Consider the following 57,671-nt stretch of genomic DNA (forward strand, 5'->3'; position numbering starts at 1 on the left):
CTTGCGGCATTAGCGGATGCGAGTGGTTTGATACGGTTTAGGGCTGCTTTGGCATTGGTATGATTTGCAGTAGCTAAATCGTATGCGGCTTGGGCACTGGAGAGAGAATTTTTCAAATCACTCGGGTCAATGACGAATAAAGTATCCCCTTTCTGTACGGATGAGCCCTCGGTATAGGAACGTTTTTGGAGATATCCGCTCACCCGTGCGTAGATTTGTACGGTGTTATAGGCTTGAGTTTGTCCTGTTGCTTCCAAGATGGCAGGGAAATTGCCGACTTTTGCTTGGGTTGTGGTAACAGGAACCGGCCCCTCAGGCGGTTTTTCCATCCCTTTGGCTTTGGGGCGTTCGCATCCGCTGAGGGCAAGGAGTAAAACGGAAGATAAAGTTAACGTAGCAATACGGTTCATTCGGATTCCTTTTGTGTGTAATTAAGCATGAGGCACATTTGTTTTAAAACGCGTAACGTAATGGCAAGTTCTTCGGGGTTAAAGTGTCTTTGCAAGGATTCATTCGCTTGCTTTAACACTTCCATCGTCGGTTTTTCGAGGGCACTTCCTTGGGGCGTAAGGGTGACAAGGTTGCACCGCTTATCCTGACACGCTGTCGCTCTTTGGATAAGGGAACGTTTTTCAAGACCTGCGATGAGGCGGGTAATTGACGTTTTATCTTTACCGACAAAATCGGCAATGTTTTGTTGTGTTGAACTTTTCTCTTTCCAGAGTACCACCATCACTTTAAACTGCTCGATGGTCATATCGATACCGTTTAGCGCGAGCTGGCGGGTGAGAAAGTTGCGTGCCGCCATAGCGGAGAGATTGGTAAGACACCCTAACGATTCTTGCGTCGGGCATTCACATCGATTCATACAGTAGCTCCTAAATAGTTGATTATGCAACTAATGGATCGAATTCTATTTTAATAGCACTGCAAAGTCAAGGGGAATTTGTTAATAATATTAATAGTTAAGGTAGTTATATGCGCTATAATCCGCCGATTTTTATTTGTGAGGATTTGAAAATATGTCTCGAGTCGTTTTTCTTGTTATGGTTTTGATCGGTTCGTTGTGGGGTGCACTCATCGAAAAAAAAGTTCCTATCTTGTGTTACCACCGTTTCGGTGTCGAAGTGGCCGATTCTATGACGATCAAAAACTCTGCGTTTGCCGAACAGCTCGCTTGGCTTAAAACAAACGGTTATACCGTTATTCCTCTTGATACGGCGGCTCAGTATATGCAGGGTAAAATCAAATCGATCCCTGCCAAATCGGTGGTAATTACCGTCGATGACGGACATAAAAGCGTTTACAGCGATATGGCACCGTTGGTCAAAAAATACAAAATCCCCGTCACTCTCTTTATCTACCCGAGTGCGATTTCTAACGCCAAGTACGCCATGACATGGGAACAGCTCCGTGAATTAGAGACGACGAAACTCTTCCGTGTTGAATCTCATACCTATTGGCACCCGAATTTCAAAAAAGAGAAGAAAATGCTCTCTGCGGAGGAGTACGCAAAATCGGTCGATAAACAGCTGAATGGATCGAAGAAAAAACTCGAAGAGCGTATGGGACATGAGATTAAATATCTCGCTTGGGTATTCGGTATTTACGATGATGCGCTCCTCGTCGATGCGAAAAAATCGGGATACGCGGCAGCGTTTACGATCGATCGACAACACGCCTCATCGGGGGACAATGCAATGGCATTAGGACGTTATATGGTGGTAAGTAAACACGATATCAAAGCGTTCGAGGGGATGGTGAACGGTACGGAAGATCGGATGCCTAAAGATAAAAAAGAGGTCGTGAAGTATTAAATTACAGCATCAGGACGCTATAATATAACAACACATTCCATTACAAAGACGATCCTTTGCATTTTGAACCGTACCCATTTGAAAAACTGACTCAACTTTTAGAGGGAATTACCCCAAATAGCGCCTATTCGCCCATCGCTCTGACCATCGGGGAACCGCAGTTCGAGACTCCCGCTTTTATCCAAAAATCGATTTGTAAGCACTCTGAAGAGCTTCGCCGTTATCCGAAAACGGCGGGAGAAGCGTATCTCAATGACTCTATGAGAGGGTTTGTTGAACGCCGTTTCGGGGTCAAACTGAAAGCCGATGAGTTGGTGAGTTCATTCGGGACGCGGGAAGTGCTCTTTAATTTTCCTCAATATTATCTGTTCGATAAAAAAGAGGCTGTAATGGCGTATACCAACCCGTTTTATCAGATTTACGAGGGTGCGGCAATCGCTTCTCGTGCTAAAGTGATCCATCTCAACCTCACCGAGCAAAACAACTTCAAACCGATCATCAACGAAGCGGAACTCTCCGAATGTGATTTGGTAATCTTGAATTTCCCGAACAACCCGACGGCATCGGTACTTAGCCTCGAAGAGTTAGGAGAATGGGTTAAACTTGCCCTCAAACACGATTTTTGCCTTATCAACGACGAATGCTACAGTGAGATTTATACGGCCGAAAAAGTTCCCTCCCTTCTCGAAGCATCGATTTATGTGGGGAATACGTCGTTTAAAAACGTTCTGGTCATCAACTCGATCTCCAAACGCTCTTCCGCCCCGGGACTCCGTAGCGGATTTATCGCAGGTGACGCTGAGATTTTAAAAGGGTACGCGCAGTATCGCACCTATGTCGGATGCGCTTCTCCGCTTCCATTGCAAGCGGCTTCTGCGATGGCGTGGGATGATGAGTTTCATGTGGATCGCGCCCGTGCGGTGTATGCGGAAAATTTCAAAGCGGCGCAGGAGATTTTAGGGATTACAACCTCCGATGCGACCTTTTATGTTTGGTTAAAAGTAGACAACGCACTCGAATTTACACAGCGTTTATATCGAGATTACAACGTCAAAGTATTGCCGGGAGAGTTTTTAGCACGCGACGATTCGCACGGCGAAAATCCCGGCATCGGCTATATCCGTATCGCCCTCGTCGAAGAGACGCTCCGCACCATCCAAGCACTTAATCGCCTAAAGGAGGCATTGTCATGCAAGAATTAAAAGATAAAATTTTCCAAGCGCAAAGCGAGGGGGATATTGCCTCGTTGTACGTTCTTGAATCCCAAGCCCATGAGAGCTTCGATGAAGATACGTTGATGGCTTATTATGCCAATATCCTCGATTTGGCATTGGAGCGTTTGACGAATGCGTTGGAGAATCTTGACAAACTCGATATGAATGAAGTGCAGGATTTTGCAACTTTGAGAGCTTTGTACGAATACGCAATAGAGCATTACAGTGCGGGAAGTGCTACTGATGCGAGCGCACTGTTTGAAGTGCTCGGCGGGATCAGCAACGATGAGCAATTCAGCATCGCGATGAGCGTTCACCGGGCAGGATGTGACGCGAAAATTCCGTTTGACGATTTCATCGATGAGTATGTCGATATGGTAGCGACGCAGAACGGCGGGAAATTTTATATCAGCACTTTTAAAAAGGAAATTTCACAATGAAAATCCACTTTATCGGGATCGGCGGAATCGGCATTTCAGGACTCGCCAAATATATGCGTTTCAGCGGCCATGAGGTGAGCGGTTCGGATATGAAAGCGACCCACATTACTCAGCGTCTTCTCGATCGCGGGATCAAAGTTTTCATCGGACACGATGCGGCAAACATTCCTGAGGAGTGTGATTTGGTGATTCACTCGGCGATTATCCGTGATACCAATGTCGAAGTGGTAGAAGCCAAGAACAGAGGGATCGAAGTACTCCACCGTCGTGATGCACTGCTGCGTATCCTCAAAGAGAAAAAAGTCTACGCGGTATGCGGTGCACACGGTAAAAGTACGACAACGGCAATTTTGGCCTCAATCATGAGCGGAAGTGCGATCATCGGTGCGGAGTCCAAAGATTTCGGCTCCAACGTCCGATATGACGGCAGTACCGACGTGATGCTTTTTGAAGCGGATGAATCGGACGGGAGTTTTCTCAACTCCAACCCGTACTGCTCGATCGTCACCAATGCCGAGCCGGAGCATATGGAGTATTATCACTACAACATCGATGAATTTCACAATGCCTATCGCCATTTCGTCGAGATGGCACCGATCCGTGTGATCAATGCGGAAGATCCGTTTATGAGCACACTGGAGTGTGAGGCAATCCGTCTCTATCCGAGTCAGGATATCTCTAACATCCGCTATACCCTCCTCGATGATGAACCTTACACCCGTTTTACCCTTAAAAATATGGGTGAATTCGAGGTATGGGGATTCGGCGAACACATTGCGATGGATGCGAGTTTGGCGATTTTGGCAGCGGCTCAGACGATGAGCATTGCGGCAATCCGTGCCAATATTCTCCATTTCAAAGGGATCAAAAAGCGGTTCGATGTGATTTTCAAAGGCTCAGACCGTGTCATCATCGACGATTACGCCCACCATCCGACCGAGATCAAAGCGACGATGGAATCACTTAAAATCTATGCGGAACTCAAAGGATTCAAGCGTATCATCGCGATCTGGCAACCGCACAAATACTCCCGAACTATCGATAATCTCGATGCGTTTGTCGAGTGTTTCGAAGGGTGTGCCGAACTCGTTATCCTCCCTGTATGGGCGGCTAGCGAAGAGCCTCGTGAGATCGATTTTGTAGGGCGTTTTGACCGTTATAATCTCACTATGAGCGACAAACTTCACCGCGCGGGTGATACCATCGAATCGATTATCGGTGATGCCGTCGTTCAAACCTACGATCACGATCTCATCGTCGGATTCGGGGCAGGGGATTTGACCTATCAGCTAAGAGGAACGAAGTAATACTATGGGGTATATCGTTTGGTTTGGAATCGTCGCTCTCGTATTTGCGCTGTTGCACTATTTCACGGAGCTTAGCGGAAAGCAAAAAGGGATTATTTCTTTTGTCGTTACCTTGGTTATTACCGCAGCCGTAGCGTACAACATCCAAAGTGATCGTGACCGCAGCAAGGTACGTGCCATCGAATTGAAGTACCAACAAGGGGAGACGTTGGTGTGCCGAGGTATTGAGGTCAAGTCTACTACGTTTGATTATAGTGTCGGGACACAAAGCTTTGTCGGGAACCGTGGGACGAAACATTATCAGCAGATTATCAATGCCCGTGAGTGTCAATGAGTTCTCTCTCTTCTAATCTCGCCGAGCTTTTCGGTAAGCTCGATCTTCTTCCTCATATCGCTTCGCTGGAGCATTTTTTCTCCCGTGAACAAAACATCGCAATGCAGGGAGATCAAGAACGCCACTACCGCTATATCCAAGCCCTCGATGCGTTGGAGTTCAAAGCCCCGCCGAAGAGTGTAGCTTTTGAGAGCATCATCAACCACTTGAAAAAACAAGGGGTTTTGCGGTTCGAAGAGATCCACGAACTTCTCAAAGTCGTCCGCTATTTTAGACTGATGCGCAACCACGAGTTCGCGGGGATCATCGGCGAATGGATGGGGACAATCATCATCCCCGAGCCGTTTAACGAGATCGATGAGTATTTCGATCATGAGGGGAACTTTATCGAATCACGCGATGAGGAACTCCATAAAATCGCACAGCGGATCAAAGCGATCAAAACGGAGATCAACGACTCCATCAAACGCCTCTTTCACACTCAAAAACTGACCCCGTACCTTGTCGATACCCAAATCCACTATATTAATGACGAAGAGACCCTCTTGGTGCGCGGCGGATTCAACCACGTCCTCAAAGGCTCCGTCGTCGGACGGACAGGTGCGGGGTTTTTCTACGTTGCACCCGATTCGGTGCTCCGTTCCAAAGAACAGCTCCGTTATGTGTTGCAGGAACGGGAGAGCAAGCTCTATGAGTATGCGAAGCGATTTAGTGCGAAACTCTCCAATCTTGTCCCTTTTATCGGATTTATTGACCGTGAGTTTGAGCGGTACGACCACTATCAAGCGCGGGTACTCTTTGCCCGTTCCCGCGATTTCGCGATTCTCAAACCTCAAAATAACGGCGATATTGTCCTCGAAGAGTTCTCCCACCCCGCCATACACAAACCCAAACCGATCAGTGTCGATTTCCGCTCCAACCTCCTGATGATCACAGGGGTCAATGCGGGGGGTAAAACGATGCTCCTCAAATCGCTCCTCTCGGCGGCTCTGATGGCGAAATATCTCATCCCGATGAAGATCAACCCTCACAAATCGCGGATCGGGAGTTTCAAACGGATCGAAGCGGTGATCGACGATCCTCAAAGTGTCAGTAACGACATCTCCACTTTTGCAGGGCGGATGGTGCAGTTTAGCCATCTGTTTGAGCATAAAAGCGCCCTTGTCGGGGTGGATGAGATCGAACTCGGAACCGACAGCGACGAGGCGGCGGCACTTTTTGCCATCGTCCTCGATGAGCTGATCAAGCGGGGTCAAAAGATCATCGTCACAACCCACCACAAACGTCTCGCCGCATTGATGGCAGATCGGGATGATGTGGAGCTGATGGCGGCACTTTATGATGAAGAACGCCGTCTACCGACCTATGAGTTTTTACAAGGGGTGATCGGAAAGAGCTACGCGTTCGAAACCGCCACCCGCTACGGGATCAACCCTGCCATCATCACCCGCGCCAAAGCTCTTTACGGTGAAAACCATGAGAAACTGAGCGTCCTTATCGAGCGGGGGAGTGAGTTAGAACGTGAGCTGAAGCGAAAGAACCGCGAGGTGGATGAGAGACTCGAATCGCTCAAAACCCAAGAGAGCGCATTCAAAGAAGCGCGGGAACACCTGCGGGTAGAACTCGATGCCGAAAAAGCGAAACTCCGTACCGGTTACGATGAAGCAATCCGTGAAGCGAAAGAGGCGGCAAAAGGGATGGACATGGCGGCGATCCACCGTCAGTTGAACAAGGCGCAGGCGAAATTGCCGAAACCCGAACCGATCAAGATCGCAGAGCCTGAGCCGATAAAGTACGAAGTAGGGCAGAGTGTAAAATACCGTACTCAGCGCGGGAGTGTGGTGAGTGTCGGAGCCAAAGATGCGATGATCGAGGTGGAGGGGATGCGCTTGCGGGTCAAACTCACCGATCTCAAACCTAGCGGCAACCTCCCGAAAAAACCGAAGGTCACCGTTACTTCGCAGATCGACCAAAAAAGCGGTCTCAAACTTGATCTTCACGGATTGCGTGGGGAAGAGGCGTGCGAGCGGATGGATAAATTTCTCTCCGATGCACTTTTGCAGGGATTCGATGAGGTGATTATCTATCACGGGATCGGAACGGGGAAACTTTCCTATGCCGTCAAAGAGTTTTTGAAAGTTCATCCGAGTGTGAAAAGCTTTACCGATGCTCCTCAGCATTTGGGGGGATTTGGGGCGAAGATCGTACGGCTCTAAAAGAAAGGATAATTAGTGGCAAATAATTGGAACATTCCTACATGGCTTGAAAAAGAGGTGCGTGAACGAGATAAACGGTGTGTTTATTGTGGTGTGGAATTTACGCCTGCAAAAGTTTCGAAAAAAACAGCCGCAAGTTGGGAACATATTATTAATGACGCTAAAATCATTACGAGAGAAAATATTGCTTTATGCTGTTGCGGATGTAATGCTAGCAAAGGGCAAAAACAACTCTCTGTTTGGTTGCAAACAACTTATTGCTTAGAACGAGGCATTACACCTAATTCTGTAGACTCAATTATTAAACAAGCGATTCAAAATGGACAATAGAAAATGACCCAAACCGAATACCAAAACGCCGTAAAACAACTCCAAAAATACTCGTATCATTACTACGTCCTCGACGATCCGATCACGACTGACGAGGAGTATGATATTCTCTATCACCACGTGGTGGCGTATGAGAATGAGCATCCCGATGAAATAATCCCCGATTCCCCGACACAGCGGGTAGGGGATGTTCCTCAGGATAAGTTTGACAAGGCACAACACTTGAGCCGTATGTGGAGTCTCGAAGACCTCTTTAATCGCGAGGAGTTGGAAACGTGGGTAAACCGTATCACGAAAGGGTACGGGGATGTCCGTTTTTACTGCGAACCGAAGTTTGACGGGGCGAGTTTGAATCTCATCTATGACAACGGTGCGTTAGTACAGGCGATCACGCGGGGAGACGGTGTCGAGGGGGAAGAGGTTACCCAAAACGCCAAAACGATCCAGTCGATCCCTCTTCGTATCGAGTATACGGGGCGGATCGAGATTCGGGGCGAAGTGGTGATTTTCAAAGAGGATTTTGAGAAGATCAATCTGGAGCGTTCCCGTAACGGCGAATCGCTGTTTGCCAATCCGCGTAATGCGGCGGCGGGGAGTCTTCGACAGCTTGATACCCGTATCACCGCGTCACGCCGTTTGGTCTTTATGCCCTACGGGATCGGAGCCAACACGTTGGAAATCAAAAACCTCTCGGAACGGATGGAGTGGGTCTATGGTCTGGGATTCCGAAATCCCCACATGACCCACTTGTGCGAGAGTGCCGATCAGATCGAGACGTTTTACCATGAGATGCGGGTTGAGCGGGATAATTTCGCGATGCTCCTCGATGGGATGGTGATCAAAGTGGATGCGATAGCCGTCCAAGATGAGCTGGGCTATACGGTGAAAAATCCTCGATGGGCGGCGGCGTATAAATTTCCCGCGATTGAGAAACTCACAACCCTGCGCGAGGTTATCATGCAGGTGGGGCGTAGCGGTGTTGTCACCCCTGTCGCCATCGTCGAGCCTGTCGATATCGAGGGGGTTACAGTCGAGAGGTCGACGCTTCATAATTTCGATGAGATCGAGCGCAAAGATATCCGCATCGGCGATAAAGTGATAATACTCCGAAGCGGTGACGTTATCCCTAAAATCGTCAAGGTGATTGCCTCAGAGCGGACAGGGAGCGAGCAGATCATCCACCGACCGAAGCATTGTCCCGTCTGTCATTCGGAACTTCTCGATGAGGGGGCGTTGATCAAATGCCAGAACCTCTCATGCGAAGCGCGGGTGGTGAACTCTATCATCTATTTCGCCTCTAAACAATGCCTTAACATCGACGGGCTAGGGGATAAAATCGTCGAAGCACTCCATAACGCTGGGATGGTGCGCGAACTCAGTGATCTTTTCGGTCTCACGATGGAACAGCTCTTATCACTGGAAGGGTTCAAAGAGAAAAAGAGCCGCAACCTGATCGACGCGATAGCGGCGGTCAAGGGGTGCGATTGCTGGCGTTTTATCAATGCGTTGGGGATCGAGCATATCGGCGAAGTGGCCTCTAAAACATTGTGCGGTGCGTTCGGAACGGCATTTGATACGGCGAGCCGTGAAGCAATTTTGGCATTGGAGGGGTTCGGGGGTGAGATGGTCGAATCGATCCTCGAATTTTCCCGTGTTAACAGCGAGAAAATCGAAAAACTCCGTACCCTTTTAAATCCCGTAGCCCCGATCAAAGTGGAAGCTCACGAGAACCCGTTTAAAGGGAAAAGTGTCGTGATCACGGGATCGATGTCGGTGCCGCGCGATAGTATCAAAGCCATATTAGAGGGATTAGGGGCAAAAGTTGCCTCGTCCGTGTCGAAAAAGACCGATTACGTCGTGTACGGTGAAGATGCGGGGAGTAAGTACGATAAAGCGGTGGAACTGGGTGTGACGTTGCTCACTGAGAGGGAGTTTCGCTCCTTAACGTCGCTTGCCGATACCACTCCGACGGCGCAAGGGAGCGGTGTACATCCAAAAAATAGCCTTTTTGATTAAATAGGCGACGTACCCTTTCACTTTGATCCCTCCGGGGAGCAAGCCCGCTCCGTATTCACCCCCTAATGCGATCATTACCCCTTGATTTTTAAACTGGAACGGACGTTTTGATTTCCCTTTGAGAGAACGTAAAATATTGGCGGCAACATGCTCGCCGCCACGCTCGGCAAGTTGGGCGGTCGGAGGGATGAATTTTCCCTCTTCATTGAGCGCTTGCGTGATATCGCCGATAGCGTAAATATTCGGATGGTTTGGGATGTTCAGATGTTCATCGACGATCAGATGCCCTTTATTGTTTGTCTCAAATCCGAGATACTGAGTGAGAGTCGATGCGGCAATCCCCCCTGTAAAAATCATAAATTCAAAATCAAGCGTTTTTTCGTTGTCGAGAAGAATCTCATTTTTTCGTACTTCACTGATTCGGTTGTTATGCCACACGTGAACCCCGAGTTTACTCAGCCTCTCATAGGCGCTCTCTATCAAAAATGGATCCATCCCGAAAAGAATCGTCTCATACGCATCGATGAGGTAGACATCGACTCCGCGACATCCGAAGTTACCGTTTTGGTAAAAATGGTTCGCATACGCCGCCATCTCTGCGGCAATCTCTACCCCCGAGAGTCCCGCTCCGCCGATAACGATATTAAAGGGTTCGACATCGCACCCGCGCGTTTGCGCTTCGATGCGGTTGAGAAGTGAGCGTTCAAACTGCTGTTTGAAATTTAAAGCGGCGGGGATACTTTTGACACCGTGGGTGTGTTCGCGTAGCCCTTTGATGAAATCGGGAAAATAGGTGCGGCTTCCGGTTGCGATAATGAGATAATCGTAAGGGATACTTTGTGTGGCTGTTGAAACGGTAGAAGTGGTCGTATCGATACCGCTCACTTCCTCACAGATAAATTTGACCAAACCGAAACTTTTAGTGAGTGAGGGGAGATCGATCATTACCTGTGACATATCCACTTTGTTGGCGATGAAGTCGTATACTTCTGCTTGCATATAATGGTAAGGATTTTTATCGATCAACGTGATGGTAATGTGGCTGTTATGTGCTAAATGCTCAATAGCGCGAATACCGCCATATCCTCCGCCGATGACGACCACATGAACTGAATGCATACCTAATCCTTACCCTGAAAACTGATCCGCAATGGTATCCTAAACAAAGTTATGCCACCATAACGTAATTAAAAAATAATGGAACACAATGAGACTTGATAGTTATTTGGTAGAAAACGGCCTCGTTGAGAGCCGTAATAAAGCGCAGCAGCTCATTAAAGAGCACGCAATCAGTGTGGATGGGAAGATAGTCGATAAAGTCTCTTATGACGTAGCGGAGGGGATGGCTGTCGACATCGCCGATACGGAGCTCTACGTCAGCCGCGCCGCGATCAAGCTAAAAGGGTTTCTCCCCTATACCGAGTGGAGCTTGAGCGGACTTCGTGCCCTCGACATCGGTTCCTCGACGGGGGGCTTTACCCAAGTCCTTTTGGAAAACAGTGTGGCGAGTGTCACCTGTGTCGATGTCGGAAGCGATCAGCTTCATCCGAGTCTTCGCAGTGATCCGCGCGTAGTCGTCTACGAAAACACCGATATTCGAGTCTTTAGCGCTGAAACCCCTTACGAGATCGTTACGTGTGACGTCGCCTTTATTCCGTTGGAACTGATCCTCGAATCGATCGATCGCCTTGCTTCCAAATACATCGTTCTCCTTTTCAAACCGCAGTTTCAGGTGGGGCGTGAAGTGAAACGGGATAAAAACGGTGTCGTCAAAGACGATAAGGCGATCGGTAAAGCGATGATCCGTCTCGAAGATGCGTGTGCGTTGATCGGGTGGAAACTGGTCGCGAAAGAGGTTGCCCATATCGCAGGGAAAGAGGGAAATCAGGAGACGTGTTATGGCTTTGTCAAAGGTTGATGCTATTGCCATCGGCGGATTTGACGGGATGCACATCGGGCATCAGCAGTTGTTCAACGAGTTAGGGAAAAACGGAGCGATTGTCGTCATTGAGACGGGGTATGCCAACTTAACGCCGGGGAATGAGCGCGAGCACTACAGCCACTATCCGATACTCTATTACTCCCTCGAAGCTATCCGTCACCTTGAAGGAGAAGAATTCGTTGCTATGTTGAGTGAGCGTTTTCCTCATCTGCGTAAAATAGTTGTCGGGTACGATTTTCACTTCGGGAAAAACCGCCGCTATTCGCACGCCAACTTGGGTGAGCTATTTTCGGGAGAAGTAAAAGTAATCGATCAGGTGTGTATCGAGGGAGATTCGGTACATTCGCATAAAATCCGTACCAAAATCCAAATCGGCGATCTCAGCGGAGCCAACCGCTTTTTAGGGCACAACTACTCTATTAAAGGTTCTGTGATCAAAGGGCAGGGGATCGGTAAAACCGAGCTTGTTCCGACGATCAATCTTGAATGTCCGGAGTATCTGCTCCCCCATGAGGGTGTCTATGCCGCACTCACCCGTATCGATGGGGAAGAACATTTTCATCCCTCTGTCGTTTTTGTGGGGCATCGTGTCACAACAGATGGAAGTTACGCCATTGAGAGCCATATATTAGGCGAGAGTATCGGTCATTGTGAAAAGGTGATGATCAGCTTTGTCAAATTTTTACGCAAAAATCAGAAGTTTGAGTCTCTCGAATCACTTAAAAAAGCTATTAATGATGATATTTTAAACGCACGCAGAGAACTCCTTCATCTGAGTTTATAGGAATTTAATCTCTATCAGGGTAAAATCCCGTCAATATTTCCATGCAAAGGACGCTACCTATGGGTGAGTTGTTTACCTTCTTCGGCCTTATCAGCCACGATCATAGCTTCATTTTCCTCACACACATGCTGCTTGCAGCGGCAATCGTGTTGATTATTGCGAAAATGGCGACTTCAAATCTCCGTCTTGTTCCAAGCGGAGCACAAAACGTTATGGAAGCTTATCTTAGCGGTGTACTCGCAATGGGTGCGGACGTTATGGGTAAAGCGGAAGCACGTCGTTACCTTCCACTTGTTGCGACCATCGGTCTTTTCGTCGGTATTGCAAACGTTATCGGAGTTATTCCCGGTTTTGAAGCACCGAGTGCATTTTTGGATTTTACCCTAGCACTTGCTTTGGTAGTTTTCACTTACTATAACTTCGAAGGTATTCGTCGTAACGGTTTGATCAGCTATTTGAAACACTTTATGGGTCCTGTATGGTGGTTGGCATGGTTAATGTTCCCGATCGAGATCGTTTCTCACATCTCTCGTATCATCTCTTTGAGCTTCCGATTATTCGGTAACGTCAAAGGGGACGATATGTTCTTGATGGTCATCTTGATGTTGGCTCCGTGGTTGCTTCCGATGATCCCGTTTGCATTGTTGACATTTATGGCTTTCTTGCAAGCATTCATTTTCATGATGCTCACCTACGTTTACCTCGGCGGTGCAGTTCTTCTTCACGACGACCACTAAGCCCTCTTTATGAAGCGAAGTACATTCGATGCACTTTTAAGCTTCCTCGGAGGCGTCTCTTGGGCTTTCGTTATTGTCGGAGCCTGGGTCACTTTCCAATCTTTCGTTTTCCTCGGTATTGTCCCCGCGTTGATGTTTACATTCCTCTTTATCTTTTTAGCGGTATTTTTGCTGTTGGTATTAGAGACGATGTCTATGGCTCGCGATCGTAATGATATTCTTGCAAAACAAAATGAGCTTCTCGAAGAGATTCGAGACACAGTAAAAGCACCTTCCGAAAACACCCCTCAAGAGTAAGCTGTTTTTCGGCTTCTCACTCTCGTTTAATCCTCTGTTTCTTTTTTTGATATAATGTGTAAAAACGAATAAGGATGGAAAATGCAAACATTAATGCTCGAAGTCAACGAGACTTTTCTATCAAAATTTTTAACCATGTTAGATTCACTTCCAAAAGATCAAGTCCGTGTCAAAGATGATAAATTATCAATAGAGATTAAGAATAGAATTTCCGCTATCGATGATGGCAAAGAAGCACTTATACCTCACAATCAGTTTTGGGAAACTTTTGAAGATCGGGTAAAGCATTTAAAAAATGCGCATTGAGTATTCGCCCCGTTTTAATGATGAACTTTTTGCTATTTACCTCTTTATTGCAGAGGATAGCATAACCCAAGCTGACCTATTTATCTCCAAACTCAAAACTTCTATCGAAAAAATTTCTCCTACGCCGTATCGTCACAGACAATCATTAAAGTCAGATGATAAAGAGGTTAGGGATTTGGTTTATGAGGGGTATATAGTTGTTTATCGTATTGTTAAAAGCGATAAGCGGATAGATATTATAGGAATTTTCAGTGAAAATGAGTGGGAGTTATAGGAGTTTAAAATGATTTTTTATCGAGTTGTAGTCATATTGCTAGTTGTATTTTTTACGGTATATGCAGATGAAAATTCAACTGATATTGATATCAAAACACATGAGTGTAATGAAAATAGTAACGGGGCGGCTTGTTATGAATTAGGGCAATATTATTCGAAAAGTGACGAATACAATAGCACAAACAATATGTTTTACTTTTATGAAAAAGGTTGTGCAAAAAAACATGATGAAAGCTGTATTAAAGAAATTGATTTGATTCGAAAAGATTATAAAAAAGCCTCTTCATTTTATAAAATTCAATGTAATAAAGTTCCATATAAAAAGAGAGGGTATTTATTTGAATTCAAATGTGTACCTGATATGTATGCTTTGAAATTTGAAAATGTCGGTGATATATATTATGCAAAAAAAGAGTATGAATTAGCATATAAAAACTATACTACAGCTGGGGGATATGTCAATCCCGAAGCAATCTATAAAGCTTCTTTAATGGAGTTGAATGGGCAAGGAGTGGAACGTAATATTACTGTAGCAGGACGATATTATCTTTATTACATAGGCAAATCGATTGAAAAAGCAAAATTTCATTTTCCAAAAGAATTAGAGAGTGGTAGAAAAGATGGAATTATTAAAATTGGATTTAGATTGATGCCCGATGGTAGTTTAGAAAATATTCATCTTGTTGAGTCATCAAAAGATGATCAAATTGATCAAGCGGTAATGAATAATATGAGTAGTTTGCCAAAATTACATCCAATTCCAAAAGAGTTTAAAAAAGAATATATAGAAATTACTATACCCATCAGTGTAAGGTTTTGATGTGAAACACTACCTTATCACCGATCCAACGTTTTACGGCACTACGCCTGATAGACTCGAATCATCACTCGATGTTATCTATTCGCACACACTCCCCGATTTTGCCCTCTTTCGAGACAAACAAACGACTCATTACCGTGATCTTGCCCAAACTTTTGTCGCGGTGTCGCGGAGTTATCATATCTTTCGCGTTCTATTGCACGGTGATTATCTTCTTGCACATGAATTGAAAGCGGATGGGGTACATCTAACCTCGACGCAGTTTGACGATATAGCAGAGGCAAAAAAACTGGGATTGTATGTCGTCATAAGTACCCATAGCCACGAAGAGGCAAAACGTGCACAAGAACTCGGTGCCGATGCTATCACCTATAGTCCGATTTTCTTCTCTCCTGAGAAGGGTGAACCCAAGGGTTTAGAGGATTTAAAAGAAATAGTGGATAAAATAAGAGTACCTATTTTTGCGTTGGGTGGGATTACGACCCAAGAGCAGATAAAAGCGGTTGAAGAGTGCGGTGCTTACGGCTTTGCCTCTATCCGCTATTTTATATAAATTAAGGAATTTTTCAAATGTTTGAAACCATTATCGGTTTGGAAGTTCACGTCCAGCTCAATACCCAGTCTAAACTTTTTTGCTCATGCCCTACCAGCTTTAACCACGAACAAAATACCAACACGTGTCCGACATGTTTAGCCCTTCCGGGTGCATTGCCTGTCCTTAATAAAGAGGCAGTTCGTAAAGCGGGGATGTTCGGTACGGCCGTCGGAGCGACGATCAATCGCACTTCATTCTTCGACCGTAAGAGTTATTTTTATCCCGATAGCCCAAGTGCCTATCAGATCACCCAACTCTACACGCCGGTTGTCGAACACGGGAAACTCGTTATCGATTTCGAAGACGGAAGCCATAAAATGATCCGTATCAACCGCGCGCATATCGAAGCCGATGCGGGGAAAAATATCCATGACGGTGCTATCTCAAAAGTCGATCTAAACCGTGCGGGGACGCCGTTGCTTGAGATCGTTTCCGAACCCGATATGCGCTCTGCCGAAGATGCGATTTCGTATCTCAAAAAGCTCCACTCGATTGTCCGTTATATCGATATCTCTGATGCGAACATGCAAGAGGGGTCGTTCCGCGTTGACGTTAACGTCTCTATCCGCCCTCGCGGTGATGAGAAGCTCTACACCCGCGTCGAGATCAAAAACATCAACAGTTTCCGCTTTATTCAGCGGGCAATCGAACTCGAAGTAGCGCGTCAGAAAGAAGCATGGGAAGACGGTACTTATGAGAGCGAGATCGTTCAAGAGACCCGCTTGTTCGACCAAGTGAAACAAGAGACCCGCTCGATGCGCGGTAAAGAGGAAGCGGCGGATTACCGTTATTTTCCTGAGCCCGATTTGCTCAAAGTGATCGTGGATGATGCAATGTATGCCGATGTTTGTAATATCCCGGAACTCCCCGATGCGAAAAAAGAGCGTTTCGTGAGTGAGTTCGGAATCAACGACTATAACGCGGCGGTTATTACGGCAGAACTTGAAACCGCACACTATTTTGAAGCGATGTTAGAGCAGGGAATCAGTGCTAAAAATGCGGTAACGTGGCTCACGGTTGAACTTCAAGGGCGTTTGAGCGGCGGTATGAGCCCCTCAACTTCGCCGATCAGTGCGGTAATGCTCGGAACTCTCGTCAAGCGGATCGAAGAGAGCGTCATCAGTGGTAAAGCGGCGAAAGAGGTTCTCGATTACCTCCTCGAAAATGGCGGGGATATCGATGCGGTTATCGAAAAACTGGGGCTTAAACAAGTGAGTGACACGGGTGCTCTTGAAGCATTGATCGATGAAATCCTCGCCGCAAACACTGATAAAGTAGCCGAGTATAAATCAGGAAAAGACAAACTCTTCGGATTCTTCGTCGGCCAAGCGATGAAAGCATCTAAAGGTTCGGCAAATCCGAATACATTAAACGATATCCTCCAATCTAAACTAGCGCAATAAGGGTGGAGATGATTAGTCGATGGATTGTAGGGATAGCTTTTTTCCTTCATGCATCTCCGAACTATAGGTATTTCAAAAAATTTATCTATAATCTTCTAGAAAATTCCAATTATCCTTATAAAAAGTTTTTTGATTACACGATGATGATATTGATCGTTATTAGTGTTTATATTCTCGTACATCATGTTAAATATGAAGTAAAACCTGATTGGCTTTTTTTTAATAATTACGTCATTTCGGTTATCTTTTTGATCGAATATCTACTCCGCCTTTGGGTTTACAGTGATAATTCTAAAGCAATTATCGAACAGTATGAACACGACCTCTTTTTACAACGTCCGTTCAAGATACTAACCGTATTACATCATATTATTTTGACCAAAACGAAATTTATTTTCTCCCCTTCCGCTATCATCGATCTACTCGCCATTATGCCGTTTTTTCATGAGATGCGGTTGTTGCGGGTCTTTATCCTTTTTCGGGTATTCAAGCTTTTTCGCTACACCAAAAGTTTACAGCAGTTTGTCTCTATCCTTTCGTCCAAAAAATTTGAATTTCTTACGCTGGGAATGTTCGCCGGTGTAATTATCACTGTTTCATCCGTACTCATTTACGTTATGGAAGCAAATAATCCCGCCTCTCCGATCAATACCCTATTTGAAGCGGTTTATTGGTCTGTCGTAACCATTTTTACCGTTGGATACGGTGATTTTGTCCCTGTAACCAGTGAGGGGCGAACGGTTGCGATGGTGATTATTGTGGCGGGGATCGCGGTTATCTCTTTTGCCACTTCAATCGTCGTATCGGCATTTACCGAAAAACTCGATGAGATTAAAGAAGATAAGCTGATCGATGATGTCTCCAAAATTGATCAGTTTTATCTCATTTGTGGCTATACCCCTTTAGCGGCACAAGTTGCCCACCGATTTTTAAAAACCGGTAAACAGGTCGTTATTTTAGAGAGTAATCACAAAAAAGTTACCGAAGCGCAAAAAGAGGGATTTTTAGCCCTTACGCATAATCCTGCATCTCTCCACTCGTATCATACGATTCGGATTGATTTTGAAACGCAAGTGATTGCAGCACTATTGCTGGAGGAGAGCGATGTTTTGAATGTCTACACGGCATTGACCATTCGTGAAATATCCAAAAGTGTGCCGCTCCTTTCAATTTTGCTTCATCATGAAAATCGCCGCAAACTTGCATTGGCAGGGATCAATGAGATCGTCTACACACAAGAATTGATTGGATTGATGTCTAAAGAGGTGAGTGGACGACCGGTAGCGTTTGAGGTTATTCATGCACTGCGCTCTGAAAACAGCGGTGTTTTTATCGAAGAGATTGTTTTGGACACTCTTATGGCAAATCAGTTTTTTGAGACGACAAGGCTCACTATGTTTCACAAGCGGCTCATCGTCCTTGGTGTTTATAAACAATCGAGTAAATCGTTTTTCTTTAACCCATCCAATTCTCTTTTGGTGGAAGAGGGTGATGTTGCTATTGTAGTGGGTACCCGCTCATTGATTGATGAGTTCAAGTCCTTGATGCGGAGGAAAAAAAGACGATGAATTATCAAAGTGCGATTGTATTCGGTTTTAACGAATATGCGAAACAAATAGCTCTACAAATAGCTCCTGAGTATCCCTCTTTCTCTGTTTTTGTCATGAATGAATCAGAGCAAATTGCGGCAAAAGCGGCGGGCTTTGAAGCGGCACTGTTTGATTTAGGGGAAGATTGGAAATTAATTGAGGAGAAATTTGATCCGAATAGTCTGATTATTTTCTGTGCATTGGACAAAGATGCCGAGAATGTTTTTCTTACGATATCGCTTCGTTCGATTTTCGAAAATCTTCCCATCATTGCATTGGCTTCAGATCATGAGAGTGCAGCAAAGATGAAAAGTGCCGGTGCCAACAAAGTAATGGCAACACAGCAGATTACCGCCAATATTATCACTGAGATGCTAGAGAAGCCGACCGTGACCGAAGTACTGCACGATATTTTGTACGAGCAGTCATTTTTAAAAATTGCACAAATCACGGTTCCGGAGAACTGTTTTTTAGTCGGAAAGCATCTGCATGAGATCGATTGGGGGGAAGAATTTGATATTCTTGTCCTCGCCATCGTCGATCATCAACTCTCTGCAACGTTTAGTTTTACCTCGAAAGGGCATCACCATCATATCGACCCTGATGATGTTTTAGTGGTTGTCGGATACGAAGACAGCATAGAGGCATTGTCTGAAGCAATGGGAGTGGTTAAATGAATAAAGTCGGGGTAATCGGAGCAGGCAAATGGGGTGAAGCTCTCGCCTTTGCCATGTCTGAAAAAAACGAGGTGATTATTACTTCACGAACACCTCGTGATTGGTCAAATTTCAGATCTCTGGGCGAAGTACTTGCGTGTGAGTATCTTATTATTACGGTTCCCGCACAGCAGATCGCTCAGTGGCTAAAGGAAAATTTTGTCTATAACGGACAGAAAATTCTTGTTGCGGCAAAAGGGATTGAAGCCTCCAGCGGGCGGTTTTTAAATGAAATTTACGGAGAATATGTTCCTGCGGAGAATATCGCCTTTTTATCGGGTCCTTCATTCGCGAGTGAAGTAATGCGCTCTCTTCCTACGGCACTTGTGGTGAATTCTGTATCTTCAGAGACAGCGGGTGCGATTGCTAATCTTTTTCCCTCTTTTATCCGTACCTATACGAGTAGTGATGTTATCGGGGCTGAGATTACGGGAGCCTATAAAAACGTTATCGCTATCGCTGCGGGAATCTGTGAGGGACTTGATCTAGGGCATAATGCGGCGGCCAGTTTGATCGCACGTGGACTTGTCGAGATGGAGCGTTTCGGACGGGCATACGGAGGGACTCAGGAGAGCTTTTTAGGTCTCAGCGGTGCGGGAGATCTGTTTTTAACGGCGAGTTCCTCGATGTCGCGTAACTATCGAGTAGGGTTGGGTTTAGCGATTGGAAAAACAAAAGAAGCAGTCTGTGAAGAGATCGGTGAAGTGAGCGAGGGGATAGGAACGGCGTATGCTTTGCATGAGATAGCATTGGCACGTAGTATTTATCTCCCTATCGCGGCAGAAGTGTACGCAATTTTGGAGGGGAAATCGCCTCGTCAAAGTTTAAAAGATTTAATAGAAAGGTAGGTAGAGAGTATGTTAGTACACATTGTGATGTTTCAGTTTAAAGAAGAGAATAAAGAGGCTAATATGGCACGTGTGAAAAGCATGCTCGAATCCCTCCCTTCAAAAATAAATACGCTCCACTCAATGGAAGTGGGGATCGATATCAGCCGAAGTGAGCGATCGTTTGATTTGGTATTGGTATCACAGTTTGAGGAACAGGCTGCATTGGACGTTTATGCGACCCATCCTGCTCATCTGGAAGTGGTACGTTTTATCAAAGAGGTTACGACCCTCTCTAAAGTCGTTGATTACATACAATAAGGGAACGCGTGAACGAAGAATTACCGATAGTAGAAGAAAATACAAACGAACCATTTTATAAAAAATATAAACTTCATCTCTCCCTTGCTGCGGCGGTGTTAGTCGTAGGGACAAGTGCATTAGCCCATTATAAGAATGAACAGGTAAAAGAGGAGCTGGTCAAAGCAATCGGCGCCTATCAAGAGAGTCTTGTATTGATCGGCGGAGAGATGAGCTATAAGAGTATCGATTGCGGTGGAATCATTGCAACCGATTGTGAGATAGAAGCCATAAAATTTTCGGTAATGGGGCAAGAACAGCTCAGTATAGGTTCCCTTCGTCTGGGTAATGTAGAAGAATTGGCAGAGTTTAAATCCTTCGGAAAAGGGGAAAATGTTGAAGCTTCTATCGATATAGAAGCTGATGACGTAGCGCTCCCTCAACCGATTATCGGACAGATGATTGCCCAAAATGTGAGTAATGCGTTTCAACAAAGTACACTCACTAAGCTAAAGACGATCAATTTAGCACTCCATGGAGAGGTCGAGGGGAATTCAATGCATATTAAGCAGCTCCAAATCGATCAGTTCCGTATCGACAATGCCATTATGCCGATGGAATTTTCGATGAGTGCGCGTGAAATATCAAGCGCGGCTCCCGATTCGATGATATTGGAAGAATTTGCACTCAAAGTAGAAAATCGTGCTATATCGGATGTCACGTATGAGTCGGTCAAAAGTTTTACCGATACGTTACAAAAAGAGGAACAAGCGATTTTCTTAAAAGAGTTTGCGCTTAGACCCTCAGAGTTGAACGATAAAGAAAAAGCCTCAAAAGCGATTAATACAGCGATTGCTAAACGGTTTGAAGCTGATGTGCCGAATACTCCGGGTGTGGTCGAAAAAGATTTGATCCGTGCGATGATTCAAATGCTCAAAGGGGAAATAGAAGAGATTACTCTCGAAGGTAAGAACCAAAAAGAGTTGAGTATGGTTCAAATCCAAAATGCATTGCTACAATCCTCTACCATGAGCGATGAAGAAGCGCGAAAATATATGAATGATAAATTTAAGATTGAGATCGAGACGGATTAACACATTATTAATAAAATAGTATTACAATAGTCGAAACTACTCAAAGGAGTTTCCGATGAAAATGTTACTTACGATCGTGTCGTCTACGGCTTTACTCTCTACTATTGCAAGTGCACAGATGCCGGCTATGAATCAAGAACGTGTAGAGGCTCAACAAGAGGTTCAAAACCGTTTTAAAGAGATGAAGACGGAGGAGCTTCTGGAAAAACGGGGAACTATAACAACTCAGCAAGAGCGTGAAGCGCTTCATAATGAACTTATGACCCGCCAGCAATCGATGAGTAAAGAACAGAATGAGAAATTCATGAGCAAACCGGAAAACCGTACTCCGAAAATGAAAAATCAAGGTTCAGGTCAGGGGATGATGCAAGGGGGCGGTATGGGCTCAGGCATGGGCGGTGGAATGGGTGGAGGTAAAGGGGGGCGTTAAGCCTCCTTTTTGAGTGCTTCGATCTCTTCCGCTTTCTCTTCAATCGTTAAAAGCTCATCCACTTTTTCTTCATAGAGAGCTTTCGTTTTTTCCAACTCTTCTGCCAAAACACTAATCCCTATTTTTTCGTATTTTTTCGGATCGGCGAGAGAGGCGTTCAGCTCATCGATTTTGGCTTCGAGAGTTTCGATTTCAGCGGGTAGTTTTTCGAGTGCACGCTGTTCGTTGAAGGTGAGTTTGAATACTTTCGGTTTTTCGTTCTGCACTACTGCCGTCGTGGTTGCGGATTTGGCAAATTCGGCCTCCATCGCATCCATTTCACTGAGCTCTTTTTCGTCTTCGAGATATTCGCTGTAAGGTTTATAGCTCTCCTCTATCGACCCGTCTCCTTTGAAGATGAAGAGTTTTTTAGCGATCTTATCGACGAAATATCTATCATGGCTGACAAGGATAACGGCGCCGGGGAAGTTTTGGAGTTTCTCTTCGAGAATATTGATGGTGGGAATATCGAGATCGTTGGTCGGTTCATCCAGAATCAGACAGTCCACTTTTTTAGTAAAGAGCAGAGCGAGGGCGACACGGTTTTTTTCTCCGCCGCTGAGGACTCCCACTTTTTTATCGAGAAACTCTCGCGGGAAGAGGAAGTTTTTGAGATAGCCGTAAACGTGGTAATCTTGCCCCTGAGCATCGACACGGTCTCCGCCGTGAGGACAGAAGGTTTCGATGAGGTTGAGATTATCGTCTAGCATCTCACGGTGCTGATCGAAATAGCCGATGGTGAGTTCTCCTATCTTTATAATCCCGTTTGTCGGTTTAAGACGCCCTAGAAGTGCTTTGAGAAGGGTTGATTTACCGCTTCCGTTGGGACCGACGACGGCGATGACATCTTTTTGCAAAATCCGTGTCGAGAAATCTTTGATCAGGAGTTTGTCTCCGAGGGTGAGCCCGAGGTGTTCAATCTCAAAAAGCATCTTTTGGCGGTTAACCCCTTCGCCTCGGTTGAAATGTTTTGCTTCCCGCTCCAGTTCCAGTTTCATTTTACGGATGCGGCTCGGGTTGTTTTTGGCATCTTCGCGCAGTTGCAATACCCGCTGTTTACGCCCTTCGTTTCGTTTTAGTCGCGCTTTTACCCCACGACGGAGCCATTCGTTTTCAGATTTTAGAAGTTTTAGGAGGTTGTCATGCTGTTGCGCCATAGTGCGAAGCAATTCCTGCTTTTGTTCGAGGTAGTTGCTGTAGCCACCGTTGAACTCTCGCAATGTACAATCTTCGACCTCGATCGTCTTGGTGGCGATCTGATCGATGAAGTAACGATCATGCGAGATAAAGAGGAGGGTGAATTTCTCTTTGAGGATCAGCTCTTCGAGAAACTCGACCATGTAGACGTCGAGGTGATTGGTCGGCTCATCCAGCAGCAGTATGTCGGGTTTTTGAAGGAGTAGCGAGGCGAGGGCGACACGTCGCTGTTCCCCTCCGCTGAGAAGCTCAACATTTTTTGTCTCATACTCTTTGAGCATAAAGTGGTGCATTACCCGCTCGATTTTGTCATCGAGGTTCCATGCATTGTGGTGATCGAGAAAATTGGTCAAATGCGATTGCTCATCAAGGAGTGAGGCGTTATCAAATTCTTCAGCAAGCAAAGCTGAAATCTCATCAAAACGTACCTTTGCCGATTTCAGTTCCCCTAAACCCGCTTCGATTGCTTCGCGGACATTATGAGAGGGATCAAACTTGGGGACTTGGGAGAGCATTTTGATCTCGATCCCCTGACGGTTGATCCGCTCACCGCCGTCGGTATCGAGAGAACCGTGGACGATTTTCATCAAAGTTGATTTTCCGCTGCCGTTTTTACCGACGATAACGATACGCTCACCTTCGTCGATATGGAAGTTGATGTTCTCTAAAATTTTTTGGGCTTCGTAGTGTTTGCTGACACCGAGGAGATCGACTAATGCCATAGTAAGTTATTCCTTAGGGAGGGTAATACAGTGATTTCGTGACATATACCATGTCGCGATTGCGTAGTCATTGTAAGGTGTTTCGCGTTGAGTCGGAGGAACAGAGTCATTACGGAGTTTTGAACGGAGTATTCCAAAAACGATTACTCCCAGCAGCAATGCTCCGATGGCGATAAACCAGTCGCTTTTCCACCATACGATCAATGCGATGCCATAATTTCCATAGCTTAAGCCCCACCCCAAAATATGTGCTATCAAGCGGCATCGGCGTGTCGGCAGAGTAGGGGTCGGATCGATGTGGAAAGTATTCATAACACGAATTATAGCGGACGGTAACTGACGGCTTAGTTTAGTTTTTGAAAATAAGCGCGCAAAGCGGCGTAATCAAGCGGACGGCTGTGCCAATATCCCTGAATCGCATAGCAACCGATGAAATTTAAGATATCAACCTGCTCTTTCGTTTCAGCTCCCTCAGCAATGGTCTTCATCTCCAAAGAGGCAGCCAACGTGATAATTGCTTCAATAATAGCTCTGTCTTGATGATCGCTAACAACATCATCGACAAAAGATTTATCAATTTTAAGGGTAGATACCGGAAATTTTTTAAGATAGGACATCGATGAATAGCCTGTACCGAAGTCGTCGATTGAAAACGTGATTCCGAGGTTGACGAGATCGTTCATCTTCTCAATAGCCATCTTCGGATTGCTAACAAGGGCACCCTCTGTGATTTCCAATTCAAGTTTTTCAGCTGGAAAGAGAGTCTCTTCCAAAATCTCTTTGATTGTCGTATTGAGTGCATTGCTTCGAAACTGTACCGGTGATAGGTTGACCGATAATTTAGGGATGAATCCGATTGTTTTTGAAAGTTCCATCATAGAGTTCAGAGCTTCTTTCAAAATCCATTCACCTAAAACAATGATCAAATCGGTCTCTTCGGCAATGGAGATAAATTGTCCAGGATTCATAAATCCGAGGTCGGGACTTTGCCATCGGACTAAAACCTCTAACCCTATGAATTTATCTTCTTTGGTATCCCATTTCGGCTGATAGACCAGAAAAAGTTCATTGTTTTTCAATGCTTTTCGCAGACCGTTTTCAATGATGAGTGTTTCGGAGGCAAAATCCCCTTTCGTCGGTTCGAAGAACAGATAGGTATTCTTTCCGTTGATCTTAGCCCCGTACATCCCCATATCCGCCGCTTTTATAAGCAGTTCGCTGTCCTCTCCGTCTTGGGGATAGAGAGCGATTCCGATACTGGCGGTCATATAAATATCATTATTGTCGATAACAAACGGCGTTTTGATAGCTTCGTGAACATTTTTGGCAAATATTTCGACCGTTTTTTTGGAATCGACAAGCGCCGTTATGATGGCAAATTCGTCTCCTCCCAGACGGACAATAAAATGATTTTGCTCATTCATGGCCGTGAAACGTTCCGCCAATTTTTGCAAGAGTCTATCTCCTACCGTGTGCCCGAGCGAATCGTTTACCATTTTAAAGCGGTCTAGGTCGATGTAGAGCAGTCCGAAAGATTGGCCGTTGCTGTTGGCTTGATTGATTCTGCTTTCGAGTTCGTCACGGAAAAAATTTCGGTTCGGAAGATTGGTGAGCGGATCAAATTTCACTAAATGGCGTATATGCTCTTCGGTCGTTTTGCGGTCTTGTATATCTTCAATTATACCGATATAGTGGGTGATATTGTTGTTATCGTCGAAAACAGGGGAGATCGTTTCGAAACACCAGTAAATCGCACCGTTCTTTTTGCGATTTTTAAATTCCCCTTTCCAGGTATATCCTTGTGTGATCGCTGCCCACATCTCTTCATACAATTCGGGAGGGTTTAGCCCCGATTTCATTTTCTTCGGAGTTGTTCCGATGAGTTCAGATTCTGAAAAACCGTTGATCGTTAAAAAAGCCTGATTGACGTATTCGATAATACCTGATGAATTTGTGATGATAATGCCGTTTGCACTTTGCTGCAGGGCATAAGAAAGAATGGACAGTTTTTTCTCATGAATATGGGTAGAGAGCTCGCTTCTGTTCAGGCGCCGCCCCAAAAAGAAAAGGAACCCGAAGCCGATAACCCATATGACAAAATGGCTCAGAAGCAATTTTTGTATAGAGCTACTTTTAAATGCGGCAAACAGCTCAAGGGGGATGGTGACATCCGTCCCCCCCCTGAGTTCACCGACTTTGAGTCCCGTCCATGCGTGACATTTCATACACCCTTGTTCCATATACATCGGCTGCATCACCCGTAAAGAAGCGTTCCCGTCATTTAGAATCACCTCTTTAAACTCTTTTTTACCGCGGCTCAATTCATCAAGCGCTTTCATCTCCCATGCATCAGGGGCATTTTCCGGATTGAGGTACATTTTGCCGGTAATACGGGCTTTGATTCCGTAAAGATTGGAGTAGTCATTCATGATTTCGCGTAACATGCTGGCCGGATTGTAAAGGGTCAGTGTCTGGCCTGAGGGAGAGGTAATGTCGCGCTCTTTAACGTCGGCTAGGAATTCGACAGGCTTGGTATCTTCGTTGACAATAAGATAGGCCCCGCCGTGTCGTGTCGCCCAGAGCCTGAATGCCCGATCTTTATTGAGGTTTGTTTGGGCTTCGAGTTCAGCAAGCTGCAAAACCTGCTGATTGACATTAATGATATTCCAGACTAATGATGACATGACTAAAAGCATAAATCCAATTAAGATAAATCGCAAATATCTTGAAAGTACCGATTTTCGAAAGTTTTTAATCATGCATCAATCTTTTATATCACAAAATTTATCTATTATAAAGTGATTCGCATTAAGATTTATTTATGGAATGAGAAAACTCCTTTGGTTATACTTTTAAATATTCACAGGAGTTTTGAATGAAAACACTATTGCAAATTGATTTTCCCTATACCGGCCCTTTTGGAGCGGATATGGTGTCAGCCTTCAGTCCGCTAGCCGAATCGATAGCTCAAGAGAGCGGGCTGATTTGGAAGATGTGGACGGAGAACCCTACAACGAAGGAAGCAGGCGGTATCTATTTGTTTGTTGATCACGCTTCGGCAGAAGAGTATTTGAAAATGCACACGGCACGTTTGGAAAGTTTCGGGGTACAAGGGATCAGATCTAGAATTTTCGAGGTGAATACCTCTCTTTCTCGCATTACCAACGCACCTCTTTAGCGGGGGCTATCTGCACGCGTGCCGATTTTAGAGCGCTTTGAAAAGAGAGTGGATCGTTTTGTGTCGGTACGAGGGTGTTAATCGGAGCTTGCGGGTACCCAAACGGGGCAAAAAGGTGGCCGACCGCCAGCGTTCCGAAGCGGATAGGAAGGTGTATCGATCCCAACTCATTGGACAAGACGGCGATATCTCCCTCCCTCATTCCTCTCTCATTCGCTTCAGATTCATTGATCAAAAGATAGGGTTCTTCTTCATTTTTTAAAAGCTCAGGAACATGCCCTGTTCGTGTCATTGTATGCCACTGTTGTTTCGTCCGTCCGGTGATGAGAACAAATTCGTCTTTGTTTAAATGCAAAGAGGAAGAGACGATCGGATGAAATTGTGCTTTATGTGAAGTCGTTGCAAACACTTCATCCGTATAAAGCCGTTCTCCTCCCCACTGATACGAGAGGCTCTCATACTCTTGTGTACTTTGATCGCATAAACGACTTTTTGTGAGCATTTGATACTCATGATAGACCTCTGAGGGCTCGGTAAAATCAAATCCCGAAAATCCAAGTGCTTTCGCAACATCACAAACGATGCTCATATCACTTTTTGCCCCCTCAGGGATGGGTTTAAAAGCTCTGACACGTTTGATAAAGCGCTCCGAATTGGTCATACTCCCCTCTTTTTCACCCCACGCAGCGCTCGGGAGAATGAGGTTCGCTAGAGCGGCAGTTTCGCTCAGTACACAATCCTGAACAACTAAAAAAAGATCGGGATGGTTGAGTGCACGAGTCGTTTTTTCAACATCAGGGAGGGTCAAAAGCGGGTTCGTGCAGGCAACCCATAACAAACGAATCTCATTGCGCAAAATCTCTTCGACAGCATCGGTGATAGTGATCCCTACTTCTGAAGAGATCGTGTTCGAGGAGAGATTCCAATGGTGCTCGCATACTTCACGATCCTGAGGGTTACGGACATCACGGTACCCTGGGAGGCCGTTGGAGAGGTAGCCCACTTCCCGTCCTCCCATGGCATTAGGCTGACCCGTGAGAGAGAACGGAAGCCCTTTTTTGGCGTTGATCCGTCCTGTGGCGAGAAAGAGGTTGATAAATCCGAGGTTGCGCATCACCCCATCCACGGCTTGGTTCAATCCCTGACACCATAGTCCTAGAATTTTTTTGTCCGATCCGAAAAGTTCCACAAGGGTTGAAGCATCTTTGAGGGAAAGCCCGCATAAGGCAATGGCATCGCTAAACGAGAGTTTAAGTGCTTCGGTGAGGGTTAGCTCAAATCCTTCGCTGCAGCGGTCGATAAAATCCAGATCACATGTTCCCCTTCGATACAGTTCTCCCAAGAGGGCATTGTAGAGCATTGTATCGCTTCCGCTACGAAGTCCGAGCCACAGATCGGCTTTCTCGGCGGTTTCGGTACGGATCGGATCGATAACGATGATTTGGGTATCAGGGTGAGATTTTTTACGCGCTAAGATACGTCGATGGAGGATCGGGTGTGCCCATGCAGGATTGGAACCGCTGATGAGGATGACATCGGCATCGTCAATATCGGCGTAATTTCCTACGGCTCCGTCGCTTCCGAATGCCATCTTGTGGGCGACGACGGCACTTGCCATACACAATCGTGAGTTCGCATCGACGTTGTTGGTTCCCAAATATCCCTTGGTCAGTTTCGTAAAGAGATAGCTCTCTTCGGTGAGTAGCTGTCCTGAGAGGTAAAAATAGAGGGCTTCAGTGGGAAGAGATTTAATCTGATCGACTAAAACGCAGATTGCCTCCTCCCACGATATTTCGCGGAAGGGATCGGTTTTGCGGGATCGGTACAGCGGAGTGGCGAGGCGGTTGGCATCAAGCGCTTTTGCCATTTGGATCGGTTTGAAACACAAATCTCCGAGGGTAGAGGGGTTGGATTTATCACCCTTTACTCTGACGCCTTTATCACTGCATTCGACACTTAAGGCGCACCCCGTACCGCAAAACGGGCATCCTGTATCCGTGCTGTTATTCGCTTTCATGGAGTACTTTCTCAATATCGTTTACAATTTCGGTAAAAACTTGATACCGTTGTATCGGGTTAGGGAGGAGCATCTTTTCAATGATTTCTTTATAGGGGAGATATCGTTTATCGAGCGTTTTAGCATCAAAGATAAACGGTTTTTTCCCTTCTAAAAAAGGATCTTCTACTTCATAGGCTTTAGACCCTGTAATCGATTGAACGAGGGATAAACCATAAGCATAGATTTCATCACACTCTTTGTGGCTTCCTCCGTGGGATTTGAGATTAAAATGGAGCATGGCTTCGAGTGATTGAAGCGTCATAAAACGGTTCCATCGCATTAAAAAACCGATTGCATAGTTGCTGTAGCGGATTTGCAATCGGTGGATAAAATGTTCAAAACTCTCTTTAGCCATCCGTAGATCACGGTATTCGCGCATAAACTCGGCGACAAATTCACGAGCTTCTTCGAGTACGATTCCCTTCAGCAGAAGATGTCCCTCTCCCCCTTCGCCACTGAGCGTTCCTCCGATAAAAATATCAACCCCTAGTACTGTTTTACCGTTTCTAGGAACTTTGCATCCGACGAATCCCAAATCTCCTGCACCATGTACTCCGCACCCTTTGATGCATGCAGACCAGTAGAGACGTACTTTGGCATCTTCAATAGGCACTATACGACTCAGATATTCACCCATATCAATCGCATCAGGTTTTCCGGGAATGACCCCAAAAGGACAGTGCTCCGATCCTGCACATGCGATGAGGTTTGCCATATAGGGCGAGGGACGGTTCGGATACTTGGCAAAGAGAGGAGACTTTAACGCCTTGGTCTCATTGCTGATTCCTGTGATGATGAGGTTTTGCTCGATCGTGAGACGGAGTGCTCCCCCTTGTGATTGTGCAATATGAGCGGCATGAAAGAGATCTGTCCCGCTAAAAACTCCCGAGGGGACAGCGGCATAGAGGGCAAAGGTTCCGTCATTTAGAGCGATTTTTCCGTAATGATCTCCCCCTTCTAAACGGGTAAGACTCTCACCTGCTTTAGGCATTACCAGACCTAAATGCGCCTCAATCGCATTTCTAAACTCACTCATCCCGACCGCTTCGATCAAAAATTTCAGACGGTTTTTATTGCGGTTATCACGAAATCCGTATGTTTTAAAGAGAGTTGCTACCGCTTCAAAGACCGCTACCGCCTTAGATGGAGTGACGAACATATCAGCATCGTGTGCCAGAGAACCGACGCGTCCGCCCAGATAGAGGTTAAATCCGTATTCTCCCTCTTTTTGGGCAAGGGAGAGGGCAAAGTCCTGACCGAAAATGTTACATCGATTTGAGAATGAACCGTTGATTCCGATGTTAAATTTGCGAGGTAGTGTCGTAATCCAGTCAGGATTTTTTAAAAAGATGGATTGAATCTGCTCCATAATCGTTTTAGCTGGGATAATATTATCCACTGCTAATCCATCGAGAGGGTCGAGGAGAATATTACGGAAATTATCGACTCCGGTTTGATAACTGGTGAGTCCGACACTCTCTAAAGCGCTCAGTGCTTCAGGAAGATCTTCAATCGATACATATCGCAGTTCAACCTGTTGACGGGTAGTGAGATCGATGTAGTCACGTCCGAAACGCTTCGCCACATCGGCCAATACCGATGCTTGGTGGAATGTGAGGGCACCTCCGGCGATCCGTACACGGATCATAAACTGCTCAGGCGTAGCAGGGCGGTCGAATACCCCGAAACTTTTGAGGACAAAATCTTTATCGTCATCACTGATCAAAGCATAACCGGTTTTAGAATAACCGATCAGCCGCTCCCATGCCTCAACGGCGTTAAAAGCGTCTTTGATCGATTCGGTTTTATGTCGCTTGGCACTGCGCTGTTCATTAGCTTGAGAGAGCGATGTCATGACATTCCTCCTTGGGTTCATAACGGTAGGTTGGAAGAACACTCGATAAATTGACGACATTCCCAAAGACTAAAATAGCCGGTTTCGGTGCTCCTTTGGCCGCATCGATAAGTTCACCGAGAGTGGTGATAATGGAGCTTTGGTTTGCGGTGGTGGCATTAGAGATAATAGCAACGGGCAATGAAGCATCAATCCCCTGATCCAGTGCCTCTTTGAGTATTTGGCGGGTACGGCTCAGTCCCATGAGGACAACGGTGGTGTGATCTTCTACACCGAGCATCGGAATCCATGAAAGATTCACCCGATCCCCTGCGAGATGGGCAGACACCAGTGATACACCCGTACTGATTCCGCGTGCGGTCGGAGCAATTCCAGCGGAGAGCGGGCCTGAGAGTGCCGAAGAAATTCCGGGAATGACTTCGGTCTCAATGGCGTTTTGTGAAGCATAGATTGCCTCTTCCGTACCGCGACCGAAGATATAGGGATCACCGCATTTTAGGCGTCCTACCGTGAACCCCTGCAGCGCATATTCGGTAATCATTGTGTTGATCGTTTCTTGAGGAAAACTGTGTTTCCCTTTCTCTTTTCCGACAAACACTATTTTGGTTCGTGCAGGAATGAGTGCGATGATTTCATCGGTGAGAAGATGATCAATAAGGGCAATATCAAGTTTCTCAATGGTTTTTAGTGCTTTAAGGGTCAGCAGATCGGCATCACCTGGCCCGCAGCCGATTAAATATAATTTTCCGTTCATAGGATATTCCTTATTAGGACTTTTTTGTCTTTAAAAATAATAGTGTAAAATAGCGATAAGAAAAACAAATTTTTGTTTATTTTTTAATCAATTCATTGCTAAGGATTTTAAATGGCTCTTTTTCCGATGTTTGTCGATCTAAAAGATCAAGATTGCCTCATCATAGGAGCAGGGGAGGTGGCATTGCGTAAAATTGAGCAATTGGTAAAATTTTCTCCTGCTCTGAGTGTCATTGCACCGATAATTCATCCAGAGATTCGCGCCCTTTCCGAGGAGTATCCTATCTTGCTGATAGAGAGAGGATATGAACTCAGTGATTGTGAGGGGCGTTTTTTGGTCATCGGTGCATTGGATGATTTGGGTGAGCAAGAGAAAATCTATCATACGTGTATGGCTACGAAAACAGCGGTCAATTGTGTCGATTCTCCTGCCTTGTGCTCATTTATTTTCCCTGCCCTTATTGTAGAAGGAGATTTGTGTGTGGGGATCAACACGGCTGGTCGGGCACCTGCGGTGAGTTCAGCATTGCGGAAATATCTCACCGCATTGATTCCGAATGGGATAAAAGATTTGATTGACCGTGTCGATACTATTCGGCAAAACGAGCCAGTCGGGAAACCGCGTCAAGAGAAGATTATTCAAATGTGTCGGGATTTTTTTAACCCCATCACGGATTGAATTATTCATCTTCCTTGGCAAATTTTGAGTAGAGAAATTCGATAATCGCTCCACGACATCTTAGATACTCTGGATTATGTTGGAGTTCCAAACGATTTCGCGGACGAGGAAGATTGACCTCCAGTATCTCTCCAATGGTCGCCTCAGGGCCGTTGGTCATCATAATGACCCGATCGCTTAGCAGTACCGCTTCATCCACATCATGGGTGATGATGACGACGGTATTACCCGTTTGCATCTGTATCCGCATTAAATGATCTTGTAAATTGGCACGGGTGAGCGAATCGAGTGCTCCGAACGGCTCATCCATGAGGAGCACTTTAGGTTCGATGGAGAGGGCACGTGCAATGCCCACACGCTGTTTCATACCTCCGCTGATCTCACCGGGGTATTTGTCTTTTGCATGATCGAGATTCACCATTTGGATGTATTTCATCACATGATCGCGGATCTCACTGCTGCTTAACTCTTCACCCAATACTTTACGTACCGCCATTTCAATATTTTGATAGACCGATAGCCACGGAAGGAGGGAGTGATTTTGAAAGACTACCGCCCGCTCCGGTCCGGGAGCGAGAATGTGCTTGTCTTCGAGCAAAATAGTTCCGTTTGAAATCGTATCGAGTCCAGCAATGAGGTTGAGGATCGTCGATTTGCCACATCCCGAGTGACCGATGATGGAGACGATCTCATTCTCTTTGATATCCAGTTGGACATCTCGTAGGGCGACATACTCTTTCCCCCCGCCGAGAGGGAAAATCTTATCGACATGATCGATCTTTAAAAAAGGTTTTGCACTCATTTGAGTCCTCGCTTACGGTAATCAAAGAAATCGGCGATCAGCCCCATAGCCGCATCGAGGATATACCCGATAACTCCGATGAGAATAATCCCGATAATAATATGGGAGTAGTTGAGATTGTTGTACTCATCCCAAATCCAAAATCCGATCCCTACCCCTCCGGTGAGCATCTCCGCCGCGACGATAACGAGCCATGCGATACCGAGGGAAAGACGCATCCCCGTAAAGATAAAGGGAACGGCAACGGGGAGGATAATCTGAAATACCCGCTCAAACGGACTCAGTTGAAGTACCCGTGCGACGTTGAGATAATCTTCACTCACACTGCGTACCCCCAGCGCCGTATTGATAATAATCGGCCAGATCGAAGTGACGAAGATGACGAAAATCGCCGTCGTATTGACCTCTTTAAAGACAAACAGTGCCAACGGTAGCCACGCGAGAGGTGAAACGGGCTTAAGTATTTGTATATACGGATTGAACGCCGTATACGCATTTTTAGACATCCCGATCAGCAGTCCCACAGGAACACCTACCGCTATGGCGAGGGCAAATCCTCCGAATACGCGAGCCAGTGAATTGCCCAGTTGCAGTGCGATTCCCTGATCTCCCGCACCGTTGTTGTAAAACGGATCAGAGAGGACGACGAGGAGTTCGCTCCATACTTCACTAGGTGGGGGGAACCCCGGTATCTGAGCGGAAATAGCCGACCAAATTGCGATCACTATACCAAAGAGCAGTAGTGGCAAAAGGACGGCATTACTGTATTTTGAAACCATAATGTTCTCCTTGTATTATTTCGCGGATACTTTCCAATTATTCACTTTTAAGAGTGCTTCTTTGGTGATTTTCGGCGATTTGATCGGAGCGTTATAGATATAATCTACGGATTTGTTCGGATCGAATGTCACACCGTCGATGAATTTTTTCTCTACTTTCCATGGGGTTGCAGGAAGGGCATAATTAACCTCTTTTGCCGCTTTCGCAAACAGATCAGGGCGATAGACGCTCTCAACGGTTTTCTTCATGTCGATCGCTCTATCGAGTTGCCCCCAACGGATCATTTGGGTCACTTGCCACAACCCGTGACTGTAGTAGGGATAAAGTGCCTGTTTTTTTCCAAAAACGTTGAAATTCGGCATCGGGGTATTGACTCCGTTGGTGAACATATAGGTTCCGGTCATAGAGTTGTCGATAACATCTTTCGGAGCATTGACATACGATTTGCTTGAGAGAATAGCAGAGGCTTCTTTACGGTTTTCCCATGAAGCATCGAGCCACATTCCCGCTTCAATGACCGCTTTGATCATCGCTTTGGTCGTTTCAGGATTTTTATCGGCAAACGCCTTTTGTACCCCTAATACTTTTTCCGGTCCATCTTGCCAGAGCTGATATCCGGTGACGACGGTTTTACCGATATTTCCCATAACGGCGCGTTGGTTCCACGGTTCACCTACACAGTAGCCGTCGATGTTTCCGGCGGTCATATTGGCGACCATTTGCGGAGGCGGAACGACTTTGAGCGCGACATCACTGTCGGGGTTAACTCCACCGGCTGCCATCCAGTAGCGGACATGGTAGTTATGGGTTCCCGTAGGAAAGGTCATCCCGAACTCAGGAACCCCCATTGTTTTAGACGCGATCACTTTTTTGAGAGCCACGGCCGAGCCTTTTTTCGTTGCGGTCGGATCAGCGGCCATCATGGCGTCATACATCTTATTCGATACCGTAATCGCATCTCCGTTTTGACCGAGTGCCATGAGGGCCACCATATCTTTTTTGGTACTTCCCACCCCGAGCGTCGTAGCGATCGGCATTGCGGCGAGCATGTGCGATGCATCGAGTTCACCGACGGTCATTTTGTCACGGACGTTTGCCCATGAAGCCTCTTTGCTCAGCTCGACATTTAAGCCGTGTTTGGCAAAGAACCCTTTTTCTTTAGCGATAACCAGTGCCGCACAGTCGGTCAAGGGTATGAATCCGATTTTGAGATCTTTTTTCTCCGGTGCCGCCATTACTATGGACGCAGCAAGGGATAGTACGAATGCACCTTTTCCTAAAATATTCAAGTGTTTCATGGGAACTCCTTATTAAGACTATTTTGTCTGAAATAATTGTAGAGTAAAAAGTCCGAATATATAAACAGTTATGTGATTAAAAAATAATCACTTTTTAGGTTCTTTCTAAATAATAGGAAAAGAGTTTGCAAAAAAGAGAGAAAAAGGTGAACTGTGAGGATAAATCAGGTCTATAAACGGATCAATACTCGACAAAGGTTAGTGAGAGGAGATCGTTTTTATAGTTGTCTTGCGTTTTATATTCTCGGTAGCCCTCAGAGAGGGCTATTCCTACAAGGTATTTTTTATCTTCAAATAGGGTAAAACAGTGGGTAGACTCTTCTGCGTTAAAGCGTAATATCTCATTCTCAAGAGGGAGTTGCTGTAATAATTTCATCTCGGGATGAGTTGTTGCTATAACAACTCCTTTACGGTCAATAAAGCAAGAGAAACCTTTTTTTGAACTTGAAAAACTATCTTCGAGCATAGCATTAAATTGAGGGTATGCATCAAAAACGATTCCGATTCCCCCTAATGTTATCCCATTAGAACGGATAGTTGAACTGTAAATGTAGGTAGGGGAATCGTTATAAAACAGGTTGTTTTCAAACGGACTGACAAAATAATTTTGGCTATTTTTATTGGAGAGTGTTTTTGAGATATAGTCTCCGGAAACCTTTTTCCCGATGATGGTTTGATCGGATGAAGCGGCGATAATCATCGAATCGGTGTCGTAAATAAAGAGATTGGTATAGACCGTATAGAGACTGTTTATGTAGTGCAATACATCGCTGATACGTTTAATATCGGGGGTTTCTTGAGAAAGTTCTTCTTCAAATGTCGGAGTCATAGCCCACCATCGGCAGTCGTTGGCTCGTTCATAGAGATTTCGATCCATGATATTTATGGCTAATTTTGCGGATGCCTGAACATCAAACACTAGCCCTTCCATAATCGTATTTTCGAGATTCGTAACAGACTCTTTTATGGTTTCTAAAATCGATGTACTTATGTTGCGTAGATTATCCAAAACAGGCGTTAAAACATAGACTCGCTCTTTTGCCGCAATAAGCTCCCCATTAATAATGACATCACTGAGATCTTCGATAACATCATCCGCTTTCATAATAATAGAGCGAATATTATCGTTCAGGGTACATTTAATCTTAGCGGAAGCCGTGGAGGGAAGATTTCGGGAATGATTGATTCCATTTTTATAGGCGATACTGTTCCATTTTGCCCCGTGATACCCCTCATACCCTTTTGTTTTTGCTGAAACATAAAGAGATCCGTTTCGGTAAACATAAGGAGCCTCGGTATCTATGCGGAGAAAATCATTAAGGGATGTGAGTTGATGATCGGATGAGGCTATTACGTCTTTACCGTTTGTAAAGAGGATGTGCTCGTTGGGGTTCAATAAAGATGAGAAAATATGGGACATTTCATCATCAAAACGAAAACACAAGATGAGAACCCCCAGCGTTTGTTGATTTTCTACAATTCTTTGGGCAAATAAAAGCGTTTTGGGCTGGGAAATAAAAAGATCGGTCTGCGCATATCGTTCAATATAGCCATCATAGTGGAGTGCTTCGGTGATAAGGGGATCATCTGAATGGGTTAATGCATTGTTTTCGTTGATGTTGAGGCGAATATTTCCTTTGTCATCCGTAATGATTATTTCATTATAAACACTGTACTTCAGTGTATATTCGATGAGACGCTGACGAAGCTGTTCAGGATTTTTGTTCTCTTTAAGATAGGTGATGATCGATTCATCTGTTGCTAAAAATCCGACATCCGCTGTACGTTCAAAAAGATTCCGGATTAATATATCGATACTTATTTGGGCTTTTGAACGTAATTCTTCGGTATGTTTTTTTAGATTTTCATCGATGAGCAGAGGGATAAGTTCCTCTTGGAGGCTACTGAATGTTTCAATCGTTTTTTCAGTAAAGGAGAATAGGTTTGCCGCTTGTTCAATTGCGCATATTTTTCCGGTGAGGATGATTTTTTTTAAGAATCTATTTTGTCCGTCAAATAGTTGCACATTTCTTTGAATAAACGGAAAAAGTTGTGAAATACTGGACGATTGCATGCCGTTACACCTATTCTACCGTTAAGATATATTTTTATAGATGTAATGATATCTGAGATTAAGAGAGGGTGTGGGTTTAATATAATCATATAGTTGTTTAAAATATATACATACAGGTGAATTTCAAACGATGAAAATGGATTAAATTCGTTTGATTCTGCGTTGAAGAATATCGTCGGTGATTTCACTCAGACACATCGCGTCATACATCTCTAGCATCTCTTGACGCCATTTATCCCATTGTGAATGAAGTGCGCACGGTTTTTCACTTTCACAGTTTCCGATACCGAGAACGCACGCATCAAAGAAGGTTGATCCATCTACGGCATCAATGATAGAGAGTAGGGTGATCTCAGAAGCATCACGAGAGAGAGTAACTCCCCCTGCAGCTCCTCGTTGAGAGATTATGATTCCGGCATGAACCAATTTTTGAAGTGATTTGGCCATAAAATGGAAAGGAAGATCAAGTGCTTCGCTGATCTCTTGTATCCGATGAAATTCCCCTACGGGCTTGGTTGAGAGCCACACGGCAGCACGGATAGTATCTTGGCAAGCAGAAGAGAGCATCAGTAAAACCTTTTGAATATAATAGTGTAATTGTAGCTTAGATTATTGACTCAAGGGGGCATCTTCATGAGAATTGTGGATCACAAGTATCCATAAATTGTCGATATAAATGGACATTATGGTATATTTTAAGAAGCAGGATAGAGGAAGTGGGTTGTATGTTAAAAAAATTTATAAAATGTTGTCGCAGAAATTTTTTCTTTCAGATAACTGTTTTATTTCTTCCTATAGCGATTGGGATTATCGGGATAGCTCTTTACAGTTATGATGTTGAAAAAAAACGAGAATTTACACTTAATGCATCGAATCAATTTGCTATTCTAAATATGGGAAAAAATTCTATTCGTCAAGCTTTGGAGAGAGTCAAATATGATGTTCAATATCTTTCGCATTATCATGAGTTTGAGGATTATATTATTACCGGCTCGTCTGAAAAGGTGAAGGATCTGAGTCATGATTTCAAATTCGTGATGGAAAATCGTCGTGTTTATGATCAGATTCGTTGGATCGATGAAACCGGTATGGAACGGTTTCGGATCAATTTTAATAACGGTTCTCCCGTTCTTATCGATTCTCAATATCTTCAAAATAAAAAAGGGCGTTACTATTTTTCGGATGCGATGCGCTACAGAGAGGGGGAAACCTATTTCTCTTTATTTGATTTGAATGTGGAGAATGAAAAAATAGAAACTCCCTATAAGCCGACGATACGTTCCGCTACACCGATTATAGATAAAGATGGTCATAAAAAAGGGATATTTATTATCAATTATCTAGGGGATGAGTTAATCCATAAATTTATTGATGCCACCTCTCTTTCTCACGGGGATGTAATGTTGCTCAATGATAAGGGATATTGGCTCAAAGGGGTGAAAAAGAGCGATGAATGGGGGTTTATGTTCAATCGTAAAGATTTATCTCTTGCAGAGCGTAATCCGTCCGCTTGGCAACGGATTAGTAAAGAGGAAGAGGGAGAATTTGTTGATGAAAAAGGATTATGGACATTTATGACGATTCATCCACCGGCAAATGTGAAGGAGGGAAGCGAAGGATCGGTATGGAAAGCAGTTATATTGCTTCCAGCAGCCAAACTCTATAGTAAATCTGATACTCTTTTTTCCCATCTCTCCGTATTTGTAGTGCTGGGATTGATCGCGGCAGGAATCGGGAGCTTTACCTTGGCATATCTATACCGAAAAAAACAGCTGATACTCAAAGAACTTTCCGAACTTCACCAAAGAACGGAGGGGATTTTACGCTCTGTTCCTGATATGATTATGCAAGTCGATAACGATAAACGATATATATGGGCTAATCACGTCGGAACCGAGTTTTTCGGAGAAGAGGTAATCGGAAAAGAGGCTTCGTTTTATTTCGAAGGAGAACAAAATACTTATACGATGGTTCAGCCTCTATTTACAGGTGAAAATCATGCGGTTTATGTTGAAAGCTGGCAACGGCGGTATGACGGTGAAAAACGTCTTCTTGCGTGGTGGTGTCAAACGCTTCGGGATGAAGAGGGGATTATTACGGGAATCCTCTCGACAGCTCGGGATATTACCGACGAGTATGAGATACAGAAAAATCTGCAGGAATCCGAAAAAAAATATAAAACGCTTGTGGAAAATTCTATGGTTGGAATTTACCGTTCTGACACGTTAGGCAATATACTCTATGTCAATTCAGCATTGGCAAAGATACTTTCATTTGATTCATCCGATGATCTTATAGAGGGAAAAAGTGTGCTTCGGTACAAAAATCCTGAGGAGAGAGCTATATTCATTGAGAAATTATATAAGGCACGTTATCTTAATAACTATGAAATGGAATTGCTTGATAAGTACGATGTTCCGATTCCGGTAATGGTTAGTGCAACGCTTGAAGAGAATGTTCTCTCAGGAATGATTATTGATATGCGTGAGATCAAAGAATCTCGAAAAGAGATTGAAAAGCTGTCTAAAGCGGTTGAGCAGGTTGACGATATCGTGTATATCACGGACAAGGTTGGCAATATTTCGTATGTCAATGAAGCATATAGCCGTCATACCGGATATACAAGAGAAGACGCAATAGGAAATAATTCAAGAATTTCAAAATCGGGGATGCATGATCGTGAGTTTTATAAGGAACTGTGGACAACAATCCTCAATGGAGAAGTCTATCGTAATACATTGATCAACCGAAAGAAAAACGGTGATTTATATTATGAGAAAAAAACCATTACACCCCTAAAAGATGATAACCATCACATTGTCGGATTTATTTCCACAGGAAAAGATGTTACACAAGAGACGATGTTGCATCAGGAAGTGGAGCGTATCGCTACGATCGATAGTCTCACAGGTATCTATAACCGCCATAAATTTGAAGAGCTTTTTATTCTGGAAAGCGAGCGATCACGTCGATTTGGACATCCTCTTTCTATGATCATGATTGACATCGACCATTTTAAATCGGTAAATGATACGTACGGTCACAACGTTGGAGATGAAGTGCTTAAACACTTAGCCAATGTTGCGCAGGAAAATATCCGTAAAATTGATATATTTGCACGATGGGGAGGGGAAGAGTTTTTGATTTTAAGCCCTGATACGGATTTGGAAAATATCCGAAAATTGGCTGAAAAATTACGTATGGCGGTCGAAAAAGCAGTATTTCCGACGATTGGGCATATAACAATCAGTTTAGGAGTTAGCACTCTCGGTAAAGACGATTCTTTTAGCGAATTGTTCAAGCGGGCTGACCATGGACTCTACTACGCAAAAGAACATGGAAGAAATCAGGTAGGTATGTTCACCTAATCTTTAACAGCATTCCCTATTTTGACACGTAGAGGACAAACGTCCAAACTTCAAGAATCAACATGATAAAAAACCCGATTTTATAAAACGTAGCGGGTGAGCGTTCGATAAGCGGTGTTTCTTTGCAAAAAAACGGTTTAACTTTTTCGGGTGCCTTCAGTTCATAAAATAATTCAGAATAGTGAGCGTAGCGCTGATTTGTTGAGATTGCAATGGCACGCATTATGACAGAATCAAGCCACATCGGAATATTTTTATTTAGCTGCGCGGGGCGTTTGGGGGATTTAAAGATCGGTGTTTGAAACGGTTCAATTTCTCCGTAGGGAAATTTTCCGGTAAGTGCCCAATATAAGGTGACTCCAATAGAGAAAATTTCGGTAGATTCGTTAATGACGCTTCCGTTGAAACGCTCAGGGGCGAGATAGGTAGGGGTGCCGGCACGGGAATTAGTAGAGAAAATCTGAACAATGGAGCCGAAATCGACCATCTTGAAATCGACTCCCGCTTCCCCCTCTTTTTTATAAACGAGGATATTCTCAGGTTTTATATCGCCGTGAACAAGACCCAAATGGAGCAGATGCGCTTCGGCACGATGGAGGAATTTTCCAAGAGAAATGGCATTATCGACGGAGAGAGGACGATTTTTAAGATACTCTTGGAGATTTACCCCCTCCACCAGCTCCATCAGATAATAGCGCATACTTCGCTCATTGGGTACCCACGCGTGCCCAAACGCTTTGTGGGTGATTTGTTTGGCGTACCATGCTTCATGGACAAATGCATCGAGAGTCTCTTCATCATCCGCGTAGAGAGGAAATTTCATCACACAGACGTCATCCCCTTTGGCTACTTTCCAAATACGCGCATGCGCCATCATAGGGCTGATAAGCGTGTATCCGTCGATGATTTCACCAACGTTGAGGGTCTCAGGTATCGGGAGGGGGATATTTTTAAGTGCGTGAAGCGGATCAAGAGAAATAATCCGGAAGATTTGGAGGCTCATATCATCACGATTTTCCGGCGCACAATTTTGGGAGGCGTGATGGATTAGTGTGGAAGCACCTAATCCTTTATGAATCAAATCCGCAAAGGTTCTTTCATCTATAAGGTTATAAACACCGTCACTGCACATAATAAGCGTGTCACCCACACCAATAGGTGTTGAGAGTATACTCAACTCGATATTTTCACTCAAGCCGCATGCGGAGGTTAAGACATGGGACATGTATTCGTCATCCATGGTATGATCACGTGTAAGACGGCAAAGTTCTCCCTTTGCTGTGAGAAGATAGATACGCGAATCACCGAGATGAAGAGTGTAGAGGTTTTCTCCCTCAATCACAGCAAGGCATAGTGTCGTAAGCAGTTCGATTTTCCCGTATTGGGTCATCGACTCTTTAAATAACAGAGAATTGATATGACGGGTAAAAACCTCCATGGTTTTAGGAATATCCCATGCCTTCGGACGATTTTTGAACTGATCAATAAAGAATTTGACACATTGGCGTGCGGCGGTACCGCCTCTTGCAGCACTACCGACTCCATCGCACAGTACACTGACTAACAACGCATTGTCAATGATAGTGAAGGCACACGAATCATCCCCTGTTGAGGAGTCTTTAGGGAGGATGAATTCGGAAGATTGAAGTTCTAACATTATTATATTCTAGCTCCGGAAACAGCGCCCCATGTGGTACGCCAGCGTGTTTTTACCAAACTTATCCCTACTAAAGCAACCATTACCATCGCCGCAAAGATCAAAAATCCGGCACTATAGCCATCGTACGCTCCTTGAGACCAGCCGAAGGTTTTGATAAGTACCGTACCGCCCAGACCGCCGGCCGCACCGATAAGCCCCGTCATAATTCCGATATCTTTACCGAAACGTTGCGGTACGAGTTGAAATACCGAGCCGTTCGCCATTCCGAGGTTGGCCATAATGAGAAACATGACAAGAATCGCTCCCCAAAACGGCAGAGCAACAAACGCGCTGATAAAGGAGAGTACGATAATCATACCGAAAAAAATGTAAAGGGATTTGATTCCCCCCATTTTATCGGCAAAGGCACCTCCTACGGGGCGAAGCATCGCACCGGCAAAGATACAAAGCGCTCCGAAATAGCCGGCAATTACTTTTACGTTACTCTCATCCATTACATTGATTCCAAACGAGGACATATCGGCTTGATACGTATTCATCAAATAGACTTTCATATAGTTGGCAAATCCGATAAATCCTCCGAAACTGACGGCATAAAAGAGGTTAAACCACCATGTGTCACGATCACGCATCAGTTTGAGATAGTCGCGCAATTTTTTCGGATTAGGTTTATAAACGGATGTCGGAGCATCTTTTGCCATCATCATATAGGCGACTAAGACGATAGTCGATAACACCGCACCGACGAGAAACACCGATGCCCATCCCCATAATTCGGCAATTTTAGGGGCAAACAAAAAGTCGATAACGACACCGATATTTCCAGCACCCGCGATCCCAAGGACAGTTCCTTGTAAACGCGGCGGATACCATTGACCCGCTTGCGGCAGTGCGACGGCAAACGATGCTCCGGCAAATCCAAGTCCCAAGGCAACCCATAGCAACTGACTATACGTAATTGTATCTGCGCTCATATATGCATAGAATAACGTTGCGATAACGATGAGCTGAGAAATGAGAGCCGTCTTTTTTGCGCCGAATTTATCGACAAATATTCCCAAAACAATTCGAAGCAAAGCTCCGGCTAAAACCGGAATCGCCAGCAGGGTGGCCTGCTGATCATCACTCATCGTGAAGCCTCGCAAAGAGAGAGACTCTCCGATCTCAGTGGCGAGTGGCCCCAGCATCGTCCACATCATAAAACTAAAGTCAAAATACAAGAAAGCGGCAAACAGTGTCGGCCAGTGTCCCTCTTTTTTTAAATCTCCGAACTTCATAGGTTCTCCTAATTAGGATTTTTTTATCTGAAATAATTGTAGGGTAAAAAAGTGGGTATGAATGTACTAATCTGATTAAATAATAATCAATAACACCAATGGGAGGAAAAGGGGTGAGAGAAGCTCTCTAGTATGAGAGAGCCCGTGCGAAGGCTTTAAACTCTTCTGCGGGAACAGGCTGACTAAAATAGTAGCCTTGTATCTCATCGCAGCCGCTTTGGCGGAGTATATCAAGCTGTTCCGATGTTTCAACACCCTCAGCTATTGTTATCATATTGAGGTTGTGTGCCATATTAATGATTGTATTAACGATCGTTTTGTCTTCAGGGTTTTCGGTAATATCCCGTATGAAAGATTGATCGATTTTGAGTTTGTAGATCCGAAATTTTTTCAAGTAATTGAGGGAAGAGTATCCGGTTCCAAAATCATCGATTGACATTCGTATTCCGTGAGCATGGAATGTATTCATAATCTCAATGGCTTGGAGAGGATTTTCCGAAGCGATTCTCTCCGTCAGTTCAAGTTCAAGATACTCAGGAGGGAGTTTTAACTCATCTAGTATCCCTAAGACCACTGAAACTAATTTCGGATGTCGGAATTGGACGGCAGAGAGATTAACGGCCATGATAATAGGCTCTAGCCCCTCATCGATCCAAGTTTTTAATTGTGCAAGAGCACGGTGGAGTACCCATTCACCTATTGCAATGATTTGACCGCTCTCTTCGGCAATAGGGATGAACTCTGAGGGAGATATCATTCCGAGAGTCGGATGATTCCAACGCAACAGTGCTTCTGCCCCGATAAGAGATTGTGTTTCAATCGTCAGTTGAGGCTGATAGTAAAGTTCGAGTTCATTACGTGCCAATGCTTGTCGAAGGGCGTTTTCGAGTTCGAGATTTCGGGCGGAGCGCTCTTGGATTTCCGGAGTGAAAAAACGGTAGCAGTTTCGTCCGTCGTGTTTTGCACGGAACATTGCCGCATCGGCCGCTTGAGAGAGAGATGTGAAATCTTTTCCATCGATCGGATAGAGGGCGATTCCGATGGAGAGCGTTACGGAGAGCTCGTGATGTTGAAGTTTGTAGGGCTTTGAAATTTGCTCAATCAGTTTTTCAGCCGCATGCGCTGCACCGTCGGGATCCACGCCGGAAAGGAGAATCATAAATTCATCTCCTCCTTGGCGCGATAGGGTATCTTCTTCAAGGAGCACCGATTGAATACGTGAAGCAACTTGAATAAGAAGCTCATCACCGATATTATGGCCAAGAGTATCATTGATGTTTTTAAAATGATCCAGATCCACATAGAGTAATGCTATGGATTCTTTATTACGATCGGCAATATGCATAGCATAATCCATTCGGTCGTTGAGTAGAGTACGGTTCGGTAATCCGGTAAGGGTGTCAAAATGGGCAAGCCAGCGCACTTTTTCTTCCGCTGTTTTTTGAAGGGTAATATCCTGAAGTGAGCCGTGAATGTTAATCACTTTAGTATCATTGAGAATTGGAGTGCTGATAATACGAATCCATTTTTGATTCCCTTTGGGAGTCGTTATCTGCAATTCGAGATCACATGGCATTGCCTGATGAATCGCTTGATCCAAAGCTCTCTCGACATTGATGCGTGATTCGCCATGAAAAACACTTAGACCAAGCTCAAGGGTGATGGTGTCTGTTGGGTTCATTTCAAAAATTTGTGCGGCTTCTTTTGTCCATGTTACGGTATTGGTTTCTGGGTTAATTTCCCATCCTCCGATATGGGCTATGGCACTCATCTCTTCGAGAAGTTGCTCCGTCTGATGGAGCTGTGCTTCGGATAACAGCCGATTGGTTTCACGATCAAAGTTTTCCATTGCAAAACTTATATCCATGGCCATTTCGACTAGCAATGCTTGACTTGAAGGATCAAACGCATGACTTTTATGAGAATAAACGGTGAATGCCCCTATGACTTCACCATACAGATGAAACGGTAATGAGGCAGACGCTTCCCATCCCGCTGTTTTGCCCCGCTCATGCCATGGTGCTGTTGAGTGATCGTTTAGAAAATCCTGACACCAGTAGGGACGATTTTCCCGTATAGAGGTTCCGGTTGGACCGTGACCCGATGCGGTGTCGGCAAGAGTAGAGATTTCTATCCCATCTAGGTAATGGTGTACATCTCCGTATGAGGCGACAGGTCGTACAAGCCCACTCTCTCGATCAATAAGACCGATCCATGCCATAGTGATAGAGTGATCAGACACTATACCTTTGCACACTTCTCTAAAGAGTTCCGTAGGGGTAGAAGAGCGGACAATTGCCTTATTACAGTGACTGAGAGCTGCATAGAGATGGGAGAGCTGTTCTATACGGAGTTCATCATTATGACGCTGTGTTATGTCTCTTGCGATCCCTAAGACTCCTTGCAAAACGTGGTTTTCATTGTACATAGGAACTTTAACCGTCTCTAAAAAGGCACGGTGTCCATCCGCTGCAAACGTTACCCACTCTTCATTCGTCATCGGTTTATCCGCAAACATGGCTAAGCGGTCATTCTCACGGAAAAAGTCTGCCAGCTCGGTATTTACAAAATCATAATCGGTTTTGCCGACTATTATCTCTTCTTTGGCACCGAAAAAACGTTCGAACATGGGATTACAGAGAAGATAGACCCCCTCACTGTTTTTAAGCCATATCAGATCGGGAATGGTATCGAGGAGCGTATGGAGTTGGTTTTTGGTTTCTGAAATTTCAGAGGTTCGTTCGTAGACACGTTTTTCAAGCAGATATCGATGATGTCTCAGTTCAGTGAATTGTTTGGCAACATATCCTAAAAGGAGACTTATCAATGTACCTATAGTCGTTCCTATGGCTAAGAGCCAATGATCGTGCCATCCCTCCGTCGGTGCAATATGAAGTTTCCATTGAGCATTAGGGAGTTTTATGATTGTCTCAACAGGATGATCCATTTTCTTGTTACTTGAAGCGGCAATCATCTGTAGCTGCTTTGTTTGTGGGTGGATTCGGGTGATGGTATACTGATAACCGTTTTTGGTAAGATCGTTCAGCGCATTCGTATGTAGAATATCGGGGAATCGGATCACAATAATAACAAATCCCCAGAACTTTTTATCTTCACCTTTAAAAACGGGTAAACGTCCGACAATCCCCTCTTTTCCCTGTATCAGATTCAGCGGTCCGGCTAGTGTTAATTTGCCGCTTTCACGTGCAATGAGAGCCTCGCTTCGCTGCTGCGGATCGGTGAATAAATTAAATCCAATAGCTTTTTCATTGCCGGACAAAGGGACTACATTTTTGATGATTCCATTCGGGGCAAGGGCGATCTCAGAGATCATAGGATAATGAAGGATAAGTTTTTTAGCAATAGATTCAAAATCATGGGTTTGGCCGTCTTCAAGAATCGTCGAAGAAATCGGATAGCTCAATGCCATCATCTGATCGATTTTTTTGTATAAATAAAAGCTATTTTCGTTTGCGAGATCTTTTATTTTGTGCTTCATCTCGTTGATACGCATCGTATCCAAATGCCAAAGGACACTTGCAGAAATGATAGCACTCATCAGAAAAACACTAATTCCCGCTAACCATTCTTTTGAGCGATAGTTGCCTAATAGTATAAAAGAGGAAGATCCTTGCATCATTAAAAAACCTATTGTTACTATTTAATATGGAGGAGAGTGTAAAAATTATAGCACCCTTTTGATGAAGTGATTCTGCGAAAAAGGCATTGATTCTAGGTTAACAGTTTTAGGGTAAAATGTTAAAAATATAAGGAGTAATTATGATGCAACATAAATTAGTAATATCGTTCATAGCGGCACTTTTTATTGTAACCGGTGTGCAAGCAGGAGAGGTTGACGGGAGTGCCGTCCTCGGAAGTATGGTCGGTGCGGGAGTCGGTTCAGCGGTAGGTTCAGCTTCCGGCGGTAAAGAGGGTGCGATCATCGGCGGAGGTGTCGGAGGTGCTATCGGTGCTGCCGTCGGAAGCAAAAATACGTCAACTAGAAGTTCAGTGACGACACAAAGAGTAATAGCACTAGAGGATGACAACGACGGACATCGTGATAACGGTAAACATAAAGGTCATTATAAATCCAAGAACAAACATAATAAAGGACGTGATTAATCAAAATTGTGAATAGCTCAAAAGGGATAATCCTTTTGACTACGCTGTCGTATCGAGGACGTTTCCACCTAAAGCGGTGATTTTCTCATCAATTTTAGCCAACGCTTTTTCGAGTGTCTCATAGGAGATATCGGGGAGTTTATCTCCCCACATTTTTTCCGCTTCATTGAACCCGGTAATAATCCCCTCACGACCCGCTTTGAGTCGCTCTAAATCATCTCCGCCTCCCATAAGAACAAAATCAGCTAAACGCTCAGAGGTTTGAGTAACACCGAAAAACCCCTCTTCACTCACTAATGCTTTGGCTTCATCGGGATTCATATCGGCAATCGCTTTACCGCTATAACCGATCGCTTCAAAATCGATCGAACTTAATATATCTTTCACTTTTTCCAGATCAAACGGAGCGCTTTGAGCTTGGAGATTGTTGGCTGAATAACTCTCTATTCTGAGGCTGTATTCAACGAGATAGGCTTGAGAGAGGGCTTTACCTGAAATCTCTCCGCTTTTGATTTTTTCTTTAAAATCTTGGCTCTCTTTTTCGTTTAACCCTAAGGCACTTTGTGTGTAGGGGTTGATCGACGATCCGGTTCCAATTTGCATAATTGCTCCTTTTGGACTGTATATAGTAATATCGGCGAATTACTCATACCGTAAAGCGTCGATCGGATTGAGTCTGGCCGCTTTTCGAGCGGGAAAGTAGCCGAATACGATCCCAACGAGGGTAGAGAATAAAAAAGCGATAATGACGATTGATGTGTTAAACACCAACGGCAGATCAAAGAAGAGACTGACCCCTATCCCAACTCCGACCCCTAAGATAACTCCGATAACTCCCCCTAAAGAGGATAGTACGATCGCCTCGACCAAAAACTGAAGCAGTACTTCCCTCTCCAGTGCTCCGATGGCAAGACGGATTCCGATTTCACGAGTCCGCTCGGTGACGGAGACGAGCATAATGTTCATGATGCCGATACCGCCGACGAGGAGGCTGATTGCGGCAACCGCCCCTAAGAGAATGGTGAGCATCTTCGTCGTGGAAGAGAGGGTTTGGACGATCTCACGCATATCACGGACATTAAAATCGTTTTCATCTCCGCTTTGGATTCGACGTCTCTCTTGCAGTAATGAGGTGAGAGCCGATTTGGCATTTTCAATCATAGATGAGGAGGTCGCGGAGACCATAATAACGGAAATATCGCGATTGCCGCTGATACGGCGCTCAAACATTCCTAAAGGGACAACGATGAGGTCATCTTGATCCATTCCGAACATGGATGCCCCTTTGGTCTCTAAGACACCGATCACATGACATGAAAAGTTACCCAAACGGATGGAAGAGTCAAGGGGATCTTGATCGCCGAAAAGCTCACGATGAACGGTTGCTCCGATGACGCAAACCGCTTTCCCCCCTTGCAGCTCTGCGGCACTGAACACTCTTCCCGAAGAGGTTTCCCAATCTTTGACGACGAAATAGTCGTTATTGCTCCCCGCAATGGTGGTGGAGTAGTTTTGATTCCCGTAAACCGCTTTCATCCCCTGTGTACTGATAGGGGCAACCGCATGGATGTCAGGAATTTCCCGCTTAATGGTTTCAACATCGGTATGGGTAAAGGGTTTGGTGTTTGCATCGGCGATTCGGGGGCCATGGCGATCCTGACCCGGTTGAATCACCAGCATATTGGTTCCCAGTTTGGAGATGCTGTTGGTGACGTAGGCGGTGGTCGCGTCGCCGAGCATTACCATAGCGATGACGGATGCAACCCCTATAACAATACCGAGTGTGGTGAGAATGGAGCGCATCGCACTGCGGCGAATCTCCCGAAGTGCTAAAATAAACGCATTCCAGATCATTGCTCAACCTTATCAATCATTCCGTCGCGAAAATGAATTTTTCGGGTAGCGAATGCTGCCATATCGACTTCATGCGTCACCATGATGATAGTAATCCCTTTATCTCGATTAAACGACTTTAACAGCTCCATAACCTCGATACTTTTGGCGGTATCTAGATTTCCGGTTGGCTCATCCGCGAGAAGTACCAACGGATCGGTAACGATAGCACGGGCAATGGCGACACGCTGCTGCTGCCCTCCCGAGAGTTCCCCCGGAGTGTGGTGAGCCACATGCTCCAACCCTACACTTTTAAGCGCTTCGAGGGCTTTTGCTCTTCGCACATCGGCAGGAAACCCCCGATACAGAAGGGGAAGTTCGACGTTTTCGACCGCTGAGGTTTTTCCCAATAGGTTGAACCCCTGAAAAATAAATCCGATGTAGTTGCGTCGCAGCAGGGCGCGTTGATCGCGAGAGAGGGTACCGACATCGATCCCTTGAAAGAGGTATTGACCTGTTGAGGGGGTATCAAGACACCCTACGATATTCATAGCCGTCGATTTTCCTGATCCGCTGGGTCCCATAATGGCGACGAATTCGCCGTGCGCTATTTCAAAATCGACCCCCCTCAGGGCATACGCGGCCGCGTCCCCTTCACCGTAGGATTTGGTGACACCCTTAAAGCCGATAACCGGAGGTATGTGTGTTTCCATATTTACTGTTCTTTGATCCCGATGATAACATCATCGCCTGATTTTAGGGAAGAGTCCAAAATGGCGGTGGAAATTCCGTCGCTTTTACCCACTTTTACCTCTATTTTTTCAGCTTTTCCTTCCCGAAGTATCCAGAGCGCTTTTCCGTTTGTATGTGCCGATTTTTGAGCTGTTTTCTCTTTAGCATCTTTCTCTAAGGGAGGGGTAAATCGGAGTGCCGCATTAGGGACGGTGAGGGCAGAGGGCAAAACACCCGTAATGATTTGTGCCGTTGCGGTCATCCCCGGACGAAGTTGAAGATTTTCATTAGGAACTTCGACAACGGCATCGTAGGTGACGACACCGTTGACCATAACAGAGTTCAGACGCAGCTGGGTGATAATCCCTTTAAATCGGTGATCGGGATAGGCATCGACGGTAAATGTCACCGTTTGTCTCTCTTTGACTTCGCCGATATCGGCTTCATCGACACTGACGATAACTTTCATCGTATTAAGACTTTTTGCCATTTTGAACAAAATAGGGGTTTGCATTGCGGCAACAACGGTTTGTCCCGGTTCCACTTTGCGCTCCAGCACGATCCCCTCGATAGGAGAGACGACAATGGCTTTGCGAAGATTATCCTGATGCGTTTCGAGCTCCGCACTTGCCTGTGCAGATTGGGCAATCGCGGCATCCACTCCCGCTTTGGCGGAGAGAAGTGCATTATCGGCTTCATCGACCTCTTTTTTAGAAGGGTAATTGCCCCCTGTCGAGGTGTACATTTTGTGGACACGCTCAAACTCGTTTTTGGCATTGGCTAGAGTCGCCTTTGCTACGGATATATTGGCTCTGTAGCGAAGCAATGCCGCTTCGGAACTAGTAACGGCAGAGGAGAGTTTAGTCGTATCCAACCGTGCCATAAGTTGCCCCTCACGGACATGATCGTTATAATCGACGAGAACGTCGGTGATGGTACCCGAGACTTCTATCCCTACATCGATAGTATTGGTAGGTTCCAAATTTCCCGTTGCCGATACAGTCGTGGTCAGCTCTTTTATCACGGCGGGTGCGGTGAGATATTCGGTTTTTGAAGAGGCTTGGTTTTTTATCCAAAACCATCCTCCTCCCGCTATCAGGCTTACGACACCGGCGATAATAATGTATTTTGTAAGAGGCGATTTTTTCGCAGAACCGAGTCCGAGAGTTTGGTTGATGGAGTCAGGTGTTGGGTTCATAAAAGTTCCTTCGAAGGATTAAGGGCAAAATGGAGTTGTGCAAGGAGGATTTGGATATTGATCTCATTGATTGTAATCTCCAACTCTTCGATTGCTTTCGTATTTTTGAGAGTTTGCAAGTCATATCCCGTTTTGGTTCCCGCATTGACTCCCGCTTCTATAGCACGCAAAAGATCATTATAGAGGATCAGATTTTCGGAGGTGATAGCGATGCTCTCCCGATAACTTTCAATTTTTTCAATCACTTGGGCATACGCAGCATCAAGTTCCCTTTTTTTATCGGCGATCGTGGCATTTTCTTTGAGATACGTTGCTTGTGCCTCTTGGATAGTGGCGGAGGCGTTATAGGTAAGCGGCAGGGTAAGTTGCACCCCTGCACTGTAATAATTTCCGCTGTAGCCGCTTAGCTCTTGAGGATCGTATCGGCGGTACCCTACATCACCGATGAGAGAGAGGATGGGAAGATAGCGACTGCTGGTTACCCCTGAGAGGTTTTTAAGGGTATCGGCTTGGGCACGGCTATATTCCACATCAAATTGATGTTCTACAAACTGCTCTTTTCCTATGAGGTCAAAACGGGGGAGGGGAAAGCTCTCTGGATTGATATCACTGAGCTTTGCAATCTCATATCGTTGTTCGGCGAGGGAGTATTTGAGTGAGGCAACGCTTTTTTGCTCAACACTTTTTCCCATCAATGCATTGTTCAGCTCCGTAATATCGACTTTTCCGGCATCGTATAACTGCCGTTTTATAAATACCTCGATCTCTTTATTTTCCAGACGTTTCATACTTTGATCTAGTAAAACACTGTTTTTTTGGTAATTTAAAAGGGAGATGAAGAGCTGTTGATTATAGAGTGCGATATCTTTTTGCAGACGTATCGTTTCACTCTGTTTTTTGGCATCCGCATATTTGATCTGATAGGTGATTCCACCGGAACGGAAAATATCTTGGGAGATGGAGGCAGAGAGGGTTTCGGTATCGCTGTGATAGCCGCCTTGGGCACTTTTATCATAATCATAGATAGCATTCAAATTGAGGGGAGAAATCCAGTTATATCGGAGCTTTTGGTGCTCAGATTCATAGATCTCTTGCTGATATTTTAGAAGCGTTTGCTTTTCAGGAGAGAGAAGCGACGCCGTATAAGCACCGAGTAATGATAATGGGATAAGGATGAGAAAAAATGGGTTCCGTTTCATTCTTTCATTGTAATCTATTTTCGGTAATTTTAATGTAAACGAATTTTAAATATTTGGTAACAAGTCAACAATAATCCTTTAGTCGATTTTGTTTATTAGATGTAGTGCATCCTGCTTTTATTATCATTCCAATTTGGCGTAAAAATTTTTATTAAATTAGCCGTTAATAACTATTATTGTTGTATACTTTATGATATTAATGAGAGCAATAACAAAGAAGCACAAGTGATAAAAAATACTCAACATTTTATAGTATTGATTAGTACTTTTATGCTTCTGCCCATATCGGTAAAAGCGGATGAAACAAATTCCAGTACCATTAATTATGGCAGTTTATCAGGTATGGCCCGTTTTTATTATATTTTCACTCCGTCGTATGTTAAAAGCGGGAGAGAGGATGATTATAAGGTTGATGGAAGTGCGATAGGCGGTCATGTAAAATACACATCTCCACAATTTGAAAACTTTGGTGTTTCCTCCGCTCTATACTATGTACGAGATACAAAGTTAAATGATACCAATGACCCAAACACCATGGTCTCGGCAGGACGCTTTTTCACAAAAGATTATTCAGATAAAGCAGTGCTCGGTGAATTAAATCTTTTTTATAAAGAGAAAGATCATCAGCTGATAGCGGGGCGTCAAAGGATCGATTCTCCTTTAACAAGTGCCATTATTACATTTATGCCAAATATGTTTGAAGCCCTGTACTATACAAACAGCCAGTTCGATAATGTGGAGTTCAGTCTGTTGCACATTGACAAAATGGCATATGGGACAAGAGCACCTGTGGAGTTCGGATTGATCGGAGAAACAACTAAAACCGCTGGAGCCACACAAAGTGCACTAGAAATCAGAGGTGAGTTTTTGCCTATAGAGCAGCAGGTACTGGCAAACACTTCAGCACATACGAGAGGGGTAAGCGGATTTTCGCTAACCAATAACTCACTTAAAAACACGACTATTCGAGTATGGGATTTCTACGCATACGATATTATCAATATGCTCTACATTGATTCGATGTATAAAAAGAGTGATGGATTTTTGCCGTATTCTATCGGTGCACAATATTTGAACGTAAGAAGCGTAGGTGATAATTTGGCATCATCTTGGCTCGATGCTTCGAGCGCAACGATGGTAGGGCTAAAATTTGCCTTTGATTATGAGAATATATCTGCATACATTGCCTATAACCACTCAGGAAACGCTAAAGTGTTAAACCCTTTTGGTGGTGATCCTGCATACACCTCTTCTTATTTTTCTAGAAATGGTTACAGAGCAAATGTGGATGCGTATAAAATAGGGGTTGATCTAAAAATCAATAACGTTTTGAAGATTATAGCCAGCCATGCGGATTACGGTAAATCAACTACTATCGGAACTTTTTCACCGTCTCAGCCTCTTCAAGCGGCAGCATTGCCACAGGGAAATGCGAGAGAGTCAGCACTGTTGTTTTCATACAACCCAATGAAACAGTTAAATATTCTAACGGGCCCTATTTACAAGACGAGCGAGTATTACTACGCTTCAAAACAGGTCAGACTTTTAGATTTAGATCTTGTAATAACGTATAGGTTTTAGGTAGAGTTATGCGTAGTTTAACACTATTATTTTTATTTACATTCTCCTCTCTAATGGCCAAAGAGAGTGCACTTCATGTCAGTTCAGGTTTTCCTGAGCCTGAAACGTTTTTGGTGGAGTCCATTGTTAAAGAGGGATTTAAAAGAGCCGGTATTCCTATAAAGTACCAAACGGTTCCTACTGAGCGCTCTTTGATCAATGTAAATCTGGGACTCGATGATGTGGAAGCAGGGAGAATAGAAGGGATGGAAAAACTTTATCCCAATCTTGTAAGAGTTCCTGTCCCAATCCACAATATTGATATTGTATTGCTGAGTAAAAAGCGATTCCATATTAAAAATATATCGGATCTAAAACCTTATCATTTAGGCTTAAATAGGGGGGTTAAAATTGCAGAAACGATTGCAAAACAAGCCAATCCTCAATCAATAACTGAAGCAACATCGTATAAAATGCTTATCAAAATGCTCACGAATAACCGTATTGATATAATCATTACCAGTAAAATAGCTATTTTTACCATATTGGCGGATACCAATGAAAAAGGTCTTTTTATGACCTCTAAACCTCTTGAGTCACGCCCAATCTATACCTATCTTAATAAAAAGCATCAGTCTCTTATTCCAAAACTTGAGGCGGCATACAAATCGATGGAAACGGACGGAACGATTCAAAAAAAGCATGAGCAGTTTTTGCAGAAGCTTGGAAAAAAAATCGGTGATAAAGTAGAAGTTGTCAATGATTAAGAACTTTTTATATGAATACTTTGTTAGCAGAAAAATATCATTTAAATTGATGATTCTGACACTGCTTTTTAGTGCGGTGATTACAGCCATTATCACAATGATTCAGCTCTATATGGATTATAAAAACGGAATGAAATCCATTGATAGACAGTTCTCTCTTGTACAATCAGGATATATGGCAAGCATAAACCAAAGTATATGGGTTTATGACAGAGAGCAAATCGCTTTGCAGCTTGAAGGTATTTTAAATCTTCCGGATATAAAGTATGTAGCTATAAATCTGGAAGACGGCGGAAAATTTGAAGAAGGGGAAAAACCGGATAAGAACTTTTTGGCCAAAAAAATCCCGCTCACTTATATGCATAACGGCAATAAAATTCATATGGGTGAACTTCTTATCACTGCCGATTTGAATAAACTTTATGACGAATTGATTGATAAAGTCATCGTTGTACTCGCATCTCAAGCTGTTAAAACATTTTTAACCTCTTTTTTCATCCTTTTTCTTTTTCAACGATTGGTGACAACGCATTTGGAAACGATTGCACGATTCACTAAAAACCTTAGTGTTAATAAAAAACCCGAAGAGCTGATACTGGAGAAACTCAGTTCCAAAGAGACACGTGATGAGCTTGATAATCTGACAGAAGCCATCAATATGATGCAAAATCAAATTTACCAATCCTATTTGAATGTTTTGTCTGAACTCGAAGGGAGAAAAAAAGCAGAAAATAAAATTCAAGAACAGTCTGTTTTTTATCAATCCATTCTAGACGGTATTAAAGAGCCTTTAATGGTCATTGATAAAGACTATAATGTTGTTATTCTCAATAAGGCAGCTGAAGAGCATAAAGTGATACAAAACATACACGATGTACAACATCCGAAATGTTACGAAATATCACACAAACAAAGTCATCCCTGTGACGGTACTGGACATCCATGCCCATTGCATAAAGTGATGGAGACGAAAGGGCCCGTCACTATGATGCATAATCATCCCGATGTAAACGGAGAGTCACATTTTGTTGAGTTAACCGCTACACCTTTGTATGATAAAAGCGGAACGTTTATCGGTATTGTCGAATCTACTAAAGATATTACTTCTGAGATACGAACCAGAAAAGAGCTGGAAGAGTATAAAGACAAACTTGAGTATGAGGAACACTATAATACGTTAACAGGGCTTCCTAATAGAATTCTTTTCTACGACAGGGTTGATCAGGCGACAAAGTATGCGATCCGAGATGATAAAAAATATGCAATTTTATATGTCGATATCAATAATTTCAAATCGATCAATGACTCTTTTGGAATCGATATGGGGAATGAAACATTAAAAGCATTGGCAGAAATTTTAAAAGAGCATGCAAGAGAAAGTGACTCAGTGGCTCACTTCGGAGCGGATGAATTCGGTCTCATATTAAACTCAATAAAAGATACAAATGTTGTTATCGACTATGTTGAAAAACTAAAAAACATATTCAAAGATCCCTTGCAGATTAAAAATGAAAAGCTATACATTACCGTTAGTATGGGTATATCGATCTATCCGACTGACAGCGAAGATTCTGATGATCTTATCAAATATGCTGACATTGCACTGCATAAAGCAAAAAGAATCGGCAAAGATAATTATGAATTCTATACAGGTGATTTGACGCAGATAGCCTATGAGCGAATTGTGTTGGAAAATAGTTTAAGAGAAGCGATTTACAATGGTGAATTAGTGCCGTATTACCAACCAAAGGTTGATGCTGTCAGTGAACAGATTATCGGTATGGAAGCGTTGGTTAGATGGAAGCATAAAAGTTTAGGTCTTATACCTCCGATCAAATTTATCACTATCGCTGAAGAGATAAAAATTATCGCTGATATTGATCTGTTTATGCTCGATAGTGCGACTAAAGCGATAAGCCTTTGGTATCAAGAAGGGTTAAATCCTGGGGTTGTTTCCGTCAATGTATCTCTTGATACATTAAAAAGTACCAATTTCGCCCAAAGGGTTGCTGATATTTTACAAACGAATAAATGTAAAGCTGAATATTTAGAGCTTGAGATCACAGAGAGTCAGATCATGGATGATCCCAATAAGATAATAGCAATCCTAAATGAGATAAAACAATTGGGAATAAAATTCTCTATTGATGATTTCGGTACCGGCTATTCATCGCTTGCTTATTTGAAAAAATTGCCTATTGACAAGTTGAAAATTGATAAAACGTTTGTAGATGAAATCCCAAACAATGAAGATGATGTTACCATTATTAAAACCATTATTGCACTTTCAAAATCTTTGAAGTTGGATGTAATAGCTGAAGGGGTTGAAACCAAAGAACAAAAAGACTTTTTACTTGATAACGGTTGCAGATTAATTCAGGGGTATTTTTATTCTAAACCTTTAAATGAAGAAGATATCTTGAATGTTTTAAAATTCGGATTAGATCCCCTCTCCAAGCCCGTCTCATAGCAGGGGAAATTTATTACTTTAATCGCTTTTATTGGTTATTTTTACCGGATCGCACAAATATTTTTTTTCATTTGCAACCCGAGCGCATTTTTCACAGATAAATTTCGGCTTTTTGACAATCTTAATGATTTTTTTGAAATGGATCTCTAACTCATTTTTTTTGAGTTTGCAGAGCTCTTTCATTCTTAGCTCCTTATCCCCGAAGGGGAAAGTTAGTTCAAACACTCACGTTTGAAATATTCTCGTCCTACTTTGC

The 57,671-nt window shown here is 44.2% G+C and carries 54 protein-coding genes (2 of these 54 running past the window's edge); 30 read left to right on the forward strand and 24 right to left on the reverse strand.

Features of this window, described 5'->3' with window-relative positions:
* Together Q8O20_RS11405 and Q8O20_RS11410 are read right to left on the reverse strand one after the other, a co-directional pair.
* Positions 1-410: the 5' portion of an efflux RND transporter periplasmic adaptor subunit gene (locus Q8O20_RS11405; RefSeq protein WP_305531265.1), read on the reverse strand. It extends 724 nt beyond the left edge of the window; 410 of the gene's 1,134 nt are visible here — the first part of the coding sequence; the start codon lies at positions 408-410; its stop codon lies off the left edge, out of view.
* Positions 407-868, reverse strand: coding sequence for a MarR family winged helix-turn-helix transcriptional regulator (locus tag Q8O20_RS11410; RefSeq protein WP_304740210.1), 462 nt, complete (start codon positions 866-868; stop codon positions 407-409). The genes Q8O20_RS11405 and Q8O20_RS11410 overlap by 4 nt, the downstream gene beginning before the upstream one ends.
* Before the next feature lie 154 nt (positions 869-1,022).
* Between Q8O20_RS11410 and Q8O20_RS11415 the strand changes: the two genes are divergently transcribed.
* From Q8O20_RS11415 to ligA, 8 genes are read left to right on the forward strand one after another with little or no spacing between them, the layout of a single operon-like run.
* Positions 1,023-1,817 carry a polysaccharide deacetylase family protein gene (locus Q8O20_RS11415; protein WP_305531267.1) on the forward strand — a complete coding sequence of 265 codons (795 nt, stop codon included), beginning with the start codon at positions 1,023-1,025 and terminating at the stop codon, positions 1,815-1,817.
* A gap of 56 nt (positions 1,818-1,873) precedes the next feature.
* Positions 1,874-3,019, forward strand: coding sequence for a succinyldiaminopimelate transaminase (locus Q8O20_RS11420; RefSeq protein ID WP_305531268.1), 1,146 nt, complete (start codon positions 1,874-1,876; stop codon positions 3,017-3,019).
* Complete coding sequence (locus tag Q8O20_RS11425; protein ID WP_305531269.1) at positions 3,007-3,471, forward strand: hypothetical protein; 465 nt, start codon at positions 3,007-3,009, stop codon at positions 3,469-3,471. The genes Q8O20_RS11420 and Q8O20_RS11425 overlap by 13 nt, the downstream gene beginning before the upstream one ends.
* Complete coding sequence (gene murC, locus Q8O20_RS11430; RefSeq protein WP_305531271.1) at positions 3,468-4,778, forward strand: UDP-N-acetylmuramate--L-alanine ligase; 1,311 nt, start codon at positions 3,468-3,470, stop codon at positions 4,776-4,778. Before Q8O20_RS11425 ends, murC begins: the two co-directional genes overlap by 4 nt.
* A 4-nt stretch (positions 4,779-4,782) precedes the next feature.
* Positions 4,783-5,112 carry a hypothetical protein gene (locus Q8O20_RS11435; RefSeq protein WP_305531272.1) on the forward strand — a complete coding sequence of 110 codons (330 nt, stop codon included), beginning with the start codon at positions 4,783-4,785 and terminating at the stop codon, positions 5,110-5,112.
* Positions 5,109-7,328, forward strand: a complete 2,220-nt coding sequence (locus Q8O20_RS11440) for an endonuclease MutS2 (RefSeq protein WP_305531274.1) — start codon at positions 5,109-5,111, stop codon at positions 7,326-7,328. The genes Q8O20_RS11435 and Q8O20_RS11440 overlap by 4 nt, the downstream gene beginning before the upstream one ends.
* A 15-nt stretch (positions 7,329-7,343) precedes the next feature.
* On the forward strand, positions 7,344-7,658 hold the full coding sequence (locus Q8O20_RS11445) for an HNH endonuclease (protein ID WP_305531275.1): 315 nt from the start codon (positions 7,344-7,346) through the stop codon (positions 7,656-7,658).
* A gap of 3 nt (positions 7,659-7,661) precedes the next feature.
* Positions 7,662-9,674, forward strand: a complete 2,013-nt coding sequence (gene ligA / locus Q8O20_RS11450; protein ID WP_305531277.1) for an NAD-dependent DNA ligase LigA — start codon at positions 7,662-7,664, stop codon at positions 9,672-9,674.
* On the opposite strand, the gene Q8O20_RS11455 is transcribed toward ligA, so the two are convergent.
* Complete coding sequence (locus Q8O20_RS11455; protein ID WP_305531278.1) at positions 9,600-10,793, reverse strand: NAD(P)/FAD-dependent oxidoreductase; 1,194 nt, start codon at positions 10,791-10,793, stop codon at positions 9,600-9,602. The two genes, ligA and Q8O20_RS11455, sit on opposite strands and share 75 nt — an antisense overlap.
* A gap of 88 nt (positions 10,794-10,881) precedes the next feature.
* Here Q8O20_RS11455 and Q8O20_RS11460 point away from each other — a divergent pair, with 88 nt between their 5' ends.
* From Q8O20_RS11460 to Q8O20_RS11530, 15 genes are all read left to right on the forward strand, one after another.
* Positions 10,882-11,592, forward strand: coding sequence for a TlyA family RNA methyltransferase (locus tag Q8O20_RS11460; RefSeq protein ID WP_305531279.1), 711 nt, complete (start codon positions 10,882-10,884; stop codon positions 11,590-11,592).
* Positions 11,573-12,400 (forward strand): bifunctional riboflavin kinase/FAD synthetase, encoded by an 828-nt coding sequence (locus Q8O20_RS11465; protein WP_305531281.1) that lies wholly within the window; start codon positions 11,573-11,575, stop codon positions 12,398-12,400. Before Q8O20_RS11460 ends, Q8O20_RS11465 begins: the two co-directional genes overlap by 20 nt.
* A gap of 59 nt (positions 12,401-12,459) precedes the next feature.
* Entirely contained in the window at positions 12,460-13,137 is a 678-nt protein-coding gene (locus Q8O20_RS11470; protein WP_305531282.1) for a F0F1 ATP synthase subunit A, read from the forward strand.
* 9 nt (positions 13,138-13,146) lie between these two features.
* The gene (locus Q8O20_RS11475; protein WP_305531283.1) at positions 13,147-13,434 is read left to right on the forward strand and encodes a hypothetical protein; all 288 of its coding nucleotides are present in this window, start codon (positions 13,147-13,149) and stop codon (positions 13,432-13,434) included.
* An 81-nt stretch (positions 13,435-13,515) separates the two neighbouring features.
* Positions 13,516-13,740: a hypothetical protein gene (locus tag Q8O20_RS11480; RefSeq protein WP_305531284.1), complete on the forward strand. Its 225-nt coding sequence runs from the start codon at positions 13,516-13,518 to the stop codon at positions 13,738-13,740.
* Positions 13,730-14,014: a type II toxin-antitoxin system RelE/ParE family toxin gene (locus Q8O20_RS11485; protein WP_305531285.1), complete on the forward strand. Its 285-nt coding sequence runs from the start codon at positions 13,730-13,732 to the stop codon at positions 14,012-14,014. Before Q8O20_RS11480 ends, Q8O20_RS11485 begins: the two co-directional genes overlap by 11 nt.
* Positions 14,015-14,023: 9 nt before the next feature.
* A complete protein-coding gene (locus Q8O20_RS11490) occupies positions 14,024-14,836 on the forward strand; it encodes a TonB family protein (RefSeq protein ID WP_305531286.1) in 813 nt (270 codons plus the stop codon).
* A 1-nt stretch (position 14,837) separates the two neighbouring features.
* Positions 14,838-15,389: a thiamine phosphate synthase gene (locus Q8O20_RS11495; RefSeq protein ID WP_305531288.1), complete on the forward strand. Its 552-nt coding sequence runs from the start codon at positions 14,838-14,840 to the stop codon at positions 15,387-15,389.
* A gap of 17 nt (positions 15,390-15,406) precedes the next feature.
* Complete coding sequence (gene gatB, locus Q8O20_RS11500) at positions 15,407-16,834, forward strand: Asp-tRNA(Asn)/Glu-tRNA(Gln) amidotransferase subunit GatB (RefSeq protein WP_305531289.1); 1,428 nt, start codon at positions 15,407-15,409, stop codon at positions 16,832-16,834.
* A gap of 8 nt (positions 16,835-16,842) precedes the next feature.
* The gene (locus Q8O20_RS11505; RefSeq protein WP_305531290.1) at positions 16,843-18,402 is read left to right on the forward strand and encodes an ion transporter; all 1,560 of its coding nucleotides are present in this window, start codon (positions 16,843-16,845) and stop codon (positions 18,400-18,402) included.
* On the forward strand, positions 18,399-19,100 hold the full coding sequence (locus Q8O20_RS11510; RefSeq protein WP_305531292.1) for an NAD-binding protein: 702 nt from the start codon (positions 18,399-18,401) through the stop codon (positions 19,098-19,100). The genes Q8O20_RS11505 and Q8O20_RS11510 overlap by 4 nt, the downstream gene beginning before the upstream one ends.
* Complete coding sequence (locus Q8O20_RS11515; RefSeq protein WP_305531294.1) at positions 19,097-19,987, forward strand: NAD(P)H-dependent glycerol-3-phosphate dehydrogenase; 891 nt, start codon at positions 19,097-19,099, stop codon at positions 19,985-19,987. Before Q8O20_RS11510 ends, Q8O20_RS11515 begins: the two co-directional genes overlap by 4 nt.
* 9 nt (positions 19,988-19,996) lie before the next feature.
* A complete protein-coding gene (locus Q8O20_RS11520) occupies positions 19,997-20,287 on the forward strand; it encodes a Dabb family protein (RefSeq protein ID WP_304739936.1) in 291 nt (96 codons plus the stop codon).
* A gap of 8 nt (positions 20,288-20,295) precedes the next feature.
* On the forward strand, positions 20,296-21,360 hold the full coding sequence (locus Q8O20_RS11525; protein WP_305531297.1) for a hypothetical protein: 1,065 nt from the start codon (positions 20,296-20,298) through the stop codon (positions 21,358-21,360).
* Positions 21,361-21,415: 55 nt separating this feature from the next.
* Entirely contained in the window at positions 21,416-21,790 is a 375-nt protein-coding gene (locus Q8O20_RS11530; protein WP_305531299.1) for a hypothetical protein, read from the forward strand.
* Here Q8O20_RS11530 and abc-f read toward each other — a convergent pair.
* From abc-f to Q8O20_RS11545, 3 genes are read right to left on the reverse strand one after another with little or no spacing between them, the layout of a single operon-like run.
* The gene (abc-f, locus tag Q8O20_RS11535; RefSeq protein ID WP_305531301.1) at positions 21,787-23,748 is read right to left on the reverse strand and encodes a ribosomal protection-like ABC-F family protein; all 1,962 of its coding nucleotides are present in this window, start codon (positions 23,746-23,748) and stop codon (positions 21,787-21,789) included. The genes Q8O20_RS11530 and abc-f overlap by 4 nt on opposite strands.
* 6 nt (positions 23,749-23,754) lie before the next feature.
* The gene (locus tag Q8O20_RS11540) at positions 23,755-24,060 is read right to left on the reverse strand and encodes a hypothetical protein (protein WP_304739928.1); all 306 of its coding nucleotides are present in this window, start codon (positions 24,058-24,060) and stop codon (positions 23,755-23,757) included.
* 32 nt (positions 24,061-24,092) lie between these two features.
* Positions 24,093-26,432 carry an EAL domain-containing protein gene (locus Q8O20_RS11545; RefSeq protein ID WP_305531303.1) on the reverse strand — a complete coding sequence of 780 codons (2,340 nt, stop codon included), beginning with the start codon at positions 26,430-26,432 and terminating at the stop codon, positions 24,093-24,095.
* A gap of 191 nt (positions 26,433-26,623) precedes the next feature.
* Between Q8O20_RS11545 and Q8O20_RS11550 the strand changes: the two genes are divergently transcribed.
* Positions 26,624-26,926, forward strand: coding sequence for a monooxygenase (locus Q8O20_RS11550; protein ID WP_305531305.1), 303 nt, complete (start codon positions 26,624-26,626; stop codon positions 26,924-26,926).
* Here Q8O20_RS11550 and Q8O20_RS11555 read toward each other — a convergent pair.
* Genes Q8O20_RS11555 through cobA form a run of 3 tightly spaced genes read right to left on the reverse strand, consistent with a single transcriptional unit; the run spans position 26,907 to position 31,594 of the window.
* Positions 26,907-28,943, reverse strand: coding sequence for a molybdopterin oxidoreductase family protein (locus Q8O20_RS11555; protein WP_305531307.1), 2,037 nt, complete (start codon positions 28,941-28,943; stop codon positions 26,907-26,909). The two genes, Q8O20_RS11550 and Q8O20_RS11555, sit on opposite strands and share 20 nt — an antisense overlap.
* Positions 28,930-30,840, reverse strand: a complete 1,911-nt coding sequence (locus tag Q8O20_RS11560; RefSeq protein ID WP_305531309.1) for a nitrite/sulfite reductase — start codon at positions 30,838-30,840, stop codon at positions 28,930-28,932. Before Q8O20_RS11560 ends, Q8O20_RS11555 begins: the two co-directional genes overlap by 14 nt.
* Positions 30,818-31,594: a uroporphyrinogen-III C-methyltransferase gene (cobA, locus tag Q8O20_RS11565; protein ID WP_305531310.1), complete on the reverse strand. Its 777-nt coding sequence runs from the start codon at positions 31,592-31,594 to the stop codon at positions 30,818-30,820. The genes Q8O20_RS11560 and cobA overlap by 23 nt, the downstream gene beginning before the upstream one ends.
* Before the next feature lie 111 nt (positions 31,595-31,705).
* Here cobA and Q8O20_RS11570 point away from each other — a divergent pair, with 111 nt between their 5' ends.
* Entirely contained in the window at positions 31,706-32,272 is a 567-nt protein-coding gene (locus Q8O20_RS11570; protein ID WP_305531311.1) for a bifunctional precorrin-2 dehydrogenase/sirohydrochlorin ferrochelatase, read from the forward strand.
* 1 nt (position 32,273) lies between these two features.
* Here the strand turns inward: Q8O20_RS11570 and Q8O20_RS11575 are convergent, their stop codons facing one another.
* The 5 genes from Q8O20_RS11575 to Q8O20_RS11595 form a co-directional block, all read right to left on the reverse strand.
* Positions 32,274-33,074 carry an ABC transporter ATP-binding protein gene (locus Q8O20_RS11575; RefSeq protein ID WP_304739916.1) on the reverse strand — a complete coding sequence of 267 codons (801 nt, stop codon included), beginning with the start codon at positions 33,072-33,074 and terminating at the stop codon, positions 32,274-32,276.
* The gene (gene ntrB, locus Q8O20_RS11580; RefSeq protein WP_305531312.1) at positions 33,071-33,853 is read right to left on the reverse strand and encodes a nitrate ABC transporter permease; all 783 of its coding nucleotides are present in this window, start codon (positions 33,851-33,853) and stop codon (positions 33,071-33,073) included. The genes Q8O20_RS11575 and ntrB overlap by 4 nt, the downstream gene beginning before the upstream one ends.
* Positions 33,854-33,868: 15 nt before the next feature.
* Positions 33,869-35,152: a CmpA/NrtA family ABC transporter substrate-binding protein gene (locus tag Q8O20_RS11585; RefSeq protein ID WP_305531313.1), complete on the reverse strand. Its 1,284-nt coding sequence runs from the start codon at positions 35,150-35,152 to the stop codon at positions 33,869-33,871.
* 181 nt (positions 35,153-35,333) lie between these two features.
* Positions 35,334-37,226: a hypothetical protein gene (locus tag Q8O20_RS11590; RefSeq protein WP_305531314.1), complete on the reverse strand. Its 1,893-nt coding sequence runs from the start codon at positions 37,224-37,226 to the stop codon at positions 35,334-35,336.
* Between the two features lie 141 nt (positions 37,227-37,367).
* Positions 37,368-37,793, reverse strand: a complete 426-nt coding sequence (locus tag Q8O20_RS11595; protein ID WP_305531315.1) for an Rrf2 family transcriptional regulator — start codon at positions 37,791-37,793, stop codon at positions 37,368-37,370.
* A gap of 158 nt (positions 37,794-37,951) precedes the next feature.
* Here Q8O20_RS11595 and Q8O20_RS11600 point away from each other — a divergent pair, with 158 nt between their 5' ends.
* Positions 37,952-40,594, forward strand: coding sequence for a diguanylate cyclase (locus Q8O20_RS11600; RefSeq protein ID WP_305531316.1), 2,643 nt, complete (start codon positions 37,952-37,954; stop codon positions 40,592-40,594).
* Between the two features lie 16 nt (positions 40,595-40,610).
* Here the strand turns inward: Q8O20_RS11600 and Q8O20_RS11605 are convergent, their stop codons facing one another.
* From Q8O20_RS11605 to Q8O20_RS11615, 3 genes are all read right to left on the reverse strand, one after another.
* Complete coding sequence (locus Q8O20_RS11605) at positions 40,611-42,251, reverse strand: bifunctional protein-serine/threonine kinase/phosphatase (protein WP_305531317.1); 1,641 nt, start codon at positions 42,249-42,251, stop codon at positions 40,611-40,613.
* 2 nt (positions 42,252-42,253) lie between these two features.
* Positions 42,254-43,531, reverse strand: a complete 1,278-nt coding sequence (locus tag Q8O20_RS11610) for a nitrate/nitrite transporter (protein WP_305531318.1) — start codon at positions 43,529-43,531, stop codon at positions 42,254-42,256.
* A gap of 127 nt (positions 43,532-43,658) precedes the next feature.
* On the reverse strand, positions 43,659-47,171 hold the full coding sequence (locus tag Q8O20_RS11615) for an EAL domain-containing protein (protein ID WP_305531319.1): 3,513 nt from the start codon (positions 47,169-47,171) through the stop codon (positions 43,659-43,661).
* 140 nt (positions 47,172-47,311) lie between these two features.
* On the opposite strand from Q8O20_RS11615, the gene Q8O20_RS11620 reads away from it, so the two are divergent.
* The gene (locus tag Q8O20_RS11620) at positions 47,312-47,656 is read left to right on the forward strand and encodes a glycine zipper domain-containing protein (protein WP_305531320.1); all 345 of its coding nucleotides are present in this window, start codon (positions 47,312-47,314) and stop codon (positions 47,654-47,656) included.
* Positions 47,657-47,695: 39 nt separating this feature from the next.
* Here Q8O20_RS11620 and Q8O20_RS11625 read toward each other — a convergent pair whose 3' ends face one another.
* The 5 genes from Q8O20_RS11625 to Q8O20_RS11645 are packed head-to-tail and all read right to left on the reverse strand — an operon-like array spanning position 47,696 to position 52,618.
* Positions 47,696-48,259 carry a hydrogenase-4 component G gene (locus Q8O20_RS11625; RefSeq protein ID WP_305531321.1) on the reverse strand — a complete coding sequence of 188 codons (564 nt, stop codon included), beginning with the start codon at positions 48,257-48,259 and terminating at the stop codon, positions 47,696-47,698.
* 39 nt (positions 48,260-48,298) lie between these two features.
* Positions 48,299-49,510, reverse strand: a complete 1,212-nt coding sequence (locus tag Q8O20_RS11630; RefSeq protein ID WP_305531322.1) for an ABC transporter permease — start codon at positions 49,508-49,510, stop codon at positions 48,299-48,301.
* On the reverse strand, positions 49,507-50,202 hold the full coding sequence (locus Q8O20_RS11635; protein WP_305531323.1) for an ABC transporter ATP-binding protein: 696 nt from the start codon (positions 50,200-50,202) through the stop codon (positions 49,507-49,509). Before Q8O20_RS11635 ends, Q8O20_RS11630 begins: the two co-directional genes overlap by 4 nt.
* Positions 50,203-50,204: 2 nt before the next feature.
* Positions 50,205-51,419, reverse strand: a complete 1,215-nt coding sequence (locus tag Q8O20_RS11640; protein ID WP_305531324.1) for an efflux RND transporter periplasmic adaptor subunit — start codon at positions 51,417-51,419, stop codon at positions 50,205-50,207.
* Positions 51,416-52,618 carry a TolC family protein gene (locus Q8O20_RS11645; protein WP_305531325.1) on the reverse strand — a complete coding sequence of 401 codons (1,203 nt, stop codon included), beginning with the start codon at positions 52,616-52,618 and terminating at the stop codon, positions 51,416-51,418. Before Q8O20_RS11645 ends, Q8O20_RS11640 begins: the two co-directional genes overlap by 4 nt.
* A gap of 225 nt (positions 52,619-52,843) precedes the next feature.
* Between Q8O20_RS11645 and Q8O20_RS11650 the strand changes: the two genes are divergently transcribed.
* The 3 genes from Q8O20_RS11650 to Q8O20_RS11660 are packed head-to-tail and all read left to right on the forward strand — an operon-like array spanning position 52,844 to position 57,415.
* Positions 52,844-54,199 (forward strand): hypothetical protein, encoded by a 1,356-nt coding sequence (locus tag Q8O20_RS11650; protein WP_305531326.1) that lies wholly within the window; start codon positions 52,844-52,846, stop codon positions 54,197-54,199.
* Positions 54,200-54,207: 8 nt separating this feature from the next.
* Positions 54,208-54,945 carry an ABC transporter substrate-binding protein gene (locus tag Q8O20_RS11655; protein WP_305531327.1) on the forward strand — a complete coding sequence of 246 codons (738 nt, stop codon included), beginning with the start codon at positions 54,208-54,210 and terminating at the stop codon, positions 54,943-54,945.
* A gap of 49 nt (positions 54,946-54,994) precedes the next feature.
* Positions 54,995-57,415 carry an EAL domain-containing protein gene (locus Q8O20_RS11660; RefSeq protein ID WP_305531328.1) on the forward strand — a complete coding sequence of 807 codons (2,421 nt, stop codon included), beginning with the start codon at positions 54,995-54,997 and terminating at the stop codon, positions 57,413-57,415.
* Between the two features lie 18 nt (positions 57,416-57,433).
* On the opposite strand, the gene Q8O20_RS11665 is transcribed toward Q8O20_RS11660, so the two are convergent.
* Positions 57,434-57,598, reverse strand: a complete 165-nt coding sequence (locus tag Q8O20_RS11665; RefSeq protein ID WP_305531329.1) for a hypothetical protein — start codon at positions 57,596-57,598, stop codon at positions 57,434-57,436.
* Between the two features lie 29 nt (positions 57,599-57,627).
* Positions 57,628-57,671: the end of a ferritin family protein gene (locus Q8O20_RS11670; RefSeq protein ID WP_305531330.1), read on the reverse strand. The gene runs 604 nt beyond the window's last position; only the last 44 of its 648 coding nucleotides appear in the window; the start codon falls outside the window, past its right edge; its stop codon occupies positions 57,628-57,630.

The organism is Sulfuricurvum sp. (assembly GCF_030691015.1).
Lineage (GTDB): Bacteria > Campylobacterota > Campylobacteria > Campylobacterales > Sulfurimonadaceae > Sulfuricurvum.

Bases quoted from the DNA above. Each gene is read 5' to 3' on its own strand.
- Q8O20_RS11460 (WP_305531279.1), top strand. From the start codon at position 10,882: ATGAGACTTGATAGTTATTTGGTAGAAAACGGCCTCGTTGAGAGCCGT.
- Q8O20_RS11655 (WP_305531327.1), top strand. From the start codon at position 54,208: ATGCGTAGTTTAACACTATTATTTTTATTTACATTCTCCTCTCTAATG.
- Q8O20_RS11615 (WP_305531319.1), bottom strand. From the start codon at position 47,171: ATGATGCAAGGATCTTCCTCTTTTATACTATTAGGCAACTATCGCTCA.
- Q8O20_RS11520 (WP_304739936.1), top strand. From the start codon at position 19,997: ATGTTAGTACACATTGTGATGTTTCAGTTTAAAGAAGAGAATAAAGAG.
- Q8O20_RS11505 (WP_305531290.1), top strand. From the start codon at position 16,843: ATGATTAGTCGATGGATTGTAGGGATAGCTTTTTTCCTTCATGCATCT.
- Q8O20_RS11590 (WP_305531314.1), bottom strand. From the start codon at position 37,226: ATGCAATCGTCCAGTATTTCACAACTTTTTCCGTTTATTCAAAGAAAT.
- Q8O20_RS11625 (WP_305531321.1), bottom strand. From the start codon at position 48,259: ATGCAAATTGGAACCGGATCGTCGATCAACCCCTACACACAAAGTGCC.
- Q8O20_RS11545 (WP_305531303.1), bottom strand. From the start codon at position 26,432: ATGTCATCATTAGTCTGGAATATCATTAATGTCAATCAGCAGGTTTTG.
- Q8O20_RS11530 (WP_305531299.1), top strand. From the start codon at position 21,416: ATGAAAATGTTACTTACGATCGTGTCGTCTACGGCTTTACTCTCTACT.
- Q8O20_RS11465 (WP_305531281.1), top strand. From the start codon at position 11,573: ATGGCTTTGTCAAAGGTTGATGCTATTGCCATCGGCGGATTTGACGGG.
- Q8O20_RS11455 (WP_305531278.1), bottom strand. From the start codon at position 10,793: ATGCATTCAGTTCATGTGGTCGTCATCGGCGGAGGATATGGCGGTATT.
- Q8O20_RS11630 (WP_305531322.1), bottom strand. From the start codon at position 49,510: ATGATCTGGAATGCGTTTATTTTAGCACTTCGGGAGATTCGCCGCAGT.
- Q8O20_RS11560 (WP_305531309.1), bottom strand. From the start codon at position 30,840: ATGACATCGCTCTCTCAAGCTAATGAACAGCGCAGTGCCAAGCGACAT.
- Q8O20_RS11425 (WP_305531269.1), top strand. From the start codon at position 3,007: ATGCAAGAATTAAAAGATAAAATTTTCCAAGCGCAAAGCGAGGGGGAT.
- Q8O20_RS11440 (WP_305531274.1), top strand. From the start codon at position 5,109: ATGAGTTCTCTCTCTTCTAATCTCGCCGAGCTTTTCGGTAAGCTCGAT.
- Q8O20_RS11600 (WP_305531316.1), top strand. From the start codon at position 37,952: ATGTTAAAAAAATTTATAAAATGTTGTCGCAGAAATTTTTTCTTTCAG.
- Q8O20_RS11435 (WP_305531272.1), top strand. From the start codon at position 4,783: ATGGGGTATATCGTTTGGTTTGGAATCGTCGCTCTCGTATTTGCGCTG.
- Q8O20_RS11595 (WP_305531315.1), bottom strand. From the start codon at position 37,793: ATGCTCTCTTCTGCTTGCCAAGATACTATCCGTGCTGCCGTGTGGCTC.
- cobA (WP_305531310.1), bottom strand. From the start codon at position 31,594: ATGAACGGAAAATTATATTTAATCGGCTGCGGGCCAGGTGATGCCGAT.
- ligA (WP_305531277.1), top strand. From the start codon at position 7,662: ATGACCCAAACCGAATACCAAAACGCCGTAAAACAACTCCAAAAATAC.
- Q8O20_RS11610 (WP_305531318.1), bottom strand. From the start codon at position 43,531: ATGAAGTTCGGAGATTTAAAAAAAGAGGGACACTGGCCGACACTGTTT.
- Q8O20_RS11605 (WP_305531317.1), bottom strand. From the start codon at position 42,251: ATGTTAGAACTTCAATCTTCCGAATTCATCCTCCCTAAAGACTCCTCA.
- abc-f (WP_305531301.1), bottom strand. From the start codon at position 23,748: ATGGCATTAGTCGATCTCCTCGGTGTCAGCAAACACTACGAAGCCCAA.
- Q8O20_RS11660 (WP_305531328.1), top strand. From the start codon at position 54,995: ATGATTCTGACACTGCTTTTTAGTGCGGTGATTACAGCCATTATCACA.
- Q8O20_RS11645 (WP_305531325.1), bottom strand. From the start codon at position 52,618: ATGAAACGGAACCCATTTTTTCTCATCCTTATCCCATTATCATTACTC.
- Q8O20_RS11480 (WP_305531284.1), top strand. From the start codon at position 13,516: ATGCAAACATTAATGCTCGAAGTCAACGAGACTTTTCTATCAAAATTT.
- Q8O20_RS11575 (WP_304739916.1), bottom strand. From the start codon at position 33,074: ATGAGTGCAAAACCTTTTTTAAAGATCGATCATGTCGATAAGATTTTC.
- Q8O20_RS11515 (WP_305531294.1), top strand. From the start codon at position 19,097: ATGAATAAAGTCGGGGTAATCGGAGCAGGCAAATGGGGTGAAGCTCTC.
- Q8O20_RS11555 (WP_305531307.1), bottom strand. From the start codon at position 28,943: ATGAAAGCGAATAACAGCACGGATACAGGATGCCCGTTTTGCGGTACG.
- Q8O20_RS11550 (WP_305531305.1), top strand. From the start codon at position 26,624: ATGAAAACACTATTGCAAATTGATTTTCCCTATACCGGCCCTTTTGGA.
- Q8O20_RS11410 (WP_304740210.1), bottom strand. From the start codon at position 868: ATGAATCGATGTGAATGCCCGACGCAAGAATCGTTAGGGTGTCTTACC.
- Q8O20_RS11635 (WP_305531323.1), bottom strand. From the start codon at position 50,202: ATGGAAACACACATACCTCCGGTTATCGGCTTTAAGGGTGTCACCAAA.
- Q8O20_RS11510 (WP_305531292.1), top strand. From the start codon at position 18,399: ATGAATTATCAAAGTGCGATTGTATTCGGTTTTAACGAATATGCGAAA.
- Q8O20_RS11640 (WP_305531324.1), bottom strand. From the start codon at position 51,419: ATGAACCCAACACCTGACTCCATCAACCAAACTCTCGGACTCGGTTCT.
- gatB (WP_305531289.1), top strand. From the start codon at position 15,407: ATGTTTGAAACCATTATCGGTTTGGAAGTTCACGTCCAGCTCAATACC.
- Q8O20_RS11620 (WP_305531320.1), top strand. From the start codon at position 47,312: ATGATGCAACATAAATTAGTAATATCGTTCATAGCGGCACTTTTTATT.
- Q8O20_RS11585 (WP_305531313.1), bottom strand. From the start codon at position 35,152: ATGAAACACTTGAATATTTTAGGAAAAGGTGCATTCGTACTATCCCTT.
- murC (WP_305531271.1), top strand. From the start codon at position 3,468: ATGAAAATCCACTTTATCGGGATCGGCGGAATCGGCATTTCAGGACTC.
- Q8O20_RS11475 (WP_305531283.1), top strand. From the start codon at position 13,147: ATGAAGCGAAGTACATTCGATGCACTTTTAAGCTTCCTCGGAGGCGTC.
- Q8O20_RS11470 (WP_305531282.1), top strand. From the start codon at position 12,460: ATGGGTGAGTTGTTTACCTTCTTCGGCCTTATCAGCCACGATCATAGC.
- Q8O20_RS11665 (WP_305531329.1), bottom strand. From the start codon at position 57,598: ATGAAAGAGCTCTGCAAACTCAAAAAAAATGAGTTAGAGATCCATTTC.
- Q8O20_RS11415 (WP_305531267.1), top strand. From the start codon at position 1,023: ATGTCTCGAGTCGTTTTTCTTGTTATGGTTTTGATCGGTTCGTTGTGG.
- Q8O20_RS11485 (WP_305531285.1), top strand. From the start codon at position 13,730: ATGCGCATTGAGTATTCGCCCCGTTTTAATGATGAACTTTTTGCTATT.
- ntrB (WP_305531312.1), bottom strand. From the start codon at position 33,853: ATGGTTTCAAAATACAGTAATGCCGTCCTTTTGCCACTACTGCTCTTT.
- Q8O20_RS11540 (WP_304739928.1), bottom strand. From the start codon at position 24,060: ATGAATACTTTCCACATCGATCCGACCCCTACTCTGCCGACACGCCGA.
- Q8O20_RS11570 (WP_305531311.1), top strand. From the start codon at position 31,706: ATGGCTCTTTTTCCGATGTTTGTCGATCTAAAAGATCAAGATTGCCTC.
- Q8O20_RS11490 (WP_305531286.1), top strand. From the start codon at position 14,024: ATGATTTTTTATCGAGTTGTAGTCATATTGCTAGTTGTATTTTTTACG.